The following is a 55,375-nucleotide window of genomic DNA, read 5'->3' as shown; positions in this document are numbered from 1 at the left end:
TCGGCCGTCCACTTCGAGGGCCTGCCGGCGCGTATCTGCTGGCTGGGCTACCAGGAGCGGCACCTCGCCGGACTGAAGTTCAACGAGATGGTCGCCTCGGGAGAGCTGTCCGCGCCGATCGTCATCGGCCGCGACCACCTCGACTCCGGCTCCGTCGCATCGCCGTACCGGGAGACCGAGGCGATGAAGGACGGTTCCGACGCGATCGCCGACTGGCCGCTGCTCAACGCCCTCCTCAACACCGCCTCCGGGGCGTCGTGGGTGTCGCTGCACCACGGCGGCGGGGTGGGGATCGGACGCTCGATCCACGCCGGGCAGGTCACGGTGGCGGACGGTTCGGCCCTCGCGGCGGAGAAGCTCGCCCGGGTGCTGACGAACGACCCCGGTACCGGTGTCATGCGGCATGTGGACGCCGGGTACGACCACGCCAAGGAGGTCGCGCGCGACCGCGGACTGAAGGTGCCGATGCTGTGACGACGACGCTCATCTCCGGGATCGGGGAGCTGACGACCAACGTCGCCGCCGGGGGCGACCCGGCCGGCACGCTCCGCGAGGCAGCCGTGCTGATCGACGGCGCGCGGATCGCGTGGGTGGGTTCGTCCGCTGCGGCTCCCGCGGCCGATGAGGTCGTCGACGCCGGGGGGCGGGCCGTGATCCCCGGATTCGTCGACAGCCACAGCCACCTCGTCTTCGGCGGCGATCGGGCGGCGGAGTTCGAGGCGCGCATGGCGGGGCAGCCGTACGCCGCCGGCGGCATCCGCTCGACGGTGCAGGCGACGCGGGCGGCGACCGACGACGAGCTCCGCGCCCGACTGCACGGGTTCGTCGAGGAGCTGAGGACGCAGGGAACCACCACGGTCGAGATCAAGAGCGGCTACGGTCTCGCCGTCGCGGAGGAGGAGCGCCTCGTGCGCCTCGCCGCCGAGGTGACGCCGGAGGTCACGTTCCTCGGTGCGCACGTGGTCCCGGTCGAGTATGCCGACGATCCCGATGCCTATGTCGACCTCGTCGTGGGGCCGATGCTCGACGCCTGCGCCCCGCACTCCCGGTGGATCGATGTCTTCTGCGAGACCGGCGCCTTCACGGTGGCGCAGTCACGGCGGATCCTGGAGGCGGGCATCACCCGGGGTCTCGCTCCTCGGGTGCATGCGAGCCAGCTCGGTCCGGGCGACGGCGTGCGGATGGCGGTCGAGCTGGGGGCGGCGTCGGTGGATCACGGCACCTACCTCACCGACGCGGACATCGCCGCGCTCGCCGCGTCGGACACGGTGCTCACGCTGCTGCCCGGCGTGGAGTTCTCCACGCGCCAGCCCTATCCGGATGCGCGCCGACTCCTCGACGCGGGTGTGACGGTCGCGCTGGCGTGCGACACGAACCCGGGGTCCAGCTTCACGTCGTCCATGGCCTTCTGCATCGCCATCGCCGTGCGGGACATGGGCATGACCACGGCGGAGGCGGTCTGGGCCGCCACCGCCGGCGGGGCGCGGGCACTCCGGCGGGACGACATCGGCCGGATCGCCCCCGGCGCGCGCGCCGACCTCGTGCTGCTCGACGCCCCCTCCCGCGTGCATCTGGCGTATCGCCCGGGTGTGCCGCTGGTGCAGCGCGTCTGGAAGAACGGCCTCGCGGTCGTGTGAGTCCGCTGGGGCTAGCGTGCCGCGAGGCCCGCGAGCAGCTCGAGCACGCAGAGGGCAGCGAGTCGCACGGTGCGACCGTCCTCGGCGTCCGCGGTCGCGTCGACCTCGGCGATGTCGGCGCTCGCGACCCGCGGATCGCCGGCGACACCACGGGTGAGGGCGCGCAGCTCCCACGCCGCCAGGCCTCCGGGGACGCTGGCTGGGCAGCCGGGTGCGACCGCGCGGTCGCAGACGTCCACGTCGATGTCGAGGTGTACCCGGGCGGAGTCGCCCGCGCCCGCGACCTCGACCGCCTCGGCCACGACGTCGGCGATGCCGCGACGGCGCACGTCGTCGAGGGTGATGACCCGGATGCCCCAGTCCGCCGCGCGGCGGGCGTAGGCGGCGGAGTTCGCGAAGTCGGCGAGGCCGATCTGCACGATCCGGGTGGGGTCGATGCGGGCCGTCGGGACGCCTGCCGCGGTGGGGACGTCCTCGACGAGCCGCCGCACCGGGGTGCCGTTGGAGACGCCGTCGCGCAGGTCGAAGTGGGCGTCGAACGTGATCAGGCCCGTCGCCCGGGCGCCGAGCGCGACCGGGTAGGTGAGGGAGTTGTCGCCGCCGAGGGCGATGACGAGGTCTGAGGCGTCCGCCAGCTCCCGGACCCGCTCGATCGTCCGCGCTTCTCCCGCGTCGCCGTCCGGCTCCGGCACGTCCCCGGCGTCGGCGATGCGGAGCACCTCGTCCAGATCGATCGTCGGTGGGCCGAGGACCGTCGTGCCGTATCGGGGGAGCGCCTCGCGGATCGCGGCCGGAGTCGCGTGCGCCCCGGTCGGGGACAGGGAGGTGCGCCAGGTCGGGACGCCGAGGAGCACCGCATCGGCCGTGCCCTCGAACGCGGGCCAGGCGCCGGCACGCGGCCAGAGCGGATCGTGGGACAGCGCCATGTCAGACTCCCGGGATCAGGGCGTGGGCGACGGTGAAGATCGCGAGGCCGGCGAGGGCGCCGACGACGGTGCCGTTGAGGCGGATGTACTGCAGATCGCGGCCGACCATGAGCTCGATCTTCTCGGTGGTCTCGGCGGGATCCCAGCGCTCCACGGTGTCGGTGATGATCGAGGCGATGTCGTGCCGGTACCGGTCGACGAGGAAGACAGCCGCATCGGAGACCCACGTGTCGACGCGGCGCTGCAGGGCGGCGTCGGTCGTGAGCCGCTCGCCGACCTCCTGCAGTGCCTGCACGGCGCGGCGCCGCAGCCCGCTCTCCGGGTCGGCGAGGGAGGTGAGGAGTCCGTTCTTGGCGGTGTTCCACGCCTCCGCGGCGAGGGCGCCGACGCGCGGGCTGTCGAAGAGCGCGGCCTTGGCGTTCTCCAGCTTCTCGCGCGTCGCGGGATCGTTCTGCAGGGCGTCCGCGAGGCGGGACAGGTACCCGTCGATCGCGAGGCGGGCCGGATGCCGCGGGTCGGCCTGCACGGCGCGGACGAACTTGACCGCCTCGTTGTACACGGTGTCGTCGATGAGGCGGTGCGCGATCTTCGGCATCCATCCGGGGAGACGCCGGGAGACGAGTCCGGTGAAGGAGGCCGCGTTGGCGTCGAGCCATCGCCCGATGCTGTCCACCGCGAGGTCGACGGCACCGTGGTGCGCCTCCGCCTCCACGATCTTCTCCAGCCACGCCCCGGCGGGCGGCCCCCACTCCGGCGCGACGAGATGCTCGCGCGCAAGGTCGGCGAGGAGATCGCGCACGTCGTCGTCGCTCAGTGCGTTCAGCACGGCCGTCGCGACCGTCGCCCCCTCGGCCGCCACGCGCTCGGCATGCGGGGTCTCGCGAAGCCACTCCCCGGCGCGGAGGGCGATCGCGGTGCTGGTGAGCTTGGTGCGCACGACGTCGGCGGCGAGGAAGTTCGTCTCCACGAACTCGCCCAGCGTGCGGCCGATCTCGTCCTTGCGGTTCGGGATGATCGCAGTGTGCGGGATGGGCAGGCCGAGCGGACGGCGGAACAGCGCGGTCACCGCGAACCAGTCTGCCAGCGCGCCGACCATGCCGCCCTCCGCCGCGGCGCGGACGTACGCGAGCCCGCCGACCCGCTCCTGGAACGCGAACGCGACGACGAAGGCGAGGGCCATGAAGATCAGCGCCCCGAGCGCGACGGCCTTCATCCGCCGCAGCGCGCGCCGGCGCTCCTGGTCGGCGACGGAGAGCAGCGTCGTGGGTGTTCGCGGCATGACGTCATCCTTTCACGGGGCGAGTAGCCTCGATACGTGATCGAAGACATCAAGAAGCGCGCCCTGCACCGCACCAGCATCCTCGAGGGTCAGATGCGCGGCGTCGCGCGGATGATCGAGAACGAGGAGTACTGCATGGACATCATCACGCAGTCCCGCGCGATCCAGCGCTCCCTCGAGTCGCTCAACCGTTTGCTGCTGGAGAACCACCTGCGCACGCACGTCACCCACATGTTCGAGGACGGCGGCGAGGAGCGCGACAAGGCCGTCAGCGAGCTCCTCAAGGCGTTCGACTTCGACCGCAAGTAGCGGCCGGCGGGGGACGCCTCTCAGCCGACCGCGTACCCGTCGGCGACCGCCAGCGCCTCCTCGATCGCCCCCAGACCCCGCACCATCTCCGCCTCCTCGATCACCAGCGGCGGAGCGATGTGCACGCGGTGGAAGTGCGTGAAGGGCCAGACCCCTGCCCGCTTCGCGGCGGCGGCGAACGCCGTCATCGGGGCGGCGTCGGCACCGCTCGCGTTGAACGGCACCAGCGGCTCCCTGGTCTGCTGATCCCGCACGAGCTCCACCGCCCAGAACAGCCCGCGACCGCGCACCTCGCCCACGCTCGGATGCGACTGCGCCCACGAGCGCAGGGTCGGACCGACGACCCGCTCGCCGAGGTCGCGCACCCGTTCCAGGATGCCGTCGCGGCGGAACACCTCGAACGTGGCCACACCGGCCGCGCAGGCGAGAGGGTGCCCGGAGTACGTCAGTCCGCCCGCGAACGGGACGGTGTCGAAGGCCGCCGCGATGCGGTCGGAGATCACGACGCCGCCGAGGGGCACGTAGCCCGAGTTCACGCCCTTCGCGAAGGTGATCAGGTCGGGGCGGCCCTCGAAGGCATCGATCCCGAACCACTCGCCGAGCCGGCCGAATCCCACCATCACCTCGTCCGCGATGAAGACGATCCCGTAGCGATCGCAGAGCGCGCGTACCCCGGGCAGATAGCCGGGCGGCGGAAGCAGCACGCCGTTGGTGCCGACGACCGTCTCGACGATGATCGCGGCGATGGTCTGCGGTCCCTCGAGCTGGATGGTCTGCTCCAGATGCGCGAGGGCGCGCTCCGTCTCCTGCTCGGTCGTCTCGCTGTGGAACGGGGAGCGGTAGAGGTACGGTCCGAAGAACCGCACGGCCCCGGTGTCCGTGACGTCGTTCGCCCAGCGGCGCGGGTCGCCGGTGAGGGAGATCGCGGTCGCGGTCGAGCCGTGGTAGCTGCGGTACATCGACAGCACCTTCCGGCGGCCCGTGGCCTGCCGGGCCATGCGCACCGCGTACTCGTTCGCCTCCGCGCCGCCATTCGTGAAGAACACCTTCTCGAACCCGTCGGGAGCGACCTCGGCGATGAGACGGGCGAGCTCCCCGCGCACATCGTTGGCCATCGACGGCTGGATGGTCGCGAGCCGCCCGGCCTGCTGCTGGATCGCGGCGACGAGGTCCGGGTGCTGGTGCCCGAGGTTGAGGTTCACCAGCTGGCTGGAGAAGTCGAGGTAGGCGGTGCCCTCGTAGTCCCAGAACGTCGAGCCCCGACCGGTGGCGACCGGCAGCGGGTCGATCAGCGCCTGCGCGCTCCAGGAGTGGAAGACATGGGCGCGGTCGTCGGCGCGCACCTGCGCCTCGGCGTCCGAGGCGGGGAGCGGGAAGGTGAGTCCGTGGCGGTCGGTGAAGGTCGTCATCGTGATCGCTCCTCGTCAGTGGTTGCTCGGGAAGCCGAGGTCGATCTGCGACGGGGTGTGGTCGGGCCACCGCGTCGTCACGACCTTTGACCGCGTGTAGAAGTGCACCGACTCCGGGCCGTAGATGTGCGCGTCGCCGAAGAGCGAGTCCTTCCACCCGCCGAACGAGTATGCGCCGATGGGCACCGGGATCGGGACGTTGACGCCGACCATGCCGACCTCGATGTCGAACTCGTACTGCCGCGCCGTCCCGCCGTCGCGCGTGAAGATCGCGGTCCCGTTGCCGTAGGCGTTCGCGTTGACGAGCGCGACCGCCTCCGCGTAGGAGCCCACGCGCACGACGGACAGGACCGGGCCGAAGATCTCGTCGTCGTAGACGCGCATGCCGGGTGTGACGTCGTCGATCAGGCTCACCCCGAGGAAGAAGCCGTCGCCGTCGAACGGCTTGGTGGTGCCGTCGACGACGACCGTGGCGCCCTCGCCGGGAGCTTCCGTGACGTAGGAGGCGACCCGGTCACGGTGCTCCGCGGTGATGAGGGGCCCCATCTCGCTCGCCGGGTCCGTGCCGGGGCCGATCGAGAGGCCGTCGATGCGGCGGGCGACCGCGGCGACGAGGTCGTCGGCGATGTCGCCCACCGCCACGAGCACGGACACCGCCATGCAGCGTTCGCCCGCGGAGCCGTAGGCCGCGGAGACGGCGGCGTCGGCGGCCGCGTCGATGTCGGCGTCGGGCATTACGACCATGTGGTTCTTCGCGCCGCCGAGCGCCTGCACCCGCTTCCCGGCGGCGGACGCCCGTCCGTAGATCGAGCGGGCGATCGGGGTCGACCCGACGAAGCTCACCGCCTGCACCTGCGGGGAGCCGAGGAGCGCGTCGACGGCCTCCCGGTCGCCGTGCACGACGTTGAGGACGCCGTCCGGGAGACCGGCCTCGCGGAACAGCCGTGCGAGCCAGACCGCCGCGGACGGATCCTTCTCGCTGGGCTTGAGGACGACGGTGTTGCCGCACGCGATGGCGGAGGCGACCATCCACAGCGGCACCATGACCGGGAAGTTGAACGGGGTGATGGCCGCGACCACGCCGACCGGCTGCTTCACGGAGTGCACGTCGACCCCGCGGGCGACCTGCTCGCTGCGCTCGCCCTTGAGCAGGTGCACGAGCCCCGCGGCGAACTCGACGTTCTCGATGCCCCGGGACACCTCGCCGGCCGCGTCGGACAGGACCTTCCCGTGCTCGGACGTGACGATGGCGGCGAGCTCGTCCGTCCGTTCCTTGAGGAGCTGACGGAGCCGGAAGAAGACGTCGGCGCGTTTGATGAGGCTCGTCTCCCGCCACGCCGGCAGGGCGGCAGCAGCGGCGGCCACCGCGGCGTCGACCTCGGGGGCCGAGGCCAGTGCGACCTCTTTCGTGACGGCACCTGTCGCCGGGTCGAAGACGGGGCCGCGGCGCGCCGCCTCGGCGGTCTCGGTGCCGTTGATGACGTGACGGACGATGTCCACGGGTGCTCCTTCGCAGAGGGGATCGCGTCTCGCACACTCTGACCGAGGGTCGCTACGCTGGGGTTCGGCCCATGCTGACAGGAAACGGAGCGCGTGCGGAGTGGCAGAGCGTCAGGACTTCTCGGTGGATCGGACAGATCGTCCGGATCGATCGCCTTCGGTGCTGCGTGTCGGGGACGTGCTCGCGCTTCCCGCGGTGCAGGCGGGGGCGCCGACCGTCCTCGTCGGGGGCCCGGCGCTCGACGCCGGGGTGCGGTGGGTCCACGCCTCGGACAGCGCCGCCGTCACCCGCCTGCTCGACGGCGGCGAGCTGCTGCTCACGACCGGCGCGGCCTGGCCGACGAACCCCGCAGCGCTGCGCGTGCTCGTGGCGGAGCTGGCGGCGGTGGGGGTGTGCGGCATCGTCGTCGAACTCGGCCCGCGGATGCCCCGCGTCCCGGTCGCGGTCGTCGAGGCCTGTGCCGCCTCGGGCCTCGCCCTGATCGCGCTCGGGGTGGAGGTCAAGTTCGTCGCGGTGACCGAGGCCGTGCACCGCGCGCTGATCGAGGCCCAGACCGTGGCGCTCCGCGAGCGTCAGCGCCTGCACGACCTCTTCACCACCCTCAGCCTCCGCGGCGCGCCGGCCGACCTCATCGTGTCCGAGGTCGCCCGCGCGCTCGACGCCCCGGTCCACCTCGAGAATCCGGCGGGGGAGGTCGTGGCGGTCGAAGCGCTCCGCGCCGCGGTCGGTGAGGCCCTCCGCCAGGCGGAGCGGGGCGGCGATCGGGTGCCCGTGCAGGCGCGCGGTGTGCGCTGGGGCTGGCTCATCGCGGCGGAGGGTCCGCCGCACCCCGCCGGTCGGTCCACGGTCCTGGAGCTGGGAGCGACGGCCCTCGCCTTCGGCTGCCTCGCTGATGGCGAGGGGGCGTGGACCGTGCTCGCCCATCGCAGCCTCGTCGAGGATCTTCTCGGTGCGCGGTTCGCCCGCGAGGAAGACGTCGAGGTCCGGCTCCGGAGACTCGGGCTCGACCTCTCGGGCGGGACCGTCTCCGGCCTCGTCTTCCGCACGGACGAGGACGCGGGGACGCTCGTCGCCCGCGCGCGTGCGGCGGGGCTGTCCGCGGTGGGGGCCCGGCGGGGAGCGGACCTGGTCCTGCTCCTGGCCGCCGGATCCGACGCGCTGACCGATGCCGTCCTCGCGCACCTCTCGGACGGCGCGCCCGTGACCGTCGGACCGAGCGCCGAAGGCGTCCGCGGCCTCCTGGCCTCGATCCGCGCCGCGCTCGACCTCGCCGCACGGCCGTCCGGGGGCGACGTGCCGGCGGTCCGCCGCGTCGCCGACCGGCCCCTCGAACGCCTCGTATCCGCTCTGCGCGACGACCGGCGGCTCCAGGCGCACAGCGAGCAGATGCTGGAGCCGCTCGTCCGTCACGACCGGGATCGCCGCGGAGACCTGCTCGCGGTCCTCGCCGCCCTCGTCGCGCACCCCGGCAACCGCTCCGCGGCGGCGGCCGCGAGCCATCTCTCGCGCTCGGTGTTCTATCAGCGCCTCGCGCTCATCGGCGACCTGCTCGGCGCGGATCTGGACGACGGGGAGACCCTCGCCGCCCTGCACCTCGCCCTCCTCGCCCGCCGTCGCGAGGAGACGCGGCCGCGCTGAGACCGACCGTCAGCGCGTGCCCCAGGCGAACTGCTGCTTCTGGAGCTTCGCGTAGATGAAGGTCTCGGTCGACACCACGCCCGGGATCGGCCGGATGCGATCGTTGACGAGGGCCAGCAGATGGTCGTCGTCCTCGCACACCGCCTCGACGAGCACGTCGAACGATCCGACCGTGATCACGACGTAGTCGACCTCGTCGATGTCGGCGATCGCCTCGGCCACGCCTCGGGCGTCCCCGGCGACCTTGACCCCGACCATCGCCTGCCGGTGGAAGCCGAGCTGCATGGGATCGGTCACCGCGACGATCTGCATCACTCCGGACTCGGTGAGCCGCTGCACGCGCTGCCGGACGGCGGCCTCGCTCAGGCCGACGATCCGGCCGATCTCGGAGTACGAGCGCCGCCCGTCCTCCTGCAGCATCTCGACGATGGTCTTGGAGATCGCGTCGAGGGTATGGTCCTTCTTCGACGGTGCCATGGTGTGATCTTGGCACCGCGGACGGTCGTGGACAACGGGGTGTGCGTGCGCCCGCTCAGGCCTCGATCGGGCCCAGCCAGGCGCTCGCCGCGGTGGCGTGCGCCGACTCCGGGTCGGAGGGATGGAACGCGCCGGCGAGGACGTCGCGATACAGCCGGGAGAGCTCGTTGGCGCTGAAGTACGAGCCGCCGCCGGCCACCAGCATGGCCTCGTCGACGACGTGCTTGGCCATCGTCACCGCGCGATGCTTGACGCCCGAGAGCGCGGGGAACCAGCCCGCGCCGCGGTCCGCGCGCTCGTCGACATCGCGGGCGAGTACGGCGATCTGCGGAGGGAGGGCGTCGTAGGCGAGGGCCATGTCGGCGATCCGCCAGCGGATGTCCGGATCCTGGCTGTACGCGGCGCCGCTCTTCTTGGAGCGACGCCGATGGGCCGTCGCCACGGCCAGCTCGAGGGCCCGCCGGGCGATTCCGGTGTAGACGGAGGCGAGGAGGATCTCGAAGACCGCGAAGATGCCGAAGACGATCGGGTCGGGGCTCGGGCCGGGGTCGATCCGCCGCACGACGTGCGCCGCCTCCGCGACGGCCCCGTTGAGGCGCGTGGTCCGGCTCTGGGTGCCGCGCATGCCGAGGGTGTCCCAGTCGTCGGCGGTGGTGACCGCGGACGTGCGGTCGACGAAGGCGAACACGAGCTTCGGCGCGTCCGGGCTCGTGGTGTCGAGCCCGTGCAGGCCGAGCTTCGTCCACACCGGGGCGAGCGAGGTGAAGATCTTGGTGCCGGTGAAGGCGTAACCCCCGGCGCCGTCCGGCACCGCCGCCGTGTCGCTCCCGAACAGCACGAGGTCGTTGCCGCCCTCGCTGATCCCGAACGCGAAGACCTCGCCGGCCACGGCGCCGTCCTGCACGAACTCGAGACCGGGGACCCCGCGGTCCGCGAAGACCTTGGCGACGCCGGTCCAGACGAGGTGCATGTTGATCGCCAGGGCGGTTGCCGGCGCGGCGCCCGCGAGCCGCTGCTGGAGGAGGGCGGCCTGCTCGAGGCCGAGTCCCGCGCCGCCGCGCTCCCGCGGCACGAGGATCGACAGGTAGCCGGCCGCGCGGAGCTCGTCGAGGTCGGCCTGGGGGAAGGTGTTCTCCCTGTCGTGGAGGGGCGCGCGCTCGCGGATGCGGTCGAGCAGGTCGTCGGGGAGATACGCCGACGGGTCGAAGTCGGTCATGCCAGAGCCTCCAGGAGCTGTCGGATGGATTCCTCCGGGCGGTCGCGATGCACCGAGTGACCGGCGCCGGCCACGACCGACAGGGAGATTCGGGGGTTGCTCGCGAGCACCTCGTCGGCGAGGACCCCGGTGAAGATGCTGGAGACGGCGGGATCGCCGCCGATCACGTGCGTGGGCACGGTCAGGCGGGCCGCGTGCGCACGGACGTCCCACGGCTGGTTCTGTGCGCTCGTCTGCTCGACCGCCCACGCGCTCGCCCGCCGGACGGCGTCGACCTTGAGCTCCTGGTCCTGCGGGTGCCAGTGCGGGTGCTCCTGCCGCACCGCGTCGAGGCGGTTGTCGGCGAAGGCGCGTTCCTGGCTGCGGCGGACGTCGGCCGCGTCCTGCTGGACGACATGGATCGCGGGATCGATGAGGACGAGGCGTCGTGTCCAGTCCGCGTCGTCCGCGGCGGCCACCGTCCCGGCGGCGCCGCCGAGCGAGTGTCCGACGACGGCATCCCAGGCGCCCGCACCGGGAGGGCGCGTGGCGGCGAGGTCCGCGGCGTACGCTGCGACGGAGTAGTCGAGCGTGCGCGGGGCGTCTCCGTGGCCGCGCAGGTCCACCGCCGTCGCGTGCCAGCCGGCCGCTGCGAGGGCGTCGCCGAGCCGCCACATGAGCGCGCCGGACGATCCCAGACCGTGCACGAGGAGGGCGCGTCGCGGCGCAGCGACATCGCCCCAGCTCAGGCGGGGGAGGGTGACGGGAGCGGGCATGGCACCAGCCTACGACCGCGCCGGGGCGTGGCGGGCGGCGTCAGCGCGCGGGCTCCAGGGGCGGCAGGTCGGCCGCGATGCGGAGCACCCGCGCGGCGGCCTCGTGTCCGGCGGCCAGGCGGGTCTCGAGGTCGGCGCCGTCGAGCGTCGCGGCGAGGAACCCGGACGCGAAGGCGTCGCCGGCACCGACGGGCTCGACGACGTCGACCACCGGCGCGGGAACGAACACCGGATCCGCGTCGCCCGCGAACGCCGTCGCGCCGACGTCGCCGTCCTTGACGACGAGGAGACCGCAGTGCGGGAGGTGGGCGCGGATCTCCGCTGCCGTGGCGGTGCCCCAGATGCGCTCGGCCTCGTCGCGGCCGACGAAGGCGATGTCGGCGGCGTCGGCCAGACGAGCCAGCGTGGCGGCCGCCTCCTCCGGACTCCACAGCGCCCGGCGGTCGTTGACATCGAACGAGACGACGGCTCCGGCGGTGCGCGCGTCGGCGAAGAGCTGGTCGACCATCGCCAGGCACGTCGCGGACAGCGCCGGGGTGATGCCCGTGGTGTGCACGATGCGCACGCCGGCGAGCTGCGCGGGGGACAGGAACCCCGGTGCCATGCGCGAGGCGGCCGAGCCGCGGCGGTAGTAGTAGACGGCCGACGACTCCACGCCGGGATCCTTGAACATCACACCGGTCGGTGCCTCGGCGTCGAGCTCGGTCCACAACTCGACGCGACGCCGTTCCAGCTCGGCGGTGAGACGTCGGCCGAGGGGATCGTCGCCGAGGCGGGAGGCCCAGACGGCGCGGTGGCCCGCGGCCGCCACGCCGACCGCGACGTTCGCCTCCGCGCCCGCGTGCGTGATCGACGCCGTGTCGGCGGACGCGAGGTCGGCGCCGGTGGGCGTGATCAGCGCCATCGACTCGCCGACGCACACGATCGCGGGGGAGGAGGACGGGACGGAGGGGCTCATGAGGGGGTGACCGCCAGGGGCTCGGTGTCGGGATGGGGGCTCGCGTCGCGGTGACGCAGATCGGGGAAGGAGCGCACGAACACGATCGAGACGAGCAGTCCGACGCCCGCGAAGATGGTGGCGGCCAGGTAGGCGCCGCGCCAGTCGGCGACGTCGACGAGGAAGCCGGCGACCGCCGATCCGGCTGCGGCGCCGATGAGCTGTCCGGTGCCCGCCCAGCCGAAGGCCTCGGCGGTCTCGCTGAACTTCACGCTGGCCGTGGTGATGGCGAACAGCACCGCGAGGGCGGGAGCGATGCCGATGCCGGCGAGGATGAGCGTGCCGCCCAGCCAGAAGACGTTGAGCATCACCATCGTGAGGGCCAGGCCCACGGTGACGATGAGCAGGCGGCGCGCCATGGCCCACGGGCCGATCGGGATGTGGCCGAAGGCGAGACCGCCGGCCAGGCTGCCGGCGGAGAAGACGGCGAGGATGAGGCCCGCCGCGAGGCTGCCGTGTTCGAACGTCGCGACCACGCCGACCTCGACCGCCGAGCAGGCGCCGATGAGGAGGAAGCCGATGACCGTCGCGAGGAGCACGGGCGGCTTGAGGACGACCTTGCCCAGCGCATTGCGGCTGCGGGGGATGCGCACGCGGCCGACCTCGGGGGAGAGGATGAACCACGCGCCGCCGGCGACGAGGACGATCGCCACCAGGAGCAGACCCTCCATGGTGCCGACCTGGGTGGAGACGAGGGTGATGACCACCGGGGCCAGCACCCAGATGATCTCCTGCAGGGACGCGTCGAGGGAGAACAGCGGCGTGAGCTGGCCGGCATTCACGAGCTTGGGGTAGATCGTGCGGACGGCCGCCTGCACGGGCGGGGTCGACAGGCCGGCGATCATGCCGAGAGCCATGTAGCCGGGGACGGAGAGCGGCAGCAGCCCGAGACCGAGCACGGCGATCACGCAGACGGACAGGGTGAGGGTCAGCACCCGCCGCATGCCCCAGGCGCCCATCCACCGGCTGGTGATGGGGCCGGCGACCGCCTGGCCGACGCTGGTCGCGGCGAGCACGAGGCCCGCCGATCCGTACGATCCGGTCTGCTGCTCGACGTGCAGCAGGATCGCCAAGGACATCATCCCGTTGGGGAAGCGCGCGGTGAGCTGGGCGGCGATCATGCGGCCCACTCCCGGCGTGCGAAGAAGATCCCGATAGCCCGCCACTCGACAACGGTACCGGGCGGCGGCGACGTCGGAGGGACGGGCCGGTGACCGACACGCCGCGACACGCCGTGGACACGCCGACGGGCGAATTCCACAGGCCTGGGGATGTCGGAAGCCCCTCCTAGGGTGCCCCCTGTGGATGGATCTCTCACAGGCTCCTCCCAGCCGCGATTTCCCGCGGGTCGACGACCCCGGGAGAGGGGGTCCGCCTGTGGAAGAAACGGTGGACAACCTGTGTTGTATCTGTAGAGAGCGGTGGAAAAACTACACGGATGTAACTACTACCCCTTGTGGTCGCACCGAATGTCCGTCCCTATATGTAGTATTGAGATCCCGGCGGAGGTCTGCCGGAGAAACCAGAGATTTGAGGGGTTCAGATGTCGATCACGGTGTACACCAAGCCTTCCTGCGTCCAGTGCAACGCGACCTACCGTGCCCTGGATGCCAAGGGCATCGAGTACGAGATCCACGACCTGTCGGAGGACCCGACGGCCCTGGAGCAGGTCAAGGCGCTCGGCTACATGCAGGCGCCGGTCGTCGTCACGGACGAGGACCACTGGTCGGGCTTCCGTCCCGACAAGATCGACGAGCTCGCGTCCCGCCTGGCGTGAGCCTTCGGCGTCGCTCAGGGACCGGGGTGAATCATGCACCTAGTCGCGACCGCAGCGCCGCTCCTGGTCTACTTCTCGAGCGTGTCGGGTAACACCGCGCGCTTCATCGAGAAGCTCGGGCTTCCCGCCCGACGCATCCCCCTCCACCGGAACGAAGAGGACCTCGTCGTCGACGAGCCCTTCGTGCTGGTCACCCCCACCTACGGCGGGGGCGTCGGGCGCGGGGTCGAGAAGGGGGCCGTGCCCAAGCAGGTGATCCGGTTCCTCAACGACGAGCGCAACCGGCGCCACATCCGCGGGGTCATCTCCGCGGGCAACACCAACTTCGGCGACGCGTTCTGCCTCGCCGGCGACATCATCAGCCGCAAGTGCCACGTGCCTCACTTGTATCGGCTCGAGATCTTCGGCACACAGGACGACGTGGATCGCGTGAGCGACGGATTGGAACGACGGTGGAATCTTCAGTGACCGAGACAGTGGCATTCAAGGTGAACCCCGCGTACGAGGGCCTGGACTACCACGCGCTCAACGCGATGCTGAACCTGTACGACGCGAACGGGAAGATCCAGTTCGACGCCGACAAGCGCGCCGCGCGGGAGTACTTCCTGCAGCACGTGAACCAGAACACGGTGTTCTTCCACTCGCTCAAGGAGCGCTTGGACTACCTCGTGGAGAAGGAGTACTACGAGGGCGCCGTCATCGAGAAGTACTCGTTCGACTTCGTGCAGAAGCTCAACGACCTCGCCTACTCGAAGAAGTTCCGCTTCGAGACGTTCCTGGGTGCCTTCAAGTACTACACGAGCTACACGCTGAAGACGTTCGACGGCAAGCGCTACCTCGAGCGCTTCGAGGACCGCGTCGTGATGACCGCGCTCGCCCTGGCCGACGGCGACGAGAAGCTCGCCGTGAACCTCGTCGAGGAGATCATCTCCGGTCGCTTCCAGCCGGCCACCCCGACCTTCCTCAACGCGGGCAAGGCCCAGCGCGGCGAGCTCGTCAGCTGCTTCCTGCTGCGCATCGAGGACAACATGGAGTCGATCGCCCGCGGCATCAACTCCGCCCTGCAGCTCTCGAAGCGCGGCGGCGGCGTGGCCCTGCTGCTGTCGAACATCCGCGAGGCGGGCGCCCCGATCAAGCAGATCGAGAACCAGTCCTCGGGCATCATCCCCGTCATGAAGCTCCTCGAAGACAGCTTCAGCTACGCCAACCAGCTCGGCGCGCGTCAGGGTGCCGGTGCGGTGTACCTCAACGCCCACCACCCCGACATCATGCGCTTCCTCGACACGAAGCGCGAGAACGCGGACGAGAAGATCCGCATCAAGACGCTGTCGCTCGGTGTCGTGGTGCCGGACATCACGTTCGAGCTCGCCAAGAACGACGAGGACATGTACCTGTTCTCGCCGTACGACGTGGAGAAGGTCTACGGCGTCCCGTTCGGCGACATCTCGGTCACCGAGAAGTACCGCGAGATGGTCGACGACCCGCGCATCAAGAAGACCAAGATCAACGCCCGCGAGTTCTTCCAGACCGTCGCCGAGATCCAGTTCGAGTCCGGCTACCCGTACGTCATGTTCGAGGACACGGTCAACAAGGCCAACCCCATCAAGGGGCGCATCAACATGTCGAACCTCTGCAGCGAGATCCTGCAGGTGAACACGCCGACCACCTACAACGACGACCTGTCGTACAAGGAGATCGGCAAGGACATCTCCTGCAACCTCGGCTCGATGAACATCGCGCTGTCGATGGACGCCGACGACCTCGGCCAGACGGTCGAGACCGCGATCCGCGCGCTCACCGCGGTCAGCGACCAGAGCCACATCCGCTCGGTCCGCTCGATCGAGGACGGCAACGACCGGTCGCACGCGATCGGCCTGGGTCAGATGAACCTGCACGGCTACCTCGCCCGCGAGCACGTCTTCTACGGCTCGGAGGAGGGTGTCGACTTCACGAACATCTACTTCTACACCGTGCTGTTCCACGCGCTGCGCGCCTCGAACCAGCTCGCGATCGAGCGCGGCACGGCGTTCGACGGATTCGCCGACTCGACCTACGCGTCCGGCGAGTTCTTCGACAAGTACATCGACCGCGCCTGGGTCCCGGAGACCGAGAAGGTCAAGGAGCTCTTCGCGGGCAAGCACATCCCGACGCAGGAGGACTGGGTCCAGCTCAAGGCGTCGATCCAGGAGCACGGCATCTACAACCAGAACCTGCAGGCCGTGCCGCCGACGGGCTCGATCTCCTACATCAACAACTCGACCTCCTCGATCCACCCGATCGCCTCGAAGATCGAGATCCGCAAGGAAGGCAAGCTCGGTCGCGTCTACTACCCGGCGGCGTTCATGACGAACGACAACCTGGAGTACTACCAGGACGCGTACGAGATCGGCTACGAGAAGGTCATCGACACCTACGCCGCGGCCACGCAGCACGTCGACCAGGGCCTGTCGCTGACGCTGTTCTTCAAGGACACCGCCACCACGCGTGACATCAACAAGGCCCAGATCTACGCATGGCGCAAGGGCATCAAGACGATCTACTACATCCGTCTGCGTCAGCTGGCGCTCGAGGGCACCGACATGACCGAGTGCGTCTCGTGCATGCTCTGACACTTCGACAGGCTCAGTGACCCAGGAACTAGGACAAGAATGACTCCTCACTCCCCGCTCAAGCTGGTCTCCAGCGTGCAGGCGATCAACTGGAACCGCATCCAGGACGACAAGGACCTCGAGGTCTGGAACCGTCTGGTGAACAACTTCTGGCTGCCGGAGAAGGTGCCGCTGTCGAACGACGTGCAGTCGTGGAACACGCTCACCCCCGACGAGCAGCTGCTCACCATGCGGGTGTTCACCGGGCTCACGCTCCTCGACACGATCCAGGGCACCGTCGGCGCGGTGTCGCTGATCCCCGACGCGATCACGCCTCACGAGGAGGCCGTCTACACGAACATCGCGTTCATGGAGTCGGTGCACGCGAAGAGCTACTCCTCGATCTTCTCGACGCTCGCGTCGACGAAGGAGATCGACGAGGCGTTCCGCTGGTCCACGGAGAATGTGAACCTTCAGAAGAAGGCGCAGATCATCATGGACTACTACCAGGGAGACGACCCGCTCAAGCGCAAGGTCGCCTCGACGCTGCTGGAGTCTTTCCTGTTCTACTCGGGCTTCTACCTCCCGATCTACTGGTCCTCGAAGGCGAAGCTGACGAACACGGCCGACCTCATCCGCCTCATCATCCGCGACGAGGCCGTGCACGGGTACTACATCGGCTACAAGTTCCAGCGCGGACTCGAGACGGCCGACCAGGCGCGCAAGGACGAGCTCAAGGACTACACGTTCTCGCTGCTCTACGAGCTCTACGACAACGAGGTGCAGTACACGCAGGACCTCTACGACGGCGTCGGGCTGACCGAGGACGTCAAGAAGTTCCTGCACTACAACGCCAACAAGGCCCTCATGAACCTGGGCTACGAGGCGATGTTCCCCTCCAGCGTCACCAACGTGAACCCGGCGATCCTGTCGGCGCTCTCCCCGAACGCGGACGAGAACCACGACTTCTTCTCCGGCTCGGGCTCCTCCTACGTCATCGGCAAGGCCGAGGCCACGGAAGACGACGACTGGGACTTCTGAGTCCTGCGCGGCGGGACGCAAGCAGAGTAATGCGTCCGACTCCGGCCGACCCGACCCTCGGGCTGGCCGGAGGCGCCGTCGGGTGACCCACCGTGAGCCTGACGATCGCGGTCCGGTCGTCCGCTGTCAGCGCTCAGACGGAACGGTCGGGCTACGGCACGTACTCGCCCGATGTGTAGTCGGCGACGAGCTTCAAGGTGCCCGCTGACGGCCGCGCGGACACCCACACAGTGCGCGGATCCCACAGGTTCCCAGGCACCGACAGTTGCGGCGTCGCCCCCATCTCCGCGGCGAGTTGTTCCGGGGTCATGCCGTCGGGTGGGCGAACGGTGAACGTCACCGAGCAGCCGCCGCTTCCGCAGCCTTCGCTCTGGCCGACCACCTGCGCGCCGGCAGGGAGGGGCACGGCTGACAGGGGAGGAGTGTCGCCCTCGTCCGCCATCATGAACAGCCAGCCCAGCCGTGCGAGGTAGAACACGATGAGGAGAGCTGCGGCGACGGTCAGGCCGACTCGGATCCTGCGGCGCCGCGTCGAACCCTTCTCCGGAGTGTGGTCGGCTATCGGAGCGGGTTCCATGGCGTGAGCATACCCATCGCCCCTTGAAGATCCATCCGCCGCAGACCGAGCATGACGTAGGCCGGCCTCCTTCGCAGGAGAGAGATGACGACCGTCATCGCGGTCGCGCTCGCCGCGATTCGCAAGACTATTCTGTGGCGCTGTGCTGCGCAGTAGCGTGGCGGATGTGAACACGGTTCTGGATGTCAGCGGGGAGATGTTCGACGTACGCGAATCAGGACCTTCAGATGGGGTGCACGCCTACCATTTCACGTGGACCAACGGGCCCGAAGACGGTACGTACGGTTTCTCGCTCGGAGGTAGCAATCTCACAGCCGAGCAGCTGGAACGAGCGGCCCGGAGTTTTGTTCAGTCGTTCTTTGCGCCGGACGGCCTCGGTGCTTCCGACTTCCCCTCCTTCATGGAAGGTCGAAGATCATCGCAATGACCCGGGTCGCGGGTCTCTTCCTTCCGGCGGCTATCGGGTAGACCTCAGCGTGCGCTCAGGACGAAGGCCAGAACCGCTCCCAAAACGGTGCCCGCGAGCATCGCGGCGGCGGTCCAGCCGACGATGCGGCCTCGGGCGACCTCGCGTTTCGTCGCGTACACGCCCGCGCCGAGGCCACCCGCCGTCGCTGCCGCCATCGTCACGCCGGCGACGAGCGCCTGGACCCCGTAGTCCGGCGTCGGCGGAGCAGGATCGACGAGCGGAGTCGAAAAACGGTAGGTCATGACGAGGCCGAGAGTGATGAGCGAGACGGCGGTCATCGCTGCAATCAACCACCACGCTGTCGATTTACGCATCAGTCACCCGCGCTCGCGCGTCGATTCCGGTCGCGGAGTCGCTCGCGTCAGTCGCCGTCCCCGAGCACAGGGACGCCCCAGATCCGTGCCGCATCGGAGATGAGGCGATCCATGCCGGCCGGTGACTCTCGGCGAAGCGGCGCGTCGTCCCTGGTCACCGGGACCGGGATCGCGACCTGTCCCGCATCCTGCGAGACCACGATCACCAGGGTCGGATAGAGGAAGGCGCCCTCCTGGATGCCGCCCCTCGTCACGCCCTGGATCCGGTCCCGGGGAACGCCGTAGGCCGTGAGGAGACGCGCTCCGCCGCGGACCAGCCGAAAGCCCGAGGGCTCGATGACCCCGGTGGGGCTCGCCGTGAGCAGGCCGCGCGGTGCGGCGCCGAGTCCGAGAAGGGGGATCGTGCGCGAGAGGTACGCGGCCACGCCGTTGAGGGCGTAGGAGCCGAAGATCCGTGCCTGCGGCTCACGCTCCCGCAGCGCTCGCCGCTGGGCGCGCTGCAGTCGTCGGATGCGTCCGAGCACGATCCAGATGATCAGACCGGCGAGTGTCACCCCAGCGCCGAACACGAGCGAGGTCGCGACGGGCGGCTCGCCGTCCAGCAGGGGGCGCACGAGTGCGCCCCAGACGAAGAACGCCGCCACTGCGGCAGCTATCGCGAGCATCAGTCTGTTGGCGGGCGGGTTCTGGCGCACGAGATCAGCCGCCCCACAGGAACGCGGCGGCGGGAAGGAGCGCCAGGACGCCGAGCACGGCTCCGACGGCGGGCCACGCATACCCTCCGCCGTCGGCGCGGGCGAAGACGAGCCCGATCACGCCGAGGAGGAGGGCGATGCCACCGAAGAGGACCGCGAGCGGCAGCGTGAGGAACACCAGCCATCCGTAGTTCGGGTCCGCCGTCCCCGCCAGGACGAAGACGATCGCGGTCGGCAGGATCCCGACGACCGCCACGGCGGCGGAGGCGACTCCGCATCCGAAGGCTCGGCGACGGGGCAACGGAGGGATCTGAGTCACCCCGCGATCCTAGCGATCACGCGACTCGGCGAGGGCGAGCCCCGGCCGCTCGCGGAGGAAGCCCTTCCTTTCCGCATCGGTTTCGGCTGGACTGTGCGCATCGGTGTCGACCAATCGGAGGGTGGGACAGATGTACCGCAGCAATGGGAACTACGAAGCATTCGCACGACCCCGGAAGCCGGAGGGGGCCGACGACAAGACGGTCTGGCTGGTCGGCGGCGGTCTCGCCGCGATGGCGGCCGCGATCTTCATGATCCGCGACGGGCAGGTCGCGGGGGAGCGGATCACGATCCTCGAGGAGCTGGGGCTGCCCGGCGGCGCGCTGGACGGGATCAAGTACCCCGAGAAGGGATTCGTCATCCGCGGCGGCCGGGAGCTGGAAGATCACATGGAGTGCCTGTGGGACATGTTCCGCTCCATCCCGTCGTTGGAGATCGAGGGTGCCAGCGTGCTCGACGAGTTCTACTGGCTCAACAAGGACGACCCCAACGTCTCCCTGTGCCGGGTGACCGAGAAGCAGGGGCAGGACGCGCATACGGACAAGCTCTTCACCCTCTCGGAGAAGGCGCAGAAGGAGATCGTCGCCGTCATCCTCGCCACCCGCGAGGAGATGGAGGGCAAGCGGATCGACGAGGTGTTCGGCGACGACTTCCTCGGCAGCAACTTCTGGCTGTACTGGCGGACCATGTTCGCGTTCGAGGAGTGGCACTCGGCGCTGGAGATGAAGCTGTATCTGCACCGCTTCATGCACCACATCGGCGGGTTGCCCGACCTCTCCGCGTTGAAGTTCACGAAGTACAACCAGTACGAGTCGCTCGTGCTGCCGATGCGGAAGTTCCTCGACGACCACGGCGTGCAGTTCCGGTTCCATCACACCGTGACCGACATCCAGTTCGACATCGAGGACGGTCGCATCCAGGCGACGCGCATCGACTGGATCGCCGACGGCGAGCCCGGCGGCGTCGACCTCGGTCCGGACGACCTGTGTCTGGCGACGATCGGGTCGCTGACGGAGAACTCCGGCAACGGCGACCAGCACACCGCTCCGGAGCTGAAGACCGGCCCGGCCCCGGCCTGGGACCTCTGGAAGCGGATCGCCGCGAAGTCGCCCGCGTTCGGGCGGCCGGAGGTGTTCTGCAGCGACATCGACAAGACGAAGTGGGAATCCGCCACGGTCACCACCGTCGACGAGCGCATCCCGAAGTACATCGAGAAGATCTGCAAGCGCGACCCCTTCAGCGGCAAGGTCGTCACGGGCGGGATCGTCACCGCCAAGGACTCGGCCTGGCTGATGAGCTGGACGGTGAACCGGCAACCGCACTTCAAGGCGCAGAAGCCGAACGAGATCGTGGTCTGGGTGTACGGACTCTTCGTCGAGACGCCGGGCGACTACGTCAAGAAGCCGATGCAGGAGTGCACGGGCGAGGAGATCGCGCAGGAGTGGCTCTATCACCTCGGTGTGCCGGTGGAGGACATCGCCGAGCTCGCCGCGTCGGCGGCCAAGACGGTCCCGGTGATGATGCCGTACGTGACCTCCTTCTTCATGCCGCGCCGGGCCGGCGACCGTCCGCAGGTGGTCCCGGAGGGAAGCGTCAACTTCGCCTTCCTCGGACAGTTCGCCGAGACGACGCGCGACACGATCTTCACCACCGAGTACTCCGTGCGCACGGCGATGGAGGCCACGTATCAGCTGCTCGACGTGGAACGCGGCGTGCCGGAGGTCTTCAACTCGACCTACGACATCCGCTACCTCCTCAAGGCGACCGCGCGGCTGCGCGACGGCGAGGCCGTCCACATCCCCGGCCCGAACTTCCTCCAGGGGCGTCTCCTTGACAAGCTCGACAACACGCAGATGGGAGAGCTGCTGACGGACTTCGGGCTCATCCCCGCGCACGGCGCCACGGTGCCGCGCCCGCGGGACGACGATGCGATCGCGTGAGCATGCGCTCGACGAGACCGATGCCCGGGAACCCGTGGCCGCACGACATGACCCTCACCGTCGAGGACCGTCCGCACACGCTGCTGGAGCTCCTCTGGATCCGCGAGGCGCACGGGCTGGTTCCCACCGATGACGCGCTCCCGCCGCCGCTGGTCGATCGACCGGCGGCGGCCGCGCGGCGCGTGGACGAGGAGACCCGGGCGCGCTGGACGGAGGGCTGGCCCCGCATCTGGGGCGACGCGGTCGCGCACGCCGCGACCGACCCCGACCCGGCGCTGCTCGACCGCGCCGTCGCCACGACGCTGAGTCCCGCCGAACGGGAGACGCTGCTCGGGCGGATCGTCGGGCCCACAGCGCGGGACGCGTTCGGGGTGGAGGTGTCCGATGATGCGGCGTACCGCGCGTGGGAGCGGCGCGGTTCCGAGGCACATCTCGCGACGCACCTCACGACGATCGCGGACAGCCCCGAACGCCGCGACGTCGCCACCCTGGCCGACGCGTGGCGGCGCGGCCTCGCAAGGGTGGTGACGCTGCCCTGCCGGGGGACGTACGTCCGGCAGATCGGACCGCACGCGCTCCTGGTCACCGATGAGGTGCGGAGCGACGCCGCCGCGTACCGCGCGGCGCTGGAGTCGTTCGGTCGAGGTCCCTCGGAGCGCCCGTCGAGGGCGTGACGCCCCGCGGGTCGAGTCAGAGGACGAGCGGGAGGAACGACACGATCAGGCCGAGGGCACCGACCGCGGCGAAGACGACCCCGACAGTCCGCAGGACCCGGCGCAGATGCGGCGGCTCACCGATCCGGATGCGAGCCGGGTCGTTCGAGCTGTGGAACCCGTCGAGCCATCCATCGGTGGTGGCCGTGGGCTCGCGGCGGCGCAGCGGTCGCTCGTGGAAGTCGCCGCCGGCGAACCAGCGAGCGGTGGGGCGGCCGTCCCTATCGATCACGGCGATCTCGACGGGGATCCACTGCCCCTCGACGAGCCGGATCAGCAGGGCCACGATGAGGAACGGGATTCCGACGCCGAGGCCGATCCAGGACAGCACCTCGCCGACGACGGAGAGGGTGTCCACGAGCTGCACGACTCCATCGTAGAGAGAGGAACCGGTGGGAGAGTCACGCCGTCGGACGGGATCGCGGGCGGTGGGCCTGCTCCAGGTTCCTCCGAAGCCGGTCGCGGCTCTGTCCGTCGACGGACATCGCCCACATCGGGGTTCCGGGGGCGCTGCGCCAGGACGCGGCGAGCGGGCTGTCGTCGACGGTGTCGAAGCCGAGCTCGTCGTAGAGCTTCGTGACGAATGCGACGGCGTCGGCGTGTCGCTCGAGACGACCAGAGCCGTCCGATCAGCGGCTCCCCTCGGCCGCGCGAGCCTCACCAGGGCCGGCACGGAGTCCTGCGGCGTCCGCGCGGGAACACGGCCGTGGAACTGGATGTGGCTGAACTCCCGGGCTCGGGGCACACCCGACCCCGCGGGAGCACGCCCTGGCGCGGGCGCTGCGCCTGGACGCAGACCACGTCGCTCACCTGAGAGCGCTCGCCGCAGAGCCGCCCGCCGTGGGGGCCTCGTCGTCGGACGACGTGCTGCCGCAGACGGCGCTCGACCTCATCGAGGCTCTGGACCAGCCCGCCTTCCTCGAAGACGCCGGTCTCACCGTCCTCGCCGCGAATGCCGCGGCCCGCGACCTCAACCCGCGCCTGCGGCCGGGCCGCAATCGGCTCCGCGACCTGTACCTCGATCCTCAGGAGCGCCATGCACCCGGCTTGGGAGGGAGTCGCTGCGTGCATGACTGCCGGCCTCCGGTACGCGATGGGCGCAGGGGACGACGCGCGGCTCCACGCGCTGGCCGCGGAGCTCTCCGGGGCCAGCGCGACGTTCCGACGGATCTGGGCGCGACACGACGTTCGTGCGCAGCGCGGCGCCGTCGTCCGCCTCACCCACGCGGAACGGGGCGAGCAGATCTTCACCCGCGAGCAGCTCCGCCTGAACGGGACGGACGGGCTCGCGCTGGTCATCTACTCTCCCCGCGCATCGTCCGTGGGGACGACCGCCGCCATGCGCCAGACCGGCGGCGCACCGTCGGCATCGGTGAGGGCAGTCGTCCGGAATCCGTGACGCTCGTAGAGGCGCACGTTGCGCGCATCCGAGGTGTCCAGCACCACGGGTCCGCCGCCACGGCGAGCGACCTCGTCGAGTGCGAAGCGGAGGAGGTGCGAGGCGATCCCGCGTCCCTGTCGGCCAGGGTGCACGCCCAGGGTCTCGAGCCGCCACGCGCCTGCGGGGGAGGGGGTCTGGTCGACGCGGTCGAGGCGGTCGCCGTGCAGCGCGACCACCTGCGCGATGAAGGCGGCCTCCGGTTCCGCGGCGTCCGGGCGGAGAAGCGCGATGGTGCCCGCGCCCTCACCGGCGACCGCGACGATCCCCTGGTCGTGCGCGTACCCGAGGTACAGGCGCTGCAGGGCCGCGAGCCGCGCGTCGTAGTCGTCCTCGGGGATCACGTGCCGGGTCCAGGGGTAGTCGCGGAAAGCGGCGGCGAGCGTCTCCGCACAGGTCGCCAGATCCTCGCCACGGGCGAGGCGCACATCGACCTCCGTGTCGTCGTTCATTCCGGTGTCCTCTCGGTGGTGGCCCCCGCGTCGATGATCGCCTGAAGCGTGGCGAGGTGCCGGGCGAAGGCGGCGCGGCCGGCGTCCGTGATGCCGACCCAGGTGCGTGTGCGGCGACCGGAGGCCTCTTTCCGTACGGTGACGAGGCCGGCGTCGGCGAGCGCGGTGAGCGCCTGCGACAGCGTGGAGTCGCTGACCTCGAGGAGGTCGGCGAGGAATCGGAAGTCGACGTCCTCCAGGTTGCGCAGGGCGGCCAGCAGGGAGAACCTCACCGGGGAGTGGATGAGGGCGTCGATCTCCCGGCGGGGGTGACTCATCGACGGGAGCTCGCGAACACGCAGGCGAGGATCGGGGCGACCGCCACGACGCCGGCGAGCACCCACCACCAGGGGGAGGATGCCCCGACCAGCTGGAGCGCCGGATCGAACATGAGGGTGTACAGCGCGAACCACGTGCACAGGGCGATCCCCATGTTGCGGAACCCGTTCCGGGGGACGGAGCGGCGGTAGCGGACCGCGATCATCCAGATCGAGATCGTCACGAGGGCGAAGGGTGCGAACGCCTTCCAGTACGGGACATCGGCGACGTCGATCGAGAGGGTGAACGCCAGGGCGTAGGTCGCCTGCGCGATGACGAAGATCCGGAACCAGCGCGTCGCGCGCCGGGCCTCGCGGCCGATCCGCTCGGTGTCGGCGAGCTGCTGGGCCGCCTCTTCCACGGTGTACTGCTTGTCGATCATGAAAGCACTTTATCAGGCCTAAAGTGAAAAGAGGCGACGGCCGCCGCTCAGCGCCGCACACCCTCCGCCTCGCCGAGTCGCGCGAGCTCGGCCGCGGTCGGCGCCCCCTCCCAGTCGCCGGACGACAAGCACGCGAAGGCCCCCGCGGCCACCGCCCGCTGCACCCGCTCCGCGAGAGTCGCCTCCGCGGGCCGCAGGCTCAGGTACCCCGCCACGAAGGCGTCCCCGGCACCCACCGTGTCCACGGCGTCGACTGCCACGGCCGGCAGGTCGAGGCGGTCGCGGCCGTCGTCCGCGAAGGCCCCGGCCGCGCCGCGCTTGATGACGACCTCTCGCGGACCGAGGGTGCGCAGGCGCTCCGCGAGCTCACCCGGCGTCCCCGCGCCGACCAGGATGGCGGCTTCCCCCTCGCCCGCGAACAGCACATCGGCGGCCGCGGCGAGGTCACGGTAGGCGGCGCGCGCGTCCCGGCCGCGCCAGAGCGCGGCGCGATGGTTGACATCGAACGAGACGCGGGCGCCGGCCGCCCGGGCCCGCCGCGCGGTGTCCTTCGCGCAGGCGAAGGAGTCGGGGCCGAGCCCGGCGAGGATCCCGGTGAGGTGGACGACGTCCGCGGTGGCCAGGAGCGCGTCCGGGACGTCCGCCGGTGCGAGCCCGGAGGCGGCGCTCCCCGCGCGCCAGAAGGTCACCGTGGCCATCCCCGTGGTCCGTCGGTGCTTGTGCATGATCCCCGTCGGGCGGTCGCTGCGGCGAGGAGCATGGACCGTCACGCCCTCCGCCCGCAGCTCGCGCGCGATGAGATCGCCGAGTGGATCGTCGCCCAAGAGGCTGACCCAGCTCGCGCGTGCTCCCAGGCGCGCCAGCCCGATCGCGACGTTGCTCTCCGCGCCGCCGAAGCTCAACGTGTGCGCCCGCGCGGAGTCGAGGGGGCCGGGCCGGTCGTTCGTGACCACACCCATCGCCTCGCCGACCGTGACGACGTGGAGCGGTGGGGGGTCACGCGCCGCGTCCCCGGGCGACGGCCGCGAGCGCCTGCTCGGCGCGATCGCGAAGGGCGACGAGACTGCCGCCGGCGAACGCATCCCCCAGGAGCGGGCCGCCCAGGCTCACCGCGATGCAGCCGGCGGCGATCCACGCGGGGATCTCGTCCAGCGCGATGCCGCCCGAGGGCAGCGTTCGCACGTCCGGGAAGGGTCCGCGCAGTTGCCCGATGTAGTCGGGGCCCACGGTCGCGGCCGGGAAGATCTTCACCGCCGCCGCGCCGAGTCGCCACGCGGCGTCCACCTCGGTCGGCGTCATCGCGCCCGGGTAGACCGGCACCTCCCCGGCGGCGGCCGCCTCCGCCACGCCGGGCATGATCCCCGGCGAGACAAGGAAACGGGCGCCGGCGTCGATCGCGGCACGCGCCTCGTGCTCCTCCCGGACCGTCCCCACGCCGATCTCCACCTCACCCGCCGCTGCGATGAGTCGGGGCAGGGTGGCGATCGTGCCCGGGGTCGTCAGGGTCAGCTCGATGCAGCGGACGCCGCTCTCGGCGAGGGTCCGCACCACCGGTTCGTACAGGCTCGCATCGGGTGCGCGGAGCACGGCCAGCACGCCGGTGCGGGTGAGGGTGTCGGACGGGGTGGGGCGCATGATGGTCTCCTGCGGTCGGTCGCGCGGGGCGGTCAGGGGGTCGCGGTGGCGAATCCAGGGCGGGTGCCGTAGCGGCCGAGGGTGTCCTCGTCGAGGGTCACCCCGAGTCCGGGCGTCGCGGGGATGTCGAGGCGGCCCTCGGCGTCCAGCGTCCAGCCGCCGTGGATGAGGTCGTCGACGTAGGCCGAGCCCGTCTTGTACTCGACGAGGTCGGTGGCGGAGAGGGCGGAGGCCAGCTGCAGGTCGGCCGCGAGCCCGATGCCGGTGTTCCAGCCGTGCGGGATGAGCCGGATGCCGCGGTCCTGCGCCGCCCACCCGATCCGGCGGGACTCGCTCAGTCCGCCGCCCTTCGTCGTGTCAGGCTGCACGATGTCGAACGCGTGCCGGTCGAGGTAGGGCTGGAAGCTCTGGCGGCGGGTGAGCACCTCTCCGCCCGAGATGCGGACGGGGGACGTCGCGCGGAGCTCCGCGAAGCCGTCGATGTCGTCCGGGGCGAGCGCCTCTTCGAACCAGGCGACGTCGTAGTCGGCGAGCATCCGGGCGGTCCGCTTCGCCCAGGCCCTGTCGCCCGGGAAGAAGGCCTCGGATCCGCCGGCGTCGACGGCCAGCAGTCGATCGCCGACCGCGGCCCGTGCGGCGGCGACGGTGGCCTCGTCGGTCGCCGCGTCCACGCGGCCGAACTTCCACCAGCCGATCTTGAAGGCGGAGAAGCCGGTCGCGACGAGCGCCTCGAGATTCTCGGTCATCGGGCCGGCCTCGTCCATGAGGACCGACGCGTACGGGCGGACGCGGTCGCGGTGGCGCCCGCCGAGGAGTCGTCCGACGGGCTGGGAGGCCGCCTGGCCGGCGATGTCCCACAGGGCGATGTCGATGGCGCTCGTCGCGTGGGTGAGGGATCCGCCGCGTCCCATCCAGAAGGCGGTCTGGTGCAGCGTCTCGGTCAGGCGCTCGACTTCCTGGGGGTTCTCGCCGATGAGGTGCGGGGAGAGCAGGTCGATGGCGCCGCGCACCAGGGCCTCCGAGGTGAAGGCGCTGCCGACGCCGACGATGCCCTCGTCGGTGTGGACCGCCACGAGAGTGTGCACGATGTCGTCGGGCTGCAGCTCGTGCGACCATCCGCCCTCGGGTGTCGCACCTCGCAGTCCGCACGTGTCGATTCGGGTGATGCGCATGAAGACCTTCCAACCGTGATGAGGGAAAGGGGGCCCCTTCCGAAACCGAAGATAGTCGATTGTCGACAACTGGGCAATCTGTGGGTAATGTCTGTTCCTGCACCCGTCAGCGGTGCGACGAGAGACCACAGCGTTGTGCACGACGGCAGCGCGAAGGCCCGAACCCGAAAGGCATCACAATGAAGTTGACGCGTATCCTCACCGGCCTCGCCGTGGCCGCGACGACCGCCCTCGCCCTCACCGCGTGCACCTCGAGCGGCGGCGCGGGAGCAGGCGGCCAGGAGAGCACCCTCACGAAAGTCCTCGAGAAGAAGACGCTCGTCGTCGGTGTGTTCGCGGACGCCCCGCCCTACGGGGTCATGAAGAGCTCGGGGGAGTACGAGGGCTTCGACATCGACGCCGCGCAGGCGCTCGCCGCCTCCCTGGGGGCGGAGATCGAGTACGTGTCCACCACGAACGCGAACCGCATCCCGCTGCTGGAGACCGGCAAGGTCGACATCGTCATCGCCGCCCTCACCAACCTCGACGAGCGTGCGCAGAAGGTGGCCATGTCCCGTCCCTACGCGGCGGAGGGCCAGGTCGTCCTGGTCCCGGCGGGGAGCGACATCTCCTCGTACGACGATCTCGCGGGCCGCAGCGTCGCCGCCACCCGCGGCAGCGTACCCGCCACCATCCTCGAGAAGCGGTTCCCGGAGGCCGACGCGAGCCTGTTCGAGGCGGTGGCCGACTCCATCCAGGCCCTGCGCAGCGGCAAGGTCGACGCCCTGATGGAGAGCAACTCCGTCGTCCAGGGCATCCTGGCCGACTCCGGCGACGAGTTCGTCGTCGTCGACGCCCCGCAGCTGAGCCCGTCCGTGGTCTCGATGGGGCTGAAGCAGGGCGACCAGCTGTGGCTGAACTACGTCGACAACTTCATCCGGAACTACAACATCAGCGACGCGGCGAACGACTCGTACAACGAGTGGCTCGGCACCGACGTCCCCGAGCTCATCAAGTAGCGACCTCCTCGGCTGCCCCGCCCCGGGTGGGGCAGCCGGAACGGACAACTCATGCAACTCTTCTTCGGGGACCTCATCCCCCATGCGCCCGAACTGCTCGCCGGCCTCGGCATCAGCATCCTCATCACCCTCGCGGCCGTGCTCATCGGGTCGCCGCTGGGCGTCGGCGTGTACCTGCTGCGCGCCTCCCGTCTCCCCGTGCTCCGCGCGATCGGCGCCGCGTACGTCGAGGTGATCCGGAACACCCCGCTGCTGCTGCAGCTGTACCTGATCTACTTCGCCCTGCCGTCGGTCGGCGTCAACTTCGATCCGATCACCGCGGGCATCCTCGCTCTCAGCGTCAACAACTCCGCGTACCTCGCGGAGATCTACCGCGCCGGTTTCGAGGCGATCCCGCAGGGGCAGATCGAGGCGGCGGACGCCCTGGGTCTCTCGCGACGGACGACGTTCCTCCATGTGCGTCTCGTGCCGGCCCTGCGCAACGTCTTGCCGTCGCTGACGAACCAGGTGATCCTGCTGTTCCTCGCGTCCTCCATCGCCGCCATCGTCGCGGTGCCCGAGCTCATGCACGTGATGATGGGCATCACGACGAGCACCTTCCGCACGATCGAGACGTTCGTCGTCGGCGGCCTGCTCTATTTCCTCGTCGCGTTCCTCATCGCGGGGGCGTCGCGTCTCCTGGAGACGCGCGGCATCCGCTGGAAGGTGGCCTGATGTTCACGTCGTTCGATCTGCCCGATCTCCTCCTCATCCTCCAGGGCGCGTTCGTGACGCTGCAGATCTGCCTTCTGGCGGTGGTCCTCGGCGGGGTGGTCGGCATCGTCTCCGGCATCCTCGCGGCGAGTCCGTTCGCCCCGCTGCGCTGGATCAGTGCGATCTGGGTGGGGGCGATCCGCGGGGTCCCCGTGCTGCTCATCATCTTCTTCGTCTACTTCGCCCTGCCCCTGATGTCGCCCGGCAGCAACGTGCCGGACTACTGGGCGGCCGTGATCGCCCTCACGATCTTCGCCTCGGCGTACATCAGCGAGATCGTCCGCGGCAGCATCCAGGCCCTCCCGCGCGGTCAGTTCGAAGCGGCGCAGGCGCTGGGCCTCTCCTGGCCGAAGCAGCTCCGGTTCGTGGTGATGCCGCAGGCAGCGCGCATCATGGTGCCGCCGGGCATCGGCTTCCTCGTCGTGCTCATCAAGGACAGTTCGCTGGTGGCCGTCATCGGCCTGATCGAGCTCACCCGGGCGGGCAATATCGTCGCCTCGCAGACCGGTCAGCCCATCCTCGCCTACCTCGTGGTGGGGGCGGTCTACTTCGTCATCTGCTTCGCCCTCTCCGTCGCCGGCCGCCGCTATGAACGCCGACTCACCATCCACGCGCGCCCGCCCCGGGTGGAGGACGCGCTCACCCCCTCCCGAGGAGACTCGAAATGATCACTGTCACCGACCTGCGGCTCAGCTTCGGCGCCACGGAGGTGCTGCACGGGATCACGTGCGACGTCGCCGAAGGCGAGGTCGTCTGCATCATCGGGGCGTCCGGCTCCGGCAAGAGCACCCTGCTGCGCTGCATGAACGGACTGGAGACGCCCAGCCACGGCAGCGTCGAAGTGAACGGGCACCTGCTCACCGCGAAGGAGCGCCGGGCCGACCTCGCCGCCGTCCGCCGCGACGTCGGCATGGTGTTCCAGCAGTTCAACCTCTTCCCGCACCTCACGGCGCGGGAGAACGTCACGCTCGCCCCGCGCAAGGTGCTCGGCATCGGGGCGTCGGAGGCCGCCGCGCGGGCCGACGCCCTGCTGGCGAAGGTCGGCCTGGCCGCCAAGGCCGACGCCTACCCCGGCAACCTGTCCGGCGGACAGGCCCAGCGCGTCGCGATCGCCCGCGCCCTCGCGATGCAGCCGCGCGTGATGCTCTTCGACGAGCCCACCTCGGCGCTGGACCCCGAGATCGTCGGCGAGGTCCTCTCCGTGATGAAGGGGCTCGCGCAGGAGGGCATGACGATGGTCGTCGTCACGCACGAGATCGGCTTCGCCCGCGAGGTCGCCGACCGCGTCATCTACATGGACGACGGGCGCATCGTCGAGAGCGGCACCCCGCAGCAGCTGCTGTCCCACGCGCAGACCGAACGGGCGCGGGCGTTCCTCGGGAAGGTGCTCTGACGTCGTGGTCGACCTCCTCATCCGCGGAGCGACCGTCATCGACGGCACCGGGGCGGAGCCGTTCCTGGCCGACGTCGGGATCGTCGGCGATCGCATCGCGGTCGTCGCGCCCGATGCCGGCATCGCCGCGGCCGCGGAGCTCGACGCGGGCGGCCTCCTCCTCACCCCGGGGCTCATCGATCCGCACAGCCACAGCGACTGGTCGATCCTGGGCAACCGCGATGCGCTGAGCACGGTGCACCAGGGGGTGACGACCGAGGTCGTGGGCAACTGCGGCGTGACGTACGCGCCGATCGCCGACGGCGACGAGGAGACCGCCCGCCGAGCCCTCGCGGCCTTCGGCTACGACGGCGAGGTGCGCTGGCGATCGTTCGCCGACCTCCTCGCCGTCGTGCACGACGGCGGCACGGCGCAGAACCTCGCCTGGTTCGTCGGGCACACGGGTCTCCGTCGCGCCGCCGAGCGGGCGGAGGGCGACCTCGTGCGCACCATGGAGCGGCATCTCCACGAGGCGCTCGACGCCGGCGCGCTCGGTTTCAGCTCCGGCCTGGAGTACGGGGCGGGGCGCAACGCCTCGACATCGGAGCTGGAGGCGCTCGCCCGTGTCGCGGGACGTCGTGACGCCATGTACGCCAGCCACATCCGCAACCGGGACACGGCGCTCGCGGAGGCCGTGGCGGAGTTCTTCCGCGTCGTCCACGCCGGGGAGCTACGCGCGCAACTGTCGCATCTGAACGTGCGACACGACACCGGCGCGCACGAGGGGGCGTGGGAGGAAGCGGTGGCCCGGCTGGAGAGCGAGCGTCGGTCCGGGGTCGACGTCCTCGCGGACATGACCCCCTATCCCGACGGCATCGGACTCGCCGCGGGACTGCTGCCCGACTGGCTGCTCTCGGCGGGGGAGGAGGCCGCGGCCGACGCCCTCCGCGACCCGGCGGTGCGTGCGCGGGTGCGTGCGGACGCCGACCGGTACTGGCGCTTCGTGCACAGGGGCCAGTGGGAACGGGTCCGGCTGGCGGTGAGCCCGGCCACCCCCGACTGGGAGGGGCTGATCCTTCCGGAGATCGCGGCGGCGAACGGGACGGACGAATGGGACGCCTACTTCGACATCATGGCGGCGTCGGGTGGCGACCTCGGAGCCGTGCAGTTCATGGGAGCGCTGTTCCATCCCGACCACGTCGCCGAGGCGGTGCGCCATGAGCGCTTCCTCCTCGGCGTGGACGGCTTCACGTCCCGTCGGGACGGCGTCCTCGGCGCCCGGACCCCGCATCCCCTGTTCTTCCACGGCTCCCAGCACTTCCTGAGCCACCATGCCCTGCGCGCGAGGACTCTCCCCCTGGAGGCGGCCGTCCACAAGATGACCGGCGCGGTCGCGCGGCACTTCCGCCTCCGCGATCGGGGCGTCGTCGCCGACGGGGCCTTCGCCGACCTGGTCCTGTGGGACCCCGAACTGCTGCGGGCGACGGACACCTTCGTCCTGCCCGAGACCTACGCCACCGCCGCCCGTCACGTCTGGGTGAACGGCACCGCGGTGGTCTCGTCGGGAGCGCGCACCGTGCACCGACCCGGAATCCGACTGGAGAGAGCCGATGTCCTCTGAATACTCATCCGCCGTCGCCGGCGCCGCGCCCGAGCGCCGCCGTCGCAGGAGCGCCGCCACGACGCCCCCGCCAGGGGAGAGCGGACGTCTCACCCCCGCTGTGACCGGGTTCGCGGTCGCGGCTGCGGTCGGCGGCTTCCTCTTCGGCTTCGACACGGCCGTCATCAACGGCGCGGTCACCGCCATCGAGAACAACCTCGGACTGGACGCCGTCGGTCTGGGCGTCGTGGTCGCCGTCACGCTCCTCGGGGCGGCGGTGGGGGCGCTCGGCGCCGGGTGGATCGCGGACCGCATCGGACGGCCCCGCACCATGCTCACCGCCGGCGTCGTCTTCTTCGTCGCCGCGATCGGGTGCGGTCTCGCGCAGGGCGTGGTCGACCTCGCGGTGTGGCGGCTCGTCACCGGCATCGCGGTCGGGTTCGCGACCGTGCTCGGCCCCCTCTACATCTCGGAGATCGCTCCGGCACACGTCCGCGGACGGCTCGCCTCGATGCAGCAAATGGCGATCGTGCTGGGGATCTTCGTCGCCCTGCTCTCGGACAGCGGGATCGCGTGGGTGCTCGGCGGCGCGGATGCGGAGCTGTTCCTCGGGCTGCCGGCCTGGCGCTGGATGTTCCTCGCGGGGGTGGTGCCGGCGCTGATCTACCTGGTGCTCGCGCTCGTCGTCCCGGAGTCCCCGCGATTCCTCGTGGCGCGTGGCCGGGTGGAGGCGGCGCGTCGGGTGCTGATCCGGCTGCAGCGCGTCGCGCCGGCGGAGGCGCGACTGCTCACGGACCGCATCGAGGAGTCTCTGCAGCACAAGGACGCGGGGCGCTTCCGCGACCTGCTGGACCGGCGTCGGGGGCTCCTCCCCGTGGTGTGGGTGGGCATCGGGGTCGCCGCGCTGCAGGCGCTCGTCGGCATCGACGTCATCTTCTACTACTCCACCTCGTTGTGGGAGTCGGTCGGCTTCGAGGAGTCCGCCGCATTCGGGCTGTCGGTGCTGAGTTCCTTCATCAACGTGGCGGCCACCGTCGTCGCGATCGTCCTCATCGACCGAGTGGGGCGTCGCAGGCTGCTGCTGACCGGCTCGGTGGGCATGTTCGTCAGCCTCGTGATCGTGAGCATCGGCTTCTCCACGGCGCGCATCGTGGACGGGGCGCCCCAGCTGGACGGCGTGTGGGGCCCGGTGACGCTGATCGGCGCGAACCTGTTCGTGGTCGCGTTCGCGGTGTCGTGGGGTCCGGTCGTGTGGGTGCTGCTGGGGGAGATGTTCCCCAACCGGATCCGCGGCGTCGCGCTGTCCGTGTGCGCCGCGGCGAACTGGCTCGCGGGCGTGGCGCTCAACTTCTCGTTCCCCAGCCTGCGGGACGTGTCGCTCCCCGGCAGCTACGCCCTGTACGCGGTGATGGCGGCGCTGTCGTTCCTGCTCGTGTACTTCGGGGTCCGTGAGACCAACGGCCGCTCGCTCGAGGAGATGGGGGCGAGCGCGGGACGCGGCGGGCCGGAGGGCCCGTCGCGATGACGACGTCGCGCCCGGGTGCCGGGGAGCACGCGTCGGACGCGGCGACCGTGCACGTTCTGCGGGCGGGGCGCGCGCGGGCGACGGTCGTGCCCGCGCACGGCTGCCTGATCCATGAGTTCGATCCGGGCGGTGGGGACGTGCTGTGGTCGGACGGTCGTCGCCCGCGCCTGCTCGTGCCCTCGGAACTGACGGGGGAGGAGTCGGCGCAGGAGTTCGACGAGGAGGTGCTGGTCGGCGGATAGTTCCCCATGTTCCCCGGCGCGGGACTGCCGACCCCGTCCACGGCGCAGCACGGATGGGCGCCCCGGGTGCCGTGGACGATGGTCGCGCACGCCGACGACCGCGTGGTGTGCGTCGCCGACGGGCCCTTCCTCGACGGCGGGGTGGCGGAGCTGACCCGCACGATCGCTCTCGAGGACGGCGCCCTCACGGTCTCGACCGTCGTGCGGAACACGGGTTCGGGGGTCCGGTCGTTCACGTGGGGCGAGCACCCCTGCTTCTCTCGCGCGTTCTTCGCTCCGGGGCGCGTGCTGTTCGCCGGAGAGCCGGTCGTCGCCGTGCCGGCGCACGCGGACGGCGGGGCGGGTCATATCGCCCGTCACGGGGCGCATGCGACCGGCGCGCTCCTCGGGCCCGCCGGCTCGGTCACGCTGCGAGACGTCGCCGGGACGATGCCGCACTGGCTGCTGTGGTCCAACCACGCCGCCGCCGACCTTCCCCGCGCGGACACGATCGCGTGGGAGCCGTCCACGGCGGCGGGACTGGGGGTGGGCGATGCGCTCGCCGCCGGGACGGTGCAGCGGCTGGAGGCGGGCGACGTGTTCCACGCGGTGGTCCGCTGTGAATGGACTTTGTCGACAATCTCCCACGCATCGGTACGATGACATGATGAGCGCTCTCTCCTCCCTCCCCGCGGTCCCTGCGGCGTCGCGCCGCGAGCGCGTCGCCGAGATCCTCCGCGAGGCCATCACCACCGGCGACCTGGAGCCGGGTCAGAAGCTGACCGAGCTCGAACTGGCCGCCCAGCTGGGGACCAGCAGGGCGCCGGTGCGGGAAGCCCTGCGCCAGCTCGAGCAGGAAGGCCTCGTCGTCTCCTACCCGTACCGCGGCACCGAGGTGCTCGGCGTCTCCCAGGAGGAGATCGAGAACGTGCTCGTGCCCATCCGCATCGCGCTCGAGCGCTTCGCGTTCGAGAAGGCGATGGCCGTCGTCACGGATGAGGACGTCGCCGCCCTGACCGCGATCATCGACAGCATGGACGAGGCGGCATCCGCGGGCGACCTCGCCCGGCTCGCGGACGACGACATCCGCTTCCACGAGGCCATCGTGCTCCTCTCGGGGCAGCAGCACTGCCTGCAGATCTGGCGCACCATCCAGCCGCGGGTCCGCGCCTACTTCCGTCGCGACGCGAACTACTACGCCGACTCGCATGCCGTCGCGGACCAGCATCGCGAGCTGATCGGCGCGCTGCAGAGCGGCGACCGCGATCACGGCCTGGACGTCATCACGGAGCACATCCGCACCCACTTCTCCGCGGCCACCGCTCCGGAGGCCGACCGGTGAGCACGGTCGTCGTCACCGGTGCCGCCGCCGGGATCGGCCGCGGCATCGTGCTCCGCGCCGCCGCGCGGGGCCAGGACATCGCCCTCCTCGACATCGATGAGCGCGCGCTTGCGGACACTGCGGCGGCGGCGCTCGCCGCGGGGGCGTCGTCCGCCCTTCCGCTCCGCTGTGACGTGAGCGTCGAGAGCGAGGTCGACGCGGCCTTCACGACCGTCGCCGAGCGCCTGCCAGCGATCTCCGGGGTCGTCGCGAACGCGGGCATCGAGGTGAGCGAGACGCTGACGTCGGCGAGCGTCGAGTCGTGGGACCGCGTGATGGCGGTCAACCTTCGTGGGACCTTCCTCACGGCACGGGCGGCCTTGCAGCGCTGGCGAGCCGTGGGCACGGGCGGATCACTGGTGTGCGTCTCGTCGCCGTCCGCCTTCGTGGGCTTCGCCGGGGGAGCGAACACCGCCTACGGGGCATCGAAGGGCGGCATCTCCGCGTTCGTGCGGGCCGCCGCGTTGGACGCCGCCCCGGACGGGGTGCGGGTCAACGCCGTCGTCCCGGGCGCCACCGACACCGACATCCTCTACTTCGGCCTGGAGGGGGAGGCGTTGGCCGCCCGCCGCACCGAGCTCGGGGAGGCGGCACGTCAGCAGATCCCGCTCGGCCGGATGGCGCGTCCGGAGGAGATCGCCGACGCCGTCCTGTGGCTTCTCGGCCCGGAGAGCGCGTACGTCACCGGCAGTCACCTCGTGTGCGATGGCGGCCTCCTCGCGAAGAGCGCGAACACCTTCTAGGAGCGAGCCGGTCGGGCCTTCGCGGATAGCCTGGTGCGCATGACGGATTCCGCAGGGGTGCCGACGTCTCGCCCGATGGACGCGTGGCTCGACGCCCTCAGTCGGCCCACCGGCTCGCCGGGAGGGGGCGCAGCATCCGGGGTGATGCTGGGCCTCGCTGCCGCGCTGATGGGCATGGTCGCCGGGTACACCCCGGACGACCCCGCGGTGGTCGAGGGCACGGGCCGGCTCGACGCGGTGCGCGCCGAGCTCCTGGAGGCCGTCGAAACGGACGGGATCGTGTCGGCCCGCTTCGGCGCGGCGCTCGGGCTGGCGTCGGACGATCCCGCGCGGGAGCAGCGGGTGCGGGAGGCGGCTGTCGAGGCGGCGCGGTCGGTGGCGCAGCTCGGGCGCATCGGCATCAGCCTCGTCGCGGAGGCTCGTGCGCTCGCCGCGGACGGCAACCCGCACCTCGCCGTTGATCTCGCCGTCGCCACGGAGGCTCTGGAAGCAGGGCTGGCGGGGGCGTCCCTGAACCTTCGGGCCAACCTGCGGATCGCCCGCGTGCACGGGGCGTCGGTCGCGATCCGGGCAGGGCTCGACGAGGAGGTCGGACGACTGGCTGAGGCGCGGACCCAGGTCGAGCGGATCACGGCGGAGCTGTCCGCGCGCCTGGACTGACGTGGCGCACGAGCGGTCGCTGCATGCGCGTCGAGGAGATCCTCGATGCGTGGGATCTGCACCCGGATGGTCCGCTCCGGTCCCGCGAGGCCGGCGGTCGGCGGGCGGGTCTTGATAGCATCCCGCCCATGAGCACGCCGGACTCCGATGCCACCCGGCCCGAGCACGACCGCGCCGCGATCAAGGAGCGCGTGTACGCGACCTTCACGGGCCTCGCCATCGTGCTCGTGCAGAACTCCAACGTCCAGCACACCAGCGCCCTGCAGGTCACCGTGACCCTGCTCATCGGCATCGTCGCGATCGCTCTCGCGGGCTTCGCCGCCGATCTGGTCGCGCACCTCGCGACGCATGGCAGCTTCCCGCGAGGAGCAGACCTGCGCGAGGTCCTGGGGCTCACCGGCACGGCGCTCGGATCGGCGGCGGTGCCGCTGCTCGTCCTCCTCGCGGCCGTGCTGGGGTGGATCGAGCTGCGGACGGCTCTCACGATCGCGTCGATCGTCTACGTCGCGATCCTCGGGCTCATCGGGTACGTCGCCGTCCGCCGTACCGGGGTGAGGTGGTGGCAGCAGCTTATCGCACTGGGCATCCTCGTCGGGCTCGGCGGCGTCGTCGTGCTGGTGCAGCAACTCGCGCACGGACACTGACGGACACAGCCGTTGCGCGGACCGTGCGCATGGTTCATCCTGAACGTGCTGCACGGGCCGGCTTGGGGGGCCTCGACGGTCACGCTGCGGCCGACGGAGCGCCTGCCACTCACCTCCCTCCCCCGGCGGGCGCTCCGCTGCGAGAGCGATCTGCCGCCGTACCGACGCCGTTCGACTCACCCGGGTGATCATCATCCCCGCCCCTGTGATCGTGCGGCCCTCAGGCTTATCGTCGGTGACCAACGGCGGGCTGTCGCAGTCGGAGAACCCGTCACTCGGATCATCGGCGAGATCGAGGGACACCATGCACACGGATACCACGCGCGCACGCTCGCGGACAGCAGGGGCACTTCTGGCGACGGCCATCGCGGCGGCGATGGTGCTCTTCGGCGCGACGCCGGCGTCCGCGCTGTGGGATCCCGACCCCGTTCTGCCGCGGGCGGGCTTCTTCACGCAGGTCACCATCACCGGCTCGCAGTACCCGACGAACGTGACGGGTGAGCTCACGACCCTGGCGCCGACTCCCGGCGCGTACCCGGCGACCGGCGCCTCGGTGGAGGCCGTGAGTCCGCAGCTCATCACCATCGCCGACCCCGTCTCCGGAGCGACCGCGTCGGCCTACTGCATCGACTTCAGCACGGAGACCGGCATCGGCGCCGGCTACAACATCGGGGAGTGGGACGCGTCGAACGTGCCCAACCTCGACTACATCAACTACATCCTGAACAACTACTTCCCCTTCAACACCGCGAACCCGCTCTCCGGTCTCCCGCTCTCGCAGCAGGTCGCCGCGGTGCAGAGCGCGATCTGGTACTTCAGCGACGGTTTCGTGCTGGCGACGGGGACCAACGCGACCATCCGGAATGCGACGGCCGCCGTCGTGCAGGCCGCCCTCGACAGCGGCGGCCTCCCGGAGCCGGCTCTGCCGACGCTCGCGATCGACCCCGACACCACCACGGTGCCGGAGGACGGATCGATCGTGGGACCCTTCACGGTCTCCGGCACCACCAGCGGCACGCTCGACGCGGCCGTGGGCGTGGAGGTCTTCCTGGACCAGGCGGGAACCCAGCCCGTTCCCGTCGGTACCGCGGTCGCTGCCGGCACGCAGCTCTGGGCGCGGTGGACCGGGCCGGCTGCGCCGGTGAACGGATTCCGGATCACGGCCCAGGCCTCGCTCACCCAGGGCACGGTCTATCTCTACGACACGGAGTCGTCGGACAGGCCCGCGGCGCAGAAGCTCGTCCTGGCGCAGACGACGACGCTCCCGCTCCGCACCGGCGTCCGCGCGACCCCGTATGCGTCCGGGGAGGTCAGCGTGCAGAAGATCATCACCGGAGACGGCGCGGGGCTGCAGGACGCCATCACCATCGACCTCGCCTGCACTCCCGCCCCGGCTGAAGGCGTCGTCGTCTCCGCCACGACCCCTGCGGGGGCCACGAGCGCGGATCCCGTCGTCTTCACCGGCCTGCCGGACGGGGCGACGTGCACGGTCAGCGAGTCCGCGGACGGTGCCAACGACGCGGTCACCCTCGCCGCGCAGACTATCGAACCGGAGACGGTGACGGTCGACGCGGCTGCGACGGAGCCCGTCGTCGTGACCGTGACCAACACGTACGACCCCGTCGAGACGCCGAGCAACGGTGGCGGCGAGGGCGGCTCCGGGGGGAGCAGTGACGAGGGGCAGGGACTCGCCGCCTCCGGCCCCACACTGATGACAGGCCCGCTGACGGCCGCCGGCGTCGGGCTCCTGCTCGCCGGTGCTCTTCTGCGGATCCGGCGTCGAGCGAACCTCCGCTGAGCAGGTGGGGGCGCGGCCCGGCCGCGCCCCCACCCCGGCATCAGGACCGCGGGGCTTCGTCTCGCCGCGGTTCCCCTCCGTCGTCCTCGTTCGCGATGCGGATGCGCCGACCCTCTTCGATGTCCTTCCGCTCCTTCTCCGCGCGCTTGTCGCTCTGGCGGGTGTCGCGCGCGGGAAGCTGGATGTCGCGTTCGGCGGCGATCCCGGCCTGGAGCTGGCGGCCGCGTTCCAGCTCGGCGTCGAACTCGGCGCCGAACAGGAGGGCGAGGTTCGCGATCCACAGCCAGAGCAGGAACACGATGACGCCCGCCATCGATCCGTAGGTGCGCTCGTAGTTGGAGAAGGTGGTGACGTAGAGCACGAAGCCGAGGGTGGCGACGGCCAGCACCACGATCGCCACGAGGGCCCCCATGCTGATCCACCGGAACTTCGGCTGCTTGGCATTCGGGGTCGCGTAGTAGAGCATCGCCACGAGGAAGACGACGACGAACAGCAGCAGGGGCCACTTGGCGATGTTCCACGCGAGCTGCACGCCCTCGCCCGCGCCGATCGCGTCGCCCAGCGCCGACACCACATCCCCGGAGAGCACGAGCACGATGGCGACGATCGTCAGGGAGACGACGGTGATGAGCGTGACGAGCAGCTGCATGGGGCGCAGCTTCCAGAACGGCCGCCCCTCCTCGATCTCGTAGATGCGGTTCATCACCCGGCTGAACGCTCCGACGTACCCCGACGCCGACCAGAGAGCGAGGAGTATTCCGAACACGAGCGCGATCCCGGCGCCTGGCGCCTGGGAGATCTGCTCGATGGGCCCGCGGAGGGCTTTCGCGGTCTCCGGCGGGGCCACGTCGCCGATGATGCCCAGCACCGCGTCGGCGGCGGCCCCGCCCTGGCCGAACACGCCGAGCAGCGAGAAGACGGCGATCATGGCGGGGAAGATCGAGAGCACCGCGAAGTACGTGAGGGCCGCCGCGCCGTCCATGCACTGGTCGGCGGAGAACTCCCGGACGCTCTTGACGAGGACGTACTTCCACGACCGCTTCTGCAGATCGGTCGGGCTGTCCGGCTTCTCGTCGTGCTCGGGCGGTGGAGCGGACGCGGATCCGCTGCGTGCTGTGGGTGCCTTCGACATGGTTCCTCCTCGCGTCGGCGCGAGCGCTGCTCCCGCGATCCAGTCCTATGAGGAGAGGAGGTGTTCCGGCACGGGGGTTGCGCGAACGCGAGTCGAGGGGGATGCTGTGCCGGCGGAGGGTCATGCGGCCGGGTACGTGACCACCGCGTCCGCGCGGACGACGGCGCCGCCGCTGAGCTCCGCCCTATCGACGTGCCCCGGACCGAGGATATGGCGGACGACCTCGTCCCGCGCGAGGAGGTGGTCGGCGATGATCCGTCGATGGCATCGCCACCACACGCTCTCCGAGCACATGACCGTGACGCGCCGCGCGCGACCCTCGGCGCGGAGCTCATCGAGGGCGCGTCCGAAATCCGCGGACAGGGCGTGATCGGCGTAGTTGTGGAAGCTGCGGTTCTGCCACCACGCGTTGGTCTCGAAGGGCACGTCCCTGCTCACCGGGCGTCTACCCGTCAGCGCCTCTTCGCGACGGTAGGCGATCCCCGCGTCCTGCAAGGAAGAAGCCAGCGCGTCCTGGTCGAACTGCGGGTACCGCTTCGAGCCGGGGAGACGCCGCACGTCGACGACACTCTCCACGCGGCTCTCCTGCACGAGCCCGAGGAACTCGTCGATCGTGCGGGTGGAGTGCCCGATGGTGAAGAACGGCTCAGACATGAGGCGACCGTAGCCCACTCGTCCCCATCCACGGACGACCCTTGCCCTGCCGCGGTCCCCGCCCCTACGGTGAGGTGACGGGTGGGAATCCGCACCCGGGGCGGGGGCCGTTCGATGAGAAAAGTCCGATTCGGAGTTCTGGGCGTGCTGCTGGCCGCGGTCGTCGGCATCGGTGGTGCTCTTCCCGCCGTCGCCGCCGAACCCACTGCTCGGCTCTCGCTCTTCAAGGCGATCGAGAACCTCGACACGGGGGCCAGTCTCGGAGACCGCACCCTGTGGACGATGCACGCGGTCAACGTGGCCACGGGGGAGACCTTCACCGGCGACGGCCTCAACGGCATGCAGTCGCGCCTCATCCCACCCGGCACCTACCGCATCTTCGAGACCGGCGGCGTGGCCGGGTACGCCTTCTTCTCCTGGAACTGCGACGGCGACGTGACGACGCAGCCGGAGCGTACGATCACGATCACCGCGAACCAGTCGATGACGTGCACGGTGCAGAACAACGCGATCCGGAGCAGCCTCACGCTCGTCAAGAACGTGCAGGGCGGGGGCGCGGCCCCGTCGGAGTGGACGCTGCGGGCCCAGGGACCGTCGACCATCGAGGGGGCGGGAGGCTCCGCTGCGGTGCAGAACCAGCCGGCACGGATCGGCACGTACACGCTGAGCGAGTCCGGCGGACCGGGGAGCTATGTGGCAGGACCGTGGACGTGCGAGCGGCGGGATCTGACGACCGGCGCGATCACCGCCGTCCCCGTGGCCGGTGATCAGTTCGAGATGACCCTCGGCGGCGCGGTGACCTGCCAGATCACCAACACCGGGGATCTGCCCCACCTGACGCTCGTCAAGGAGGTCGTCGATCCGGCGGCGACCGGATACCCGCTGGCCGCCCCATCCGACTTCGTCCTGACCGCGAGCGGACCCGAGCGGATCTCCGGCCCTTCCGGGTCGGACGCCGTCGACCACGCCTCCATCGACCCCGGTGCCTACACGCTCGCCGAGAGCGGTCCCGCCGGATACAGCGGTGGCGCGTGGACCTGCGTCGACGCCACGAGCGACGGCGGGATCGACGGGGCGCTCCTCTATGTGCGCGAAGGCTCCGACATCACCTGCCGCATCACCAACACCTTCGCGGGCGGCTGGCTCACCCTCGTCAAGAACGTGGTGGGCAGCGACCAGCCGCCGTCCGACTGGACCCTGACGGCCGCCGGACCGGAGACGGTGACCGGTGCCTCCGGATCCGCTGCGGTCACCCGCGTCCCCGTGCCAGTCGGCGACTACGCGCTCGCCGAGGCGGACGGACCCGCCGGGTACGCGGCCGGGCCGTGGTCGTGCACGGGCGGCGCCCTGGCGACCGATACCGTGACCGTCGGCGCCGGAGCGGACGTGACCTGCACGGTCACGAACACCCTCGAGGTCGGCCAGCTCACTCTCGTGAAGAACGTCGTGAACGCCGGCGGCGGTCCCCTCACCGCGCAGGACTGGGAGCTCACCGCGACATCGGCCGACACCGTCATCAGCGGCGTCTCCGGCTCGGGCAAGGTGAGCTTCGCGGCGGTGGCTCCGGGGACCTTCACCCTGTCGGAGGCGAGCACCGCTCCGGAGGCGGGCTCCTATGTGAGCGAGGGCTGGTCGTGCGTCGATGACGAGGGCACTCCCGTCGGCTCCGGCGACACCGTCGAGGTCGTGCCGCTGGAGAGTGTGATCTGCACCGTCACGAACCGTTGGACCCAGTCGACCCTGACGCTGCGCAAGCAGGTCGCCTCCGCCTTCGGCACGCCGGCGCTGCCCTCGGCGTGGACCCTGACCGCGACCGACGGTGCCGCCACGGTGTCGGGACCCGCCAATTCCCCCGCCGTCACGCAGGCGGCCGTCGTCCCCGGCGCATGGACGCTGAGCGAGCAGGACGGCCCCACCGGCTACGATCCGCTCGGCTGGAACTGCTCGGGCGGGACGGTGACCGGCGACGTGGTCCAGGTGCCGCCGTCCGCAGACGTCGTGTGCATCCTCACCAATGCATCGATCACGCCGAGCCTGACTCTCGTCAAGCAGGTCGTGAACGGCGAGCGCGGACGCGCGGTGCCCGGCGACTTCGAGCTGAAGGCCCGCGGCCCGGGCAACGCGGCGCTCTCCGGCCCCAGCGGCTCGGAGTTCGTCACCGACATGCAGCTTCCGCCGGGGGAGTACATCTTCTCTGAGGACGGCCCGAGCGGCTATGAGGGTGAGTGGTCCTGCACCGGCACGACCTGGGACGGGACCACGGCGACGCTGGGATTCGGAGAGGACGCGATCTGCACCGCCACGAACACCTTCGTCGGCGGCACTCTGACGCTCCGGAAGACCGTCGTCGGGGATGGCCCGGGAGCCCCGGCCGGGCCCGCCGACGCCACGGACTGGACGCTGCGTGCAATCGGTGGCGGGGAGTTCCCGCGCCCGCGCATCGAGGGAGCGTCCGGCGAGACGGCGGTGACCCTGGCTCCGCTCGGGGCCGGTGCGTTCCGGCTCTCGGAGCGGGCGGTCGCGGGCGCGCCCACAGCGGACTACCGCAGCGACGGCTGGGAGTGCACCGGGGGCGTGCTGGAGGGCGACATCGTCCAGGTGACCGCAGGGGTCGACACCGTGTGCACGGTGACGAACGTCTACGACCCCCGCTCCGGTCCCGACCCCGAGCCCGAGCCGGAACCCGAACCCGAACCCGAGAATCCGGATCCGGGCACGGATGTCGACCCCGGGACGGCGACCGGGGCGGACGGTGGGGCGGCCTCCGACCTGGCCACGACGGGTCTCGCGCCGGGCGCGGCCGCGGCGGCAGGCGCCGGTGGTCTGCTCGTGCTCCTCGGTGCCGGACTCCTCGCGGCGCGGCGGCTTCGGCGCGCGCGGCACGGGCATCCCGGATCGCGCTGATCCGACCCCTCCGCCCACGCACGGCGGGTCCGCCCTCGAGAGGACGGACCCGCCGTGCCGAGGCTCAGCCGGCGGCCGGTGCGATCTCGTTCGGCGTGACCTCCAGTTCGGTGCTCGCGAGCACCTCGCCGGTGGTGAGGTCGACCGCGTGCACGCTGTCCGCGGCCGGCTCGGTCACGTACGCGATGTCGCCCGCGACGACGATGGCGGGGTGCGGGTCCTGCCACTCGGCGGGCCCTTCCCACGCCTCGATCACCGGGTAGGAGTCGGTGATCTCGCCGGTCTCCGGGTCGAGCACGTGGATCGCGCCGTCGGCGCCGAGGATGTAGGCCAGGTCGCCCGGGCCGCGCGCGACGTCCCGGAAGGTGTACTCGGCCCCTTCGGGCAGGGACACGACCTCGGACGTCATCGCCGCGGTGTCGATGAGCGTGACGGCGCTCAGCAGGTAGCCCTCGGCGTCGGGGTCGTTCTTGTAGTCCCCGACGATGATCGGGCTCGTCTCGCTCACGTACGCGTTGCCCATCCGGCCGTACGGCTGGTCGGGTGCGGCGAGCTTGGTGATCTCGCCGTCCTTGTACACGAGCGCGCCGTCCTCGCACCCGAAGACGACCACCTCGTCGGCCGCGGTCCCTTCGCCGTGGACGCCGGGGCACTGGTCGGACGAGGCGATCTCCGTACCGTCCGCATCGCGCACGACGATGCCGCTGCGACCGTCCGCATCGCCCACCGTGGTGAGGAACGTGCCGTCCTCCAACAGCACCGAGACGCCGTGGTGCGCCTCGACGCCGTCGACGGTCTCCACCGCCGGGAGACCGCCGTCGCCGAGGTCGGCGGTGTCGAAGATCGTGGTGTCGCTCGTGCCGTCGGCGTAGAGGATCGTCTTGCCACCGTGGCGGACGACATGGCCGGGGGTGTCGGCCGCGAACACCGTGTCGGTCAGGACCGCCTCGTCGGCTGACCCGGCCCCGGTGTCGAGCACCTGGAAGCCTTCGCTCATCGTCACCATGACATGGCGACCGTCGCCGGCCGGGTTCAGGCGGGTGAACGGCTCGGAGTCGAAGTCGGCGACGGTGTCGAGGGTCTCGCCGTCGAGGACGAGGATGCCGCCCTCATACGAGATGGCAACCCGGGGGCCGGCGTCCGGTTCCGGGGCGTCGCTCGCGGCGGAGCCGGCTCCAGCCGTGGTCGAGCAGGAGGCGAGCGTCACGGCGGCGCCGAGGGCGACGGCCCCGACCAGCGCCCGGCGCAGGGGGAGTGTCTTCATGCGGTGCTTCTTTCTTGTGAGGGATGGTCTCAGCGGGTGAGACCGGAGGTGATGCGCTCGGTGTTGACGCGCATCATGGTCAGGTAGTCCGGTGCGCCGCCGTCTTCGGCGGTGAGCGACTCGGTGAAGAGCTCGATCATTTCGATGTGGACGTCGGCCTCGTCGGCGAGCGCCTGGACGAGCCGGTCGGGGGAGGAGGACTCCGCGAAGACGGCGGGCACGCCCGTCTCCTCCACGGCACCCACGAGATCGGCGAGGTCGGAGGCCGAGGGGGCCGCGAGCGTAGTGCCGCCCGGGATGACGGCACCGACGACCTCGAAGTCGAAGCGGTCGGCGAGGTAGCCGAAGACGTGGTGGTTGGTCACGAGCGCCCGACGGTCGTCGGGGATCCGGGCGAACGCGCTCGTCATCTCGTCGTCGAGCGCCGTCAGCTCCTCGCGGTAGCCGGCGACGTCCGCCGCGAGGGTGTCGGCGTCGACCCCGTCGAGCGCGGCCAGGGCGGGCTGCAGGGCGTCGACGACGTCGATCATCCGCGCCGGATCGGTCCAGAAGTGGGAGTCCGGCATACCCGCGGCGTCGCCGTCGCGGTAGTCCAGGACCTCGATCGCGTCGCCCGCGACGAAGGACGGCACCTCGGCCGCGACGGCCGCGTCGAGATGCTGCTGCAGGCCCTCCTCGAGCCCGAGCCCGTTGGAGACGAGCAGGTCGGCGTCCCGCAGCGTGGCGGCCTCCTGCGCCGAGATCTCGAACGAGTGCGGGTCGGCGTTCGGCTTCATGAGGGTGACGACGCGAGCATGAGCGCCGATGAGCTCGCCGACCACATCGCCCAGGATGTTCGTCGAGACGACGACCACCGGCCGCGTATCGGCGGGAGGGGCGCAGGCGGTCAGAGCGGCGGCGGTGAGCGCGGCGAGAACGGCGGCGAGGGGGCGAAGGAGGCGCATGTCAGCGTCCCGTCTCGGCGACGAACGCCGGGGCGTCGGCGGTATCGAAGGTCCGCGCGAGGCGGGCGTCGTCGGCGTAGTCGATCTCGAACAGCCGGTGCTCCGCCGGGCCGCTCAGATAGGCGCGGTGCTGATCGGCGATGAGGGCCGGAGCCTCGCCCGCCGCCAGCGATGCCGCCACCAGCGGGGTGGTCTCCGCCCGCACCGTCCCGTCGAGCGCGCTGAGCACGAGCACGCGTCCGTCCTGCGTCAGCGTCAGAAGGGTGTCGTCCTCATCGCCGACCGCGGTGACCTGCGCGAGGGGAGTGGGGGCGGTGAGCAGCGTCCAGGCCTGCGCGCGGGTGTCGAGGACCCGGATGTCGGTCGGTCCGGCGAGGCCGGCGACCGTGGGGCGCCCTTCGCGGTTGTGGAACGCGGACACGGCTCCGGCCGGCGCTCCGTCCGGGTACGGGATGCGGTCCACGGTGAGCGCCCCGGCTTCGACACGGGCGAGCAGCGCACCGTCGGCGCAGCCGATGACCGCGCCGACCCTGGTCGTGATCGTGCCGGTCGGTGCGGCGCAGTCCTCCCGGAGGCCGGTGCGCTCGCCGTCCGCCGTGTAGCCGACGACGACTCCGCCCGTCTCCCCGTCGGCCTCGGTCACCAGCGCGAACGACCCGGCCGGCACCACCAGCCCCTCGTGCGGGGAGCGCTCGATGCGGAACAGCTCACGGATCTCCCCCTTCGACAGGGCCTCCGTGTCGAGGAGGACAGCTTCTCCGGATCCGGAGAAGGAGATGCCGGTGCCGCCGGTGGTCGAGCTGTTCGTCGTCGCGACCGTCGCCGCGCCGTCGCCCTCCACCGTGCCGAGCAGGGCGGGATCGGCGCGGTAGTAGTGGAAATGGTCGACGTGGTCCCACGTCCAGACGCCGCTGTCGACGACCTCGACGCCGTCGCCGGTGTCTGCGAAGAGGTACCGGCCGTCGGTCGTCAGGCCCTCCGGGGCGGCCACCGTGCCGATGTCGGTGACGCTCTCGTCAAGGAGGTCGAGGTGGGTGACCCGACCCTGCGCGTCGATGGTCGTGAGTCCGAGCTGCGGTTCCGCGACCTCTTCCGCCCCGGCGATCGCGCCGTGGCCGTCTCCGGCGGAGGAGGAGGCGGCGGGGCTCTGCGCCGCGGGTCCGGCGCAGGACGCGAGGGGGAGAGTCAGGGCGGCGACGGTGATGAGGGGAAGGAGGCGGGAATGCACGAAGAGCCTTTCGGGACGAGTCAGGAGGCGGCGACAGGGACGGGAGGGGCGATCGGCCGTCGGGTTCGCACGGCGACCCGCGCCGCCCAGGACAGACCGGCGAGGCTGATCGCGGCTGCGGCGACGGACGCTCCCGCGGCGGTGGCCGCATACCAGGACGCGAGGAGACCGGCGAGGACGGCAGCCACGCCGAAGGCGCACGCGAGCGCCATCCGCGTGGGCAGGCGCGACGTCCACTGTCCGGCGGCGACCGCCGGGGCGAGGAGCAGACCGACGACGAGCAGCGAGCCGACCGCCTGGTACGACGCCACCACCGCGAGGGTCACCAGTCCGACCAGGGCCGCCTGAGCCCACCGGGGGCGGAGCCCGAGCACCGTCGCGATACGGGCGTCGAGGGCGAGCGCGACGAACGGCCGATGGCAGAGGGCGGCGACCGTCACTCCCACGACCGCGGCCGCGGCGAGCAGGAGGAGGTCGGCGCGGGTGATCGCCAGGATGTCGCCGAAGAGGATCGCCGTGGCATCCGTGGCGAAGCTCCCGGAGTGGGAGATGACGATCACCCCCAGGGCCAGCATCGCGACGAAGAGCAGTCCGATGCTCGTGTCGTAGGAGAGCCGGGCGCGTCGTTGCAGGGCGCCGATTCCGATGCTCATCGCGACGGCGCTGACCGCCCCGCCGACGAGCACGGGTGCCCCGAGCACCGTGGCCAGCGCGACGCCGGGCAGCATTCCGTGCGCCAGGGCCTCACCGAGGAAGGCCATCCCGCGGACGACGACCCAGGTGCCGACGACCCCGCAGAGGACCGCGACGAGAGCGCCGCCGATGAGTCCGCGCTGGAAGAACTCGAGCGTGAACGGGGTGAGCAGGGCGGCGAGCGAGGGGGTCACGGAACGCGAGCCTATTCGTAGTTGAGAATGATTATCAAATTCATAAACTGGAGACATGACGAGAACCCTCCGTGCTGCCGACGGCGCCCTGCGTCTCGACGGCGTCTCCGTCCGGCTCGGCGACCACGAGGCCCTGCGCGGCGTCACCTTGGAGGTGGAGGCGGGTGAGTTCGTCGTCGTCACCGGTCCGAACGGCGCGGGGAAGTCGACGCTCCTGGAGGTGGCCGCCGGGGTGCGCTCACCGACCAGGGGGCGGCGGAGTGCGACCGGGCCGATCGCCTTCGTGCCGCAGCGCGCCGCAGTGCCCCCGGGCCTTCCGCTCACCGCGCGAGACGTCGTGACGGTCGGGACGTGGCGTCGGCTCGGGGCCTTCCGCCGGCGGGATCGGCGGGCGCGTGCGCCGGTGGCGGCGGCGATGGAGCGCACCGCTGTGTCGGCTCTGCAGCGCCTGCCGTTCGCGACGCTGTCCGGCGGCCAGCAGCAGCGTGTGCTCCTGGCTCACGGGCTCGCGGGGGAAGCAGGCGTCCTGCTCGTGGACGAGCCGACGACGGCCCTGGACGCCGCATCGGTCCGTCGCATCCGGGCAGTGCTGCGGGAGGAGGCGGATCGCGGGGCGGTTGTCCTCTGCGTCACACACGATGCGACCCTGATCGCCGATGCCGACCGCGAGGTCGCGCTCCGCGACGGCATGAGGCTCTCTGCGTCGCGCTGAGGGGACCAGCCGCTCAGCGGAGCGCGATCAGAGGCCGTGGCCCATGTCGAAGTCGGAGAGCGCGGGGACCTCGATGTCACCGGGAGACGACGAGTCGCTCCGCGGCTTCGGGAACAGGCGGTGGACCTGCAGTTCGTCGACCTCGGCGGAGAAGTCGGGATCGGGTTCCCCGGTGTGGTGGGGGCTGACGAGCACGTCGTTGCCGACGCCGACGAGGAGGTCGGCCCAGTCCTTCTCGCCCTCCAGGAGGATCGGGATCTCGACCGCTTCGGACTCGCCCTCCCTGGCGATGGCGGCGGCCAGGGCGAGCAGCGTCTCCGCGACGTCGTCAGAGGTGATGAGCTGCTGGCCGGCGTAGGAGACGAGTTTCATGCGGGCATCATCGCCTGCCCGCCGCCGTCGCGCACGGGGGTTGCGCTCGCGGGCGAGAACCGTTAGGTCGCTCCGCCTTCGAGTATCTAACTGGGTGAGGTACCGCACGTCAGCGCAGGTAGGCATCGACGAGGAGGGCGCCACGGATGTCGCGGAGCCGGTCGACCAGCCGGGTGATGCCGCTCGCACCGAGGGAGGTGAGCGGGAGGTCGAAGGGCCCGAGGGGCTCGAGCTTCCCCATCCGCACCCGCACGACCTCCCAGCCGGCGCCGCGCACCGCGCGATCCTTCCGGCGATCGGTCTCCTCCCTCTTCCCGACGTGCTCCAGCCCGTGTCGGCCGACCGTGTCGTACTCGATCGCGATCCGCAGTTCCGGGAGCAGGATGTCGGGCCACACCTCCGTATGCCGGAAGAACGGCCGCGCGACCTTGATCGCGTTGACGTCGTCGGGGAACACCAGTCGCGCCGCCAGTGCCTCCCGCAGCTTCCCCTCCGCCGCCGAAGCCGGCTTCGGAGCGCACGCGCTCAGGAACGCCGTGCCCGTCGGCAGCGCGGGAGTCTTCGTGCACAGCGCCGGCGCGGGCTTCTTCGGGCGAGCGGGGAGTGCCCGCGCCTCTCCGAGGATCACGGGCTGCGGACGCGCCAGCGCCGCGCATTCGGGGCACCAGGACGAGCGCCGTCGCACCCGCCCCGGGCGTTCGCGCTGCTCGGTCGGCGTCGCCGCGAACAGATGGCCGACGGCGCATTCCCAGCAGAGCAGCACATCGGCCGCCAACGGGATCTGCGAGAGCGTGATGCCGTGGTTGAGCTCCGGGTGATACTGCCGGATGAGCTCGGGGTAGGCCGCCCACGCCGCCCGGTAGGTGCCGACCGCGTAGGGCACGTCGAGTCCGCGCGAGAACTGGCGTCTCGCCCACCACTGCTGCACGGGCTCGGGCACGACAGCGACGGTAGGCGAGGCCACGGACATCGCCGCTGCGGAGTCACCAGGGTGAACATCGACGGCTGCTCTGTCGTGTCCGCAGGGGCGCGCCTAGGGTCGGTGGCGAAGACCGGTGCCTCTGCGCGCGTGGAGAGCATCTCCGATCGCAACCGAAAGCAGGAAACCATGGCTGAACTGATCGTCATCTCCTATGACACCGAGAGCGACGCGGAGGGTGCTTACAACCGCGTCCAGGCCCTGCAGGACGACCTCGTCGTCGAGCTCGCCGGCCTCGCGCTCGTGAAGGTGGACGGCGAGGGCAAGACGAAGGTGGAGTACCCGGGCGCCGGGAGCAGGATCGGCCTCGGCGTCGCCTCCGGCGCTCTGTTCGGTGCGCTGATCGGCATCCTGTTCTTCATCCCGGTCGCCGGCCTGGTGTTCGGCGGCCTCCTCGGGGCCCTGTTCTCCGGCCTCGACAAGACCGGCATCGACGCCGAGTTCCGCGACCGCGTGAAGGCCACCGTGACGGCAGGCAAGTCCGCCGTCGTCATCTACGCGCTCAAGCTCACGGAGGACAAGTTCGCCGAGGCGCTGGCCCCGTACAACGGCACCGTCGTGCAGACCTCGCTGTCGAAGGAGGACGAGGCCGAGCTGGTCAAGGACCTCGGCGGCCACTGACCGCCGACCGATGCGCCCGTCGTGGATCCGTCCGCGGCGGGCGCATCGGGTGTCGGGTGTCGGAGGGGCGTGACAGGCTGCGAACGTGGACACGCTGAGCCTTCGGCCCTGGTCGGCCGACGATCTCCCTCTCCTGCACGCGGCGAACGCCCCGGAGATGACGGTGCACCTCAACGGGCCGGAGAGTGCGGCGGAGGTGCAGGCGCGTCACGAGCGGTACCTGCGTCTCGTCGCGGGGGACGAGGCCCTGATGTTCGCGATCGTCGACGACGAGGGGCAGCCTCTCGGCTCGATCGGCGCGTGGCGGATCACGTGGCACGACGAGCCGGCGTGGGAGACCGGCTGGTTCGTGCTGCCTGCTGCACAGGGCCGGCGAGTGGCCGCCCGGGCTCTGGCTCTGCTCGTCGATGTCCTCCGCGATCGCGCAGGGGAGGGGCGTTCGCTGCTCGCGTTCCCCGCGGTCGACAACCCGGCGTCGAACGCGGTGTGTCAGCGGGGCGGATTCACCCGTCAGGGAACCCTCACGGAGCAGTTCCGCGGGGCCGAGCTCACGGTCAACGCGTGGGTGCTCGACCTCGCCGCCGACTCCTCGGCGCGATGACCTCGTCGGGTCAGCGGCGCACGCGCGCCCTGGTCTTCGCGACGCCGGCGAGGGTCGCTCGCACCGGCGTTCCGAGGTAGAGGCCGAGGGAGGCGCCGGAGGCGAGCGCGATGCCGATCACGGCGGCGTCGATCAGCGATCCGCCGACGGTGAGCATCCCGGAGGAGGTGCCCGCTGCGTGCACGACTTCGAGGAGGCCCTGGAACACCGCGACACCGGGCACGAGCGGGACGATCGCGGCGGTCGTCACCGCGACCGAGGGCACGTGCAGATTGTGCGCGATGAGCATGCCGACGAAGCTCGCCAGCAGCGCTCCCACCGCGCTCGCCGCGGCCGGGTGGAGCTGGAGGGCGATGGTGCCGGCGTACCCGGCGAGGGTGACGGCGCTGAGCAACGCGCTGACGAGGATGATGCGGATGCCGGCGCCGTTGAACACGGCCACGGCGACCGCGATGATGATGGCCCCCGCGAATTGGTTGAGCAGGGGCCCGAAGGGCGCGGGGTCGTCCGGCAGCTCCATCGTGAAGCCCAGCACGCCGCCGAGCTCCAGCCCGACGAGGATGCCGATCACCACCCCGAGCGTCTGCATCGTCAGGTCGAGGATGCGGCCACCGGCGGTGAGGGCGAAGCCGTCGATGGCGTCCTGCGCGGCGCCCACCACCGTGAGCCCGGCGAGCATGAGCACGATGCCCGAGGCGACGATGATCGACGGGCGGATGCCGACGAACGGTTCGATCCCCGCGCTGCCGAGCGCCGAGACGGCGACCGCGACGACCGTGGTGACGAGGCCTCCCGCGATCTGGCTGAAGAACAGCGGCACCCGCAGCCGGGCCAGGCCCGCCTGGGTGAGCGCCGCCCCCAGCGCGGCGACGAAGGTGAGGCCCACGATGAGCGGGGAGGCGCCGAGCATGATGCTCACGCCGACCGCGAGGAGCGCCCGTGCGACGATCACCACGGACTGCTGGTAGCGGAAGGGCACGCGACGGATGACCCGGAACGCGGTGCGTGCGGATTCCAGATCCAGGCCGCCGTCGATGTCGGCCACGAGCGCCTGCACGCGCTGCAGCTTGGCGTGGTCGGGGGCGGCCACGCGGACCACGCGGACGAGCGTCTCGGGCCACACCTCCCCGCTGAGGTGGAAGGACACCGTGATCGAGTTGTAGGTCACATCGACCTGGACGCCCTTGAGGCCGTACGCCTCGCAGACGCGCGTGATGGCGAGCGTGACCTCGTGAGCGGAGGCGCCGACCGCGAACATCGACTCCCCGATGCGCGTCGCCAGATCGAGGACCCGCGGCACCGTGTGCTCGTCGATCACGGGCATCGCCTCGGTGTGGGCGACGGAGGACGGATCCGTGTGCAGCAGCCGGCGGACGGACAGGAGCAGTCGCTGGGGGGAACGCGCGGGCATATCTCCCATTCTCCCGCGGACGAGGGCCACCCGATCGACGGCCCGTCTGTCAAGGCCCGAGACGGCCCCCCGGCCCTGCTTCTACAGTGGGGTCTCGCCGCGCCGCTCCCGACGCCGTGGCAGGAGGATTCGACGATGACGGATGACTCGCTTCCCACGGAGGCGCTGCTCGATGGGCGCTACCATCTCCGGGAGTGCGTCGGGCAGGGCGGGATGGCCCGCGTGTACCGCGCGGAGGATTCGCTGCTCGGGCGCACGGTCGCCATCAAGATGCTCCGCGCGGAGACCGAACAGGGTGCCGCCTCCGAGCGCGCCCGCGGCGAGATGACCGTGCTCGCCTCGCTCAACCACCCCGCGCTGGTCACGCTGTATGACGCGCAACTGCATCCGGGACGGGCGGAATACCTGGTGATGGAGTTCGTCGACGGCCCGACCCTCGCCGAGCGGATCGCCCAGGGGCCGCTGCACTCGGACGAGGTGGCGGAGCTCGCGGCTGATCTGGCGGAGGCCCTCCATGTCGTGCACGGCGCGGGGATCGTCCACCGCGACATCAAGCCCTCCAATGTCCTGCTCACCGGGCGCTCCCTCGCCGGGAGCCGGTCGGGCGCCAAGCTCGCCGACTTCGGGATCTCGGTGCTCGTGGACGCGGCCCGGCTGACGTCTCCCGGAACCGTGATCGGTACCGCGGCATACCTGGCGCCGGAGCAGTTGAACGGCGCGGCGCCGGCGCCTGCCGCCGACATCTATGCGCTGGGCCTGGTCCTGCGCGAAGCGCTCACGGGAGAGCGCGCTTTCGCGGAGGCCGAGGGGATCGGTGCCACCCTTGCCCGCTTGATCGATCCCCCCGCGATTCCGGAATCCGTGGGTCCGGCATGGTCCGCGCTGCTGCAGCGGATGACCGCGACGGATCCGGAGGACCGGCCGAGCGCCGCCGGCGTCTTCGCAGCGGTGTCCGCCCTCGCGCACGACCCCTCGATTCCGCCGCGGCCCCCGGTTCCGGCTCCGATCGCCGCCGCAGCGCTCGCGGAACGGGAGCCGGCCGGTCCGTCTGCTCCGACACGAACCCTCGTGCTGCCCGCTCCTCCGTCTCCCGAGGGCGGGATGCTCCGCTCCCGGACTCCTCGCCTGCAGCGGGCTCGGCGACGCCGCGGACTCCTGACCGGAGCCGTGGCGGTCGCGGTCGCCCTCACCGTCGCCGGAACGCTCTGGGCGGCCGGAGCGCTCAACCCGAACCCTGTGGTGACCCCTGTCGACACCGAACCGACCCCGCGCTCGTCGCCCACGCCGGCGGTCGTCGTGCCCGTCACCGTGCCGGAAGAGGCGGACACGCCGGCGACCCCGGTCGAGGCCCCGGCTCCGGAACCGGCGCCCGACGTGCCGGACGACAAGAAGGCAGAGAAGGCTCAGGAGGCAGCTCAGAAGGCCGCCGACGAGCAGCGGAAGGCCGAGGAGGACGCGCAGAAGAAGGCCGAGAAGGCTCAGGAGCGCGCCGAGAAGGAAGCGGAGAAGGCCCAGGAGAAGGCCGAGAAGGCGAAGGGGGAGGACACCGACCTCGAGGACTGAGTCCTCGGGCCTGTGCGTTCCTCTACGGCGGAGCCGGTGTCAGACGGCGAGATCCGCGAGCTGCCGGGAGGCGGTGCTCGTCTCCGTCGGCTCCGGCACCAGATACAGGCCGTTCGGCGTGTTCGCGGTGAACGCCAGCGCGTCCACCCACCGCCGGTTGATGGCCGGAGGCCTGCTGCCGAAGAACTTGAACACGATGTTCGAGTGCGCATGCACCCAGACCGTCGTCCGGCCGCCCCCGACGGAGGCGTCTTCCTTCCACGAGAACGGGATCGGTTCGCCGCGCCGGAGCTTCGTCGTCATGACGAGCTGGATATGTGTGAGAGCGCGGTCCTCGATCTCGATCTTCGGACCGCCCTCATAGATGAACTTGCCCATTCGATGGATCCTTCGTTC

59 protein-coding genes (1 of these 59 running past the window's edge) are annotated in these 55,375 nt (G+C 71.0%); 29 read left to right on the top strand and 30 right to left on the bottom strand.

Features of this window, described 5'->3' with window-relative positions:
* Together hutU and hutI are read left to right on the top strand one after the other, a co-directional pair.
* On the top strand, positions 1–474 hold the final stretch of the coding sequence (gene hutU / locus AB0300_RS03210) for a urocanate hydratase (protein WP_366215453.1). Its footprint begins 1,185 nt before the window's first position; only the last 474 of its 1,659 coding nucleotides appear in the window; the start codon falls outside the window, past its left edge; the stop codon is at positions 472–474.
* On the top strand, positions 471–1,637 hold the full coding sequence (gene hutI / locus AB0300_RS03205; RefSeq protein WP_366215452.1) for an imidazolonepropionase: 1,167 nt from the start codon (positions 471–473) through the stop codon (positions 1,635–1,637). The genes hutU and hutI overlap by 4 nt, the downstream gene beginning before the upstream one ends.
* Before the next feature lie 11 nt (positions 1,638–1,648).
* On the opposite strand, the gene AB0300_RS03200 is transcribed toward hutI, so the two are convergent.
* Both AB0300_RS03200 and AB0300_RS03195 read right to left on the bottom strand, forming a co-directional pair.
* The gene (locus AB0300_RS03200) at positions 1,649–2,563 is read right to left on the bottom strand and encodes an agmatinase family protein (protein ID WP_366215451.1); all 915 of its coding nucleotides are present in this window, start codon (positions 2,561–2,563) and stop codon (positions 1,649–1,651) included.
* A gap of 1 nt (position 2,564) precedes the next feature.
* A complete protein-coding gene (locus tag AB0300_RS03195) occupies positions 2,565–3,842 on the bottom strand; it encodes a DUF445 domain-containing protein (protein WP_085605453.1) in 1,278 nt (425 codons plus the stop codon).
* Between the two features lie 36 nt (positions 3,843–3,878).
* On the opposite strand from AB0300_RS03195, the gene AB0300_RS03190 reads away from it, so the two are divergent.
* Positions 3,879–4,151, top strand: coding sequence for a metal-sensitive transcriptional regulator (locus AB0300_RS03190; protein ID WP_366215450.1), 273 nt, complete (start codon positions 3,879–3,881; stop codon positions 4,149–4,151).
* A 20-nt stretch (positions 4,152–4,171) separates the two neighbouring features.
* On the opposite strand, the gene AB0300_RS03185 is transcribed toward AB0300_RS03190, so the two are convergent.
* Together AB0300_RS03185 and AB0300_RS03180 are read right to left on the bottom strand one after the other, a co-directional pair.
* The gene (locus tag AB0300_RS03185) at positions 4,172–5,560 is read right to left on the bottom strand and encodes an aspartate aminotransferase family protein (RefSeq protein WP_366215449.1); all 1,389 of its coding nucleotides are present in this window, start codon (positions 5,558–5,560) and stop codon (positions 4,172–4,174) included.
* A 15-nt stretch (positions 5,561–5,575) separates the two neighbouring features.
* Positions 5,576–7,060: a CoA-acylating methylmalonate-semialdehyde dehydrogenase gene (locus AB0300_RS03180; RefSeq protein WP_366215448.1), complete on the bottom strand. Its 1,485-nt coding sequence runs from the start codon at positions 7,058–7,060 to the stop codon at positions 5,576–5,578.
* Positions 7,061–7,220: 160 nt separating this feature from the next.
* On the opposite strand from AB0300_RS03180, the gene AB0300_RS03175 reads away from it, so the two are divergent.
* Positions 7,221–8,699: a PucR family transcriptional regulator ligand-binding domain-containing protein gene (locus AB0300_RS03175; RefSeq protein ID WP_366215447.1), complete on the top strand. Its 1,479-nt coding sequence runs from the start codon at positions 7,221–7,223 to the stop codon at positions 8,697–8,699.
* Between the two features lie 9 nt (positions 8,700–8,708).
* Here AB0300_RS03175 and AB0300_RS03170 read toward each other — a convergent pair whose 3' ends face one another.
* From AB0300_RS03170 to AB0300_RS03150, 5 genes are read right to left on the bottom strand one after another with little or no spacing between them, the layout of a single operon-like run.
* Positions 8,709–9,176: an Lrp/AsnC family transcriptional regulator gene (locus AB0300_RS03170; protein WP_025102615.1), complete on the bottom strand. Its 468-nt coding sequence runs from the start codon at positions 9,174–9,176 to the stop codon at positions 8,709–8,711.
* A gap of 55 nt (positions 9,177–9,231) precedes the next feature.
* Entirely contained in the window at positions 9,232–10,392 is a 1,161-nt protein-coding gene (locus AB0300_RS03165; RefSeq protein ID WP_366215446.1) for an acyl-CoA dehydrogenase family protein, read from the bottom strand.
* A complete protein-coding gene (locus tag AB0300_RS03160; RefSeq protein WP_338566741.1) occupies positions 10,389–11,147 on the bottom strand; it encodes an alpha/beta hydrolase in 759 nt (252 codons plus the stop codon). The genes AB0300_RS03165 and AB0300_RS03160 overlap by 4 nt, the downstream gene beginning before the upstream one ends.
* Before the next feature lie 40 nt (positions 11,148–11,187).
* The gene (locus tag AB0300_RS03155; RefSeq protein WP_338566740.1) at positions 11,188–12,105 is read right to left on the bottom strand and encodes a sugar kinase; all 918 of its coding nucleotides are present in this window, start codon (positions 12,103–12,105) and stop codon (positions 11,188–11,190) included.
* Complete coding sequence (locus AB0300_RS03150; RefSeq protein ID WP_338566739.1) at positions 12,102–13,265, bottom strand: MFS transporter; 1,164 nt, start codon at positions 13,263–13,265, stop codon at positions 12,102–12,104. Before AB0300_RS03150 ends, AB0300_RS03155 begins: the two co-directional genes overlap by 4 nt.
* A gap of 422 nt (positions 13,266–13,687) precedes the next feature.
* Here AB0300_RS03150 and nrdH point away from each other — a divergent pair, with 422 nt between their 5' ends.
* Genes nrdH through nrdF form a run of 4 tightly spaced genes read left to right on the top strand, consistent with a single transcriptional unit; the run spans position 13,688 to position 17,550 of the window.
* On the top strand, positions 13,688–13,921 hold the full coding sequence (gene nrdH / locus AB0300_RS03145; RefSeq protein WP_017202656.1) for a glutaredoxin-like protein NrdH: 234 nt from the start codon (positions 13,688–13,690) through the stop codon (positions 13,919–13,921).
* A 33-nt stretch (positions 13,922–13,954) separates the two neighbouring features.
* A complete protein-coding gene (gene nrdI, locus AB0300_RS03140) occupies positions 13,955–14,389 on the top strand; it encodes a class Ib ribonucleoside-diphosphate reductase assembly flavoprotein NrdI (protein WP_303708742.1) in 435 nt (144 codons plus the stop codon).
* Complete coding sequence (gene nrdE, locus AB0300_RS03135) at positions 14,386–16,530, top strand: class 1b ribonucleoside-diphosphate reductase subunit alpha (protein WP_029989124.1); 2,145 nt, start codon at positions 14,386–14,388, stop codon at positions 16,528–16,530. Before nrdI ends, nrdE begins: the two co-directional genes overlap by 4 nt.
* Before the next feature lie 39 nt (positions 16,531–16,569).
* The gene (gene nrdF, locus AB0300_RS03130; protein ID WP_025102609.1) at positions 16,570–17,550 is read left to right on the top strand and encodes a class 1b ribonucleoside-diphosphate reductase subunit beta; all 981 of its coding nucleotides are present in this window, start codon (positions 16,570–16,572) and stop codon (positions 17,548–17,550) included.
* 151 nt (positions 17,551–17,701) lie between these two features.
* Here nrdF and AB0300_RS03125 read toward each other — a convergent pair whose 3' ends face one another.
* The 4 genes from AB0300_RS03125 to AB0300_RS03110 form a co-directional block, all read right to left on the bottom strand.
* The gene (locus AB0300_RS03125; RefSeq protein WP_366215445.1) at positions 17,702–18,127 is read right to left on the bottom strand and encodes a hypothetical protein; all 426 of its coding nucleotides are present in this window, start codon (positions 18,125–18,127) and stop codon (positions 17,702–17,704) included.
* Positions 18,128–18,598: 471 nt separating this feature from the next.
* Entirely contained in the window at positions 18,599–18,874 is a 276-nt protein-coding gene (locus AB0300_RS03120) for a hypothetical protein (protein WP_025102568.1), read from the bottom strand.
* 83 nt (positions 18,875–18,957) lie between these two features.
* Entirely contained in the window at positions 18,958–19,575 is a 618-nt protein-coding gene (locus AB0300_RS03115) for a hypothetical protein (protein WP_366215444.1), read from the bottom strand.
* A gap of 34 nt (positions 19,576–19,609) precedes the next feature.
* Positions 19,610–19,924, bottom strand: coding sequence for a hypothetical protein (locus tag AB0300_RS03110; protein WP_366215443.1), 315 nt, complete (start codon positions 19,922–19,924; stop codon positions 19,610–19,612).
* 130 nt (positions 19,925–20,054) lie between these two features.
* Between AB0300_RS03110 and AB0300_RS03105 the strand changes: the two genes are divergently transcribed.
* Both AB0300_RS03105 and AB0300_RS03100 read left to right on the top strand, forming a co-directional pair.
* Positions 20,055–21,863 (top strand): oleate hydratase, encoded by a 1,809-nt coding sequence (locus tag AB0300_RS03105; RefSeq protein WP_249521661.1) that lies wholly within the window; start codon positions 20,055–20,057, stop codon positions 21,861–21,863.
* Between the two features lie 20 nt (positions 21,864–21,883).
* Positions 21,884–22,537, top strand: coding sequence for a hypothetical protein (locus AB0300_RS03100; protein WP_366215442.1), 654 nt, complete (start codon positions 21,884–21,886; stop codon positions 22,535–22,537).
* 16 nt (positions 22,538–22,553) lie between these two features.
* Here the strand turns inward: AB0300_RS03100 and AB0300_RS03095 are convergent, their stop codons facing one another.
* Positions 22,554–22,943 carry a hypothetical protein gene (locus AB0300_RS03095; RefSeq protein ID WP_366215441.1) on the bottom strand — a complete coding sequence of 130 codons (390 nt, stop codon included), beginning with the start codon at positions 22,941–22,943 and terminating at the stop codon, positions 22,554–22,556.
* Positions 22,944–23,528: 585 nt separating this feature from the next.
* On the opposite strand from AB0300_RS03095, the gene AB0300_RS03090 reads away from it, so the two are divergent.
* Positions 23,529–23,975 carry a hypothetical protein gene (locus tag AB0300_RS03090; RefSeq protein WP_366215440.1) on the top strand — a complete coding sequence of 149 codons (447 nt, stop codon included), beginning with the start codon at positions 23,529–23,531 and terminating at the stop codon, positions 23,973–23,975.
* On the opposite strand, the gene AB0300_RS03085 is transcribed toward AB0300_RS03090, so the two are convergent.
* Genes AB0300_RS03085 through AB0300_RS03060 form a run of 6 tightly spaced genes read right to left on the bottom strand, consistent with a single transcriptional unit; the run spans position 23,876 to position 28,012 of the window.
* Positions 23,876–24,466, bottom strand: coding sequence for a GNAT family N-acetyltransferase (locus AB0300_RS03085; protein ID WP_249521658.1), 591 nt, complete (start codon positions 24,464–24,466; stop codon positions 23,876–23,878). The genes AB0300_RS03090 and AB0300_RS03085 overlap by 100 nt on opposite strands.
* Entirely contained in the window at positions 24,463–24,783 is a 321-nt protein-coding gene (locus tag AB0300_RS03080; protein ID WP_085605712.1) for a transcriptional regulator, read from the bottom strand. Before AB0300_RS03080 ends, AB0300_RS03085 begins: the two co-directional genes overlap by 4 nt.
* Entirely contained in the window at positions 24,780–25,205 is a 426-nt protein-coding gene (locus AB0300_RS03075) for a hypothetical protein (RefSeq protein ID WP_085605714.1), read from the bottom strand. The genes AB0300_RS03080 and AB0300_RS03075 overlap by 4 nt, the downstream gene beginning before the upstream one ends.
* Before the next feature lie 47 nt (positions 25,206–25,252).
* Positions 25,253–26,287, bottom strand: coding sequence for a sugar kinase (locus AB0300_RS03070; RefSeq protein WP_366215439.1), 1,035 nt, complete (start codon positions 26,285–26,287; stop codon positions 25,253–25,255).
* Complete coding sequence (locus tag AB0300_RS03065) at positions 26,202–26,840, bottom strand: bifunctional 4-hydroxy-2-oxoglutarate aldolase/2-dehydro-3-deoxy-phosphogluconate aldolase (protein WP_366215438.1); 639 nt, start codon at positions 26,838–26,840, stop codon at positions 26,202–26,204. Before AB0300_RS03065 ends, AB0300_RS03070 begins: the two co-directional genes overlap by 86 nt.
* A 32-nt stretch (positions 26,841–26,872) precedes the next feature.
* Entirely contained in the window at positions 26,873–28,012 is a 1,140-nt protein-coding gene (locus AB0300_RS03060) for a mandelate racemase/muconate lactonizing enzyme family protein (protein ID WP_126893826.1), read from the bottom strand.
* 179 nt (positions 28,013–28,191) lie between these two features.
* Between AB0300_RS03060 and AB0300_RS03055 the strand changes: the two genes are divergently transcribed.
* From AB0300_RS03055 to AB0300_RS02995, 13 genes are all read left to right on the top strand, one after another.
* Positions 28,192–29,010 carry a transporter substrate-binding domain-containing protein gene (locus AB0300_RS03055; protein ID WP_366215437.1) on the top strand — a complete coding sequence of 273 codons (819 nt, stop codon included), beginning with the start codon at positions 28,192–28,194 and terminating at the stop codon, positions 29,008–29,010.
* A 51-nt stretch (positions 29,011–29,061) separates the two neighbouring features.
* Positions 29,062–29,724, top strand: a complete 663-nt coding sequence (locus tag AB0300_RS03050; protein WP_366215436.1) for an amino acid ABC transporter permease — start codon at positions 29,062–29,064, stop codon at positions 29,722–29,724.
* A complete protein-coding gene (locus tag AB0300_RS03045) occupies positions 29,724–30,431 on the top strand; it encodes an amino acid ABC transporter permease (RefSeq protein WP_303708751.1) in 708 nt (235 codons plus the stop codon). Before AB0300_RS03050 ends, AB0300_RS03045 begins: the two co-directional genes overlap by 1 nt.
* Entirely contained in the window at positions 30,428–31,156 is a 729-nt protein-coding gene (locus tag AB0300_RS03040; RefSeq protein WP_085605728.1) for an amino acid ABC transporter ATP-binding protein, read from the top strand. Before AB0300_RS03045 ends, AB0300_RS03040 begins: the two co-directional genes overlap by 4 nt.
* 4 nt (positions 31,157–31,160) lie before the next feature.
* Complete coding sequence (locus AB0300_RS03035; protein ID WP_366215435.1) at positions 31,161–32,756, top strand: amidohydrolase family protein; 1,596 nt, start codon at positions 31,161–31,163, stop codon at positions 32,754–32,756.
* The gene (locus tag AB0300_RS03030) at positions 32,746–34,260 is read left to right on the top strand and encodes a sugar porter family MFS transporter (RefSeq protein WP_366215434.1); all 1,515 of its coding nucleotides are present in this window, start codon (positions 32,746–32,748) and stop codon (positions 34,258–34,260) included. Before AB0300_RS03035 ends, AB0300_RS03030 begins: the two co-directional genes overlap by 11 nt.
* Positions 34,257–34,502: a hypothetical protein gene (locus AB0300_RS03025; protein WP_366215433.1), complete on the top strand. Its 246-nt coding sequence runs from the start codon at positions 34,257–34,259 to the stop codon at positions 34,500–34,502. Before AB0300_RS03030 ends, AB0300_RS03025 begins: the two co-directional genes overlap by 4 nt.
* 6 nt (positions 34,503–34,508) lie before the next feature.
* A complete protein-coding gene (locus tag AB0300_RS03020; RefSeq protein WP_366215432.1) occupies positions 34,509–35,144 on the top strand; it encodes a hypothetical protein in 636 nt (211 codons plus the stop codon).
* A gap of 4 nt (positions 35,145–35,148) precedes the next feature.
* Entirely contained in the window at positions 35,149–35,823 is a 675-nt protein-coding gene (locus tag AB0300_RS03015; RefSeq protein WP_126893831.1) for a GntR family transcriptional regulator, read from the top strand.
* Complete coding sequence (locus AB0300_RS03010; RefSeq protein WP_085605736.1) at positions 35,820–36,605, top strand: SDR family oxidoreductase; 786 nt, start codon at positions 35,820–35,822, stop codon at positions 36,603–36,605. Before AB0300_RS03015 ends, AB0300_RS03010 begins: the two co-directional genes overlap by 4 nt.
* A gap of 39 nt (positions 36,606–36,644) precedes the next feature.
* Positions 36,645–37,265 carry a cyclodeaminase/cyclohydrolase family protein gene (locus tag AB0300_RS03005; protein ID WP_366215431.1) on the top strand — a complete coding sequence of 207 codons (621 nt, stop codon included), beginning with the start codon at positions 36,645–36,647 and terminating at the stop codon, positions 37,263–37,265.
* A 128-nt stretch (positions 37,266–37,393) separates the two neighbouring features.
* The gene (locus AB0300_RS03000) at positions 37,394–37,909 is read left to right on the top strand and encodes a hypothetical protein (RefSeq protein WP_366215430.1); all 516 of its coding nucleotides are present in this window, start codon (positions 37,394–37,396) and stop codon (positions 37,907–37,909) included.
* 304 nt (positions 37,910–38,213) lie between these two features.
* Positions 38,214–39,707 carry a thioester domain-containing protein gene (locus AB0300_RS02995; protein WP_366215429.1) on the top strand — a complete coding sequence of 498 codons (1,494 nt, stop codon included), beginning with the start codon at positions 38,214–38,216 and terminating at the stop codon, positions 39,705–39,707.
* Positions 39,708–39,747: 40 nt separating this feature from the next.
* On the opposite strand, the gene AB0300_RS02990 is transcribed toward AB0300_RS02995, so the two are convergent.
* On the bottom strand, positions 39,748–40,839 hold the full coding sequence (locus tag AB0300_RS02990; RefSeq protein WP_366215428.1) for a YihY/virulence factor BrkB family protein: 1,092 nt from the start codon (positions 40,837–40,839) through the stop codon (positions 39,748–39,750).
* 120 nt (positions 40,840–40,959) lie between these two features.
* Positions 40,960–41,493: a DUF488 family protein gene (locus AB0300_RS02985; RefSeq protein WP_025102556.1), complete on the bottom strand. Its 534-nt coding sequence runs from the start codon at positions 41,491–41,493 to the stop codon at positions 40,960–40,962.
* A gap of 114 nt (positions 41,494–41,607) precedes the next feature.
* On the opposite strand from AB0300_RS02985, the gene AB0300_RS02980 reads away from it, so the two are divergent.
* Positions 41,608–44,397, top strand: coding sequence for a hypothetical protein (locus AB0300_RS02980; protein ID WP_366215427.1), 2,790 nt, complete (start codon positions 41,608–41,610; stop codon positions 44,395–44,397).
* Positions 44,398–44,461: 64 nt separating this feature from the next.
* Here AB0300_RS02980 and aztD read toward each other — a convergent pair whose 3' ends face one another.
* From aztD to aztB, 4 genes are read right to left on the bottom strand one after another with little or no spacing between them, the layout of a single operon-like run.
* Positions 44,462–45,661 (bottom strand): zinc metallochaperone AztD, encoded by a 1,200-nt coding sequence (gene aztD / locus AB0300_RS02975; protein WP_249521645.1) that lies wholly within the window; start codon positions 45,659–45,661, stop codon positions 44,462–44,464.
* A 29-nt stretch (positions 45,662–45,690) separates the two neighbouring features.
* Complete coding sequence (gene aztC / locus AB0300_RS02970) at positions 45,691–46,605, bottom strand: zinc ABC transporter substrate-binding protein AztC (RefSeq protein WP_366215426.1); 915 nt, start codon at positions 46,603–46,605, stop codon at positions 45,691–45,693.
* A gap of 1 nt (position 46,606) precedes the next feature.
* Positions 46,607–47,833, bottom strand: a complete 1,227-nt coding sequence (locus AB0300_RS02965) for an ABC transporter (protein WP_366215425.1) — start codon at positions 47,831–47,833, stop codon at positions 46,607–46,609.
* A gap of 20 nt (positions 47,834–47,853) precedes the next feature.
* Positions 47,854–48,720, bottom strand: a complete 867-nt coding sequence (gene aztB / locus AB0300_RS02960; protein ID WP_253247406.1) for a zinc ABC transporter permease AztB — start codon at positions 48,718–48,720, stop codon at positions 47,854–47,856.
* Positions 48,721–48,775: 55 nt separating this feature from the next.
* Here aztB and AB0300_RS02955 point away from each other — a divergent pair, with 55 nt between their 5' ends.
* Positions 48,776–49,432 carry an ATP-binding cassette domain-containing protein gene (locus AB0300_RS02955; RefSeq protein ID WP_366215424.1) on the top strand — a complete coding sequence of 219 codons (657 nt, stop codon included), beginning with the start codon at positions 48,776–48,778 and terminating at the stop codon, positions 49,430–49,432.
* 27 nt (positions 49,433–49,459) lie between these two features.
* On the opposite strand, the gene AB0300_RS02950 is transcribed toward AB0300_RS02955, so the two are convergent.
* A complete protein-coding gene (locus tag AB0300_RS02950; RefSeq protein WP_366215423.1) occupies positions 49,460–49,804 on the bottom strand; it encodes a hypothetical protein in 345 nt (114 codons plus the stop codon).
* 109 nt (positions 49,805–49,913) lie between these two features.
* Positions 49,914–50,744, bottom strand: coding sequence for a zinc-ribbon domain-containing protein (locus AB0300_RS02945; protein ID WP_085605829.1), 831 nt, complete (start codon positions 50,742–50,744; stop codon positions 49,914–49,916).
* 168 nt (positions 50,745–50,912) lie between these two features.
* Between AB0300_RS02945 and AB0300_RS02940 the strand changes: the two genes are divergently transcribed.
* Together AB0300_RS02940 and AB0300_RS02935 are read left to right on the top strand one after the other, a co-directional pair.
* The gene (locus AB0300_RS02940; RefSeq protein WP_025102547.1) at positions 50,913–51,404 is read left to right on the top strand and encodes a DUF1269 domain-containing protein; all 492 of its coding nucleotides are present in this window, start codon (positions 50,913–50,915) and stop codon (positions 51,402–51,404) included.
* A gap of 85 nt (positions 51,405–51,489) precedes the next feature.
* Positions 51,490–52,005 carry a GNAT family N-acetyltransferase gene (locus tag AB0300_RS02935; protein ID WP_366215422.1) on the top strand — a complete coding sequence of 172 codons (516 nt, stop codon included), beginning with the start codon at positions 51,490–51,492 and terminating at the stop codon, positions 52,003–52,005.
* Positions 52,006–52,015: 10 nt separating this feature from the next.
* Here the strand turns inward: AB0300_RS02935 and AB0300_RS02930 are convergent, their stop codons facing one another.
* A complete protein-coding gene (locus AB0300_RS02930) occupies positions 52,016–53,416 on the bottom strand; it encodes a threonine/serine exporter family protein (protein WP_366215421.1) in 1,401 nt (466 codons plus the stop codon).
* Positions 53,417–53,551: 135 nt separating this feature from the next.
* Between AB0300_RS02930 and AB0300_RS02925 the strand changes: the two genes are divergently transcribed.
* Entirely contained in the window at positions 53,552–54,979 is a 1,428-nt protein-coding gene (locus AB0300_RS02925) for a protein kinase (protein ID WP_366215420.1), read from the top strand.
* A 39-nt stretch (positions 54,980–55,018) separates the two neighbouring features.
* Here AB0300_RS02925 and AB0300_RS02920 read toward each other — a convergent pair whose 3' ends face one another.
* Positions 55,019–55,357 (bottom strand): ATP-dependent DNA ligase, encoded by a 339-nt coding sequence (locus AB0300_RS02920; protein ID WP_366215419.1) that lies wholly within the window; start codon positions 55,355–55,357, stop codon positions 55,019–55,021.
* Positions 55,358–55,375: the final 18 nt, after the last annotated feature.

It is taken from the genome of Microbacterium sp. NPDC078814 (genome assembly GCF_040702645.1).
In the GTDB taxonomy this organism is placed as follows: Bacteria; Actinomycetota; Actinomycetes; order Actinomycetales; family Microbacteriaceae; genus Microbacterium.
The sequence above is the reverse complement of the archived record's forward strand: the minus strand, read 5'-3'. Positions and strand labels throughout refer to the sequence as shown.

Coding starts and splice junctions, on each gene's coding strand:
- AB0300_RS03200 (WP_366215451.1), bottom strand. CDS start 2,563: ATGGCGCTGTCCCACGATCCGCTCTGGCCGCGTGCCGGCGCCTGGCCC.
- AB0300_RS03195 (WP_085605453.1), bottom strand. CDS start 3,842: ATGCCGCGAACACCCACGACGCTGCTCTCCGTCGCCGACCAGGAGCGC.
- AB0300_RS03185 (WP_366215449.1), bottom strand. CDS start 5,560: ATGACGACCTTCACCGACCGCCACGGACTCACCTTCCCGCTCCCCGCC.
- AB0300_RS03170 (WP_025102615.1), bottom strand. CDS start 9,176: ATGGCACCGTCGAAGAAGGACCATACCCTCGACGCGATCTCCAAGACC.
- AB0300_RS03165 (WP_366215446.1), bottom strand. CDS start 10,392: ATGACCGACTTCGACCCGTCGGCGTATCTCCCCGACGACCTGCTCGAC.
- AB0300_RS03160 (WP_338566741.1), bottom strand. CDS start 11,147: ATGCCCGCTCCCGTCACCCTCCCCCGCCTGAGCTGGGGCGATGTCGCT.
- AB0300_RS03155 (WP_338566740.1), bottom strand. CDS start 12,105: ATGAGCCCCTCCGTCCCGTCCTCCTCCCCCGCGATCGTGTGCGTCGGC.
- AB0300_RS03150 (WP_338566739.1), bottom strand. CDS start 13,265: ATGATCGCCGCCCAGCTCACCGCGCGCTTCCCCAACGGGATGATGTCC.
- nrdH (WP_017202656.1), top strand. CDS start 13,688: ATGTCGATCACGGTGTACACCAAGCCTTCCTGCGTCCAGTGCAACGCG.
- nrdI (WP_303708742.1), top strand. CDS start 13,955: ATGCACCTAGTCGCGACCGCAGCGCCGCTCCTGGTCTACTTCTCGAGC.
- nrdF (WP_025102609.1), top strand. CDS start 16,570: ATGACTCCTCACTCCCCGCTCAAGCTGGTCTCCAGCGTGCAGGCGATC.
- AB0300_RS03125 (WP_366215445.1), bottom strand. CDS start 18,127: ATGGAACCCGCTCCGATAGCCGACCACACTCCGGAGAAGGGTTCGACG.
- AB0300_RS03120 (WP_025102568.1), bottom strand. CDS start 18,874: ATGACCGCCGTCTCGCTCATCACTCTCGGCCTCGTCATGACCTACCGT.
- AB0300_RS03115 (WP_366215444.1), bottom strand. CDS start 19,575: ATGCTCGCGATAGCTGCCGCAGTGGCGGCGTTCTTCGTCTGGGGCGCA.
- AB0300_RS03105 (WP_249521661.1), top strand. CDS start 20,055: ATGTACCGCAGCAATGGGAACTACGAAGCATTCGCACGACCCCGGAAG.
- AB0300_RS03100 (WP_366215442.1), top strand. CDS start 21,884: ATGCCCGGGAACCCGTGGCCGCACGACATGACCCTCACCGTCGAGGAC.
- AB0300_RS03090 (WP_366215440.1), top strand. CDS start 23,529: ATGCCGCGGCCCGCGACCTCAACCCGCGCCTGCGGCCGGGCCGCAATC.
- AB0300_RS03085 (WP_249521658.1), bottom strand. CDS start 24,466: ATGAACGACGACACGGAGGTCGATGTGCGCCTCGCCCGTGGCGAGGAT.
- AB0300_RS03080 (WP_085605712.1), bottom strand. CDS start 24,783: ATGAGTCACCCCCGCCGGGAGATCGACGCCCTCATCCACTCCCCGGTG.
- AB0300_RS03075 (WP_085605714.1), bottom strand. CDS start 25,205: ATGATCGACAAGCAGTACACCGTGGAAGAGGCGGCCCAGCAGCTCGCC.
- AB0300_RS03070 (WP_366215439.1), bottom strand. CDS start 26,287: ATGCGTTCGCCGGCGGCAGTCTCGTCGCCCTTCGCGATCGCGCCGAGC.
- AB0300_RS03065 (WP_366215438.1), bottom strand. CDS start 26,840: ATGCGCCCCACCCCGTCCGACACCCTCACCCGCACCGGCGTGCTGGCC.
- AB0300_RS03060 (WP_126893826.1), bottom strand. CDS start 28,012: ATGCGCATCACCCGAATCGACACGTGCGGACTGCGAGGTGCGACACCC.
- AB0300_RS03055 (WP_366215437.1), top strand. CDS start 28,192: ATGAAGTTGACGCGTATCCTCACCGGCCTCGCCGTGGCCGCGACGACC.
- AB0300_RS03050 (WP_366215436.1), top strand. CDS start 29,062: ATGCAACTCTTCTTCGGGGACCTCATCCCCCATGCGCCCGAACTGCTC.
- AB0300_RS03045 (WP_303708751.1), top strand. CDS start 29,724: ATGTTCACGTCGTTCGATCTGCCCGATCTCCTCCTCATCCTCCAGGGC.
- AB0300_RS03040 (WP_085605728.1), top strand. CDS start 30,428: ATGATCACTGTCACCGACCTGCGGCTCAGCTTCGGCGCCACGGAGGTG.
- AB0300_RS03030 (WP_366215434.1), top strand. CDS start 32,746: ATGTCCTCTGAATACTCATCCGCCGTCGCCGGCGCCGCGCCCGAGCGC.
- AB0300_RS03025 (WP_366215433.1), top strand. CDS start 34,257: ATGACGACGTCGCGCCCGGGTGCCGGGGAGCACGCGTCGGACGCGGCG.
- AB0300_RS03020 (WP_366215432.1), top strand. CDS start 34,509: ATGTTCCCCGGCGCGGGACTGCCGACCCCGTCCACGGCGCAGCACGGA.
- AB0300_RS03015 (WP_126893831.1), top strand. CDS start 35,149: ATGAGCGCTCTCTCCTCCCTCCCCGCGGTCCCTGCGGCGTCGCGCCGC.
- AB0300_RS03005 (WP_366215431.1), top strand. CDS start 36,645: ATGACGGATTCCGCAGGGGTGCCGACGTCTCGCCCGATGGACGCGTGG.
- AB0300_RS03000 (WP_366215430.1), top strand. CDS start 37,394: ATGAGCACGCCGGACTCCGATGCCACCCGGCCCGAGCACGACCGCGCC.
- AB0300_RS02995 (WP_366215429.1), top strand. CDS start 38,214: ATGCACACGGATACCACGCGCGCACGCTCGCGGACAGCAGGGGCACTT.
- AB0300_RS02990 (WP_366215428.1), bottom strand. CDS start 40,839: ATGTCGAAGGCACCCACAGCACGCAGCGGATCCGCGTCCGCTCCACCG.
- AB0300_RS02985 (WP_025102556.1), bottom strand. CDS start 41,493: ATGTCTGAGCCGTTCTTCACCATCGGGCACTCCACCCGCACGATCGAC.
- AB0300_RS02980 (WP_366215427.1), top strand. CDS start 41,608: ATGAGAAAAGTCCGATTCGGAGTTCTGGGCGTGCTGCTGGCCGCGGTC.
- aztD (WP_249521645.1), bottom strand. CDS start 45,661: ATGAAGACACTCCCCCTGCGCCGGGCGCTGGTCGGGGCCGTCGCCCTC.
- aztC (WP_366215426.1), bottom strand. CDS start 46,605: ATGCGCCTCCTTCGCCCCCTCGCCGCCGTTCTCGCCGCGCTCACCGCC.
- AB0300_RS02955 (WP_366215424.1), top strand. CDS start 48,776: ATGACGAGAACCCTCCGTGCTGCCGACGGCGCCCTGCGTCTCGACGGC.
- AB0300_RS02950 (WP_366215423.1), bottom strand. CDS start 49,804: ATGAAACTCGTCTCCTACGCCGGCCAGCAGCTCATCACCTCTGACGAC.
- AB0300_RS02940 (WP_025102547.1), top strand. CDS start 50,913: ATGGCTGAACTGATCGTCATCTCCTATGACACCGAGAGCGACGCGGAG.
- AB0300_RS02930 (WP_366215421.1), bottom strand. CDS start 53,416: ATGCCCGCGCGTTCCCCCCAGCGACTGCTCCTGTCCGTCCGCCGGCTG.
- AB0300_RS02925 (WP_366215420.1), top strand. CDS start 53,552: ATGACGGATGACTCGCTTCCCACGGAGGCGCTGCTCGATGGGCGCTAC.
- AB0300_RS02920 (WP_366215419.1), bottom strand. CDS start 55,357: ATGGGCAAGTTCATCTATGAGGGCGGTCCGAAGATCGAGATCGAGGAC.